Here is a 57297-nt window from a genome sequence, read left to right on the forward strand (position 1 = left end):
AGCGGCCCGCCGCGCTGCCGTCGGCGCGCCGAGCCTCGATCACGGACGTGGCGCGGCCGGAGACCTCGCCCTGGCCGGCACGTACGACCGCGTAGTTGCGCACCAGCAGGTCGAGCATCTTCGGCGTGTAGCCGGTGAGCCCGCCGGTGCGGTCGGAGTCGTCGGCCTCGAACATCTGGCCGCCCTGGTCGGCGGTGGTGCTCTGCACGCGCATGTGGGTGCCGTCGCCCGGGACGTGGACGACCTTGACCAGCGACGTGGTCGCCATCCCGCTGCGGCTCCACGCGGTGATGAACTGCGTGCCCTCGTACGGCGTCGTGCGCGCCGCGCCCTCGGCGCCGCGCAGCAGCCGCAACGCCTCGGGGTCGGACTGGAGCCGGGCTCCGCTCGCCGTGTCACCGGTCGTCACGAACCAGAGCATGAGAAGCGCGGCGGCGATGCCTCCCGCCATCCACGAGTTGCGCGAGATCCGATGAGTCACGGGCTATCGCTGGCCGTCTCTGCCGGCTTGGGGTCGGTCAGGGGAACGTCGCCCGACGTCAGAGCGTGTTCGACCGCGAACTGCTCGACCGAGGGAGCCACGCGCGGCAGCGAGCGTGGGTCCGAGCCCGCGGCGAACGCCGCGGAGCCGATGCCGAGCACGGCCAGGGTCGCGGCGCCGGCGAGGAGGTAACGGCCGCGCGGCAGACGGCGGCGCGCGGCGGCGCGGCGCGCACGGCCGGCGGGGCGGGTGTCGCGAGGACGGGTGGCGGGACGGCCGGCGGACGGGCCGCGGCTCTCCCCGGGGAGGCGGCGGACCGGCGGCGGAAGCGGGTCGCCGGGCTCACCCATGGCCTGGAGCCGGGCGAGCAGACGCTCGCCCGGGACCGCGTCGCCCATCGCGCGGAGCCGGCGCTTGAGGGCGCGCAGCGCGTCGGCCTCGGCACGGCACAGGTCGCACGCCGCGAGGTGTGCCAGTGCGCGGTCGCGTTCGTCGTGCCCGAGCTCGCCGTCGACCAGAGCCGTGAGGCGTTCCCCGAGGTGGCTCATGGAGCCTCCTTCGCCGGAGGAGCGGCCGGAGACGGTGTGTCGTCGGGACGGCGGCGCCGGGGACCGCGGTGTTCGAGAGCGGCGCGCAGCTGCGCGCGCCCGCGGTGGATCCGGCTGCGCACGGTGCCGAGCTTCACGCCCACGGTCGCGGCGATCTCCTCGTACGACAGGCCCTCGATGTCGCAGAGGACCACGACCGCGCGGTAGTCGGGGGCCAGGCCGTCGAGCGCGGCCTGGACGTCGGCGTCGAGCTTCTTGTCGTCGTAGGCCTGGGCGGGAGTGGGTTCGTGGCCGTGCAGGCGCTCGGCCGCGTCGTCGGCGAGCCCTTCGAACCGGATGCGCTGCCGCCGCCGCGCCTGGTCGAGGAACAGGTTGGTGGTGATGCGGTGCAGCCATCCCTCGAAGGTGCCGGGCTGGTAGTTGGCCAGCGACCGGAACACGCGGACGAAGACCTCCTGCGTGAGGTCCTCGGCGTCGTGCGGGTTGCCGGTGAGCCGGAAGGCGAGGCGGTAGACGCGGCCGGAGTGCTCGCGCACGATGTCGTCCCACGAAGGGGGTGTCCAGGCGATGCCGGCGTCGCGCACCGTCGCTCCCCTCTCACGCAGAAGTTCTGCCACCGCCATACTGCCCCGTTTCTTCCTTTCCGCCTACCCGGCTGCCGTGGCCCTCCTGAAGAACGTGACGGTAGGCGGCGGAGTTCCCCACCCGCAGTAGTCTTTGACCTCGCAGACTAAGGCTCCCTGAGGAGGAAGTCATCGACGCGGTGAAGGCCACACTGGCCTACGTGGAGCAATACCTCCCCGAGGACGAGCCGCTGCGCAACGCGCGCCGGCGCGGCGAGGACGTCGGCGCGACGCCCATCGGCCCGGCCGGCGGCGCCGCCCTCAGGTTCCTCGCGACGGCCATCAGCGCGCGCACGGTGGTCGAGATCGGCTCGGGCTGCGGTGTGTCCGGCATCTGGCTGCTGCGCGGCATGCGGTCGAACGGCGTGCTGACGAGCGTCGACGTCGAGCCGGAGAACCAGCGGCTGGCCCGCGAGGCGTACGCCGAGGCCGGCTTCCCGACCTCGCGCGCCCGCCTCATCACCGGCCGCGCGCTGGACGTGCTGCCCCGTCTCACCGACGGAGCGTACGACCTGGTCTTCTGCGACGCGCTCAAGCAGGAGTACCCCGACTACCTGCCGGAGGCGCTGCGGCTGCTGCGGCCGGGCGGCGTCGTGGCCTTCGACAACGCCCTGTGGGGCGACCGGGTGGCCGACCCCACCGACCGCTCGCCGGACACCGTGGCGATCCGCGAGCTCGGCCGGCTCGTCCGCGAGGACGACCGGCTGACGCCGATGCTGCTGCCGGTCGGGGACGGGCTCCTCGCCGCGGTGAAGGGTGAATGAGAGTACTCCGGCGACCTGTCCCGGGTGACGTGCGGCCGGTGGGATGCGCCGTCGTCCTGCTGGTGTTCTCGGCCGTCTTCGCGGTGGCCGCCGTGCCGTCCCTGCCGCGCGCCGGCGCCGTGCTCTACCTGCTGGTCGGCGTGGCCGGCGTCCTGCTGTGCGGAGTCGGCCTGGCGACGGCCGCGGGCCGGCTCCTGGCCCGGCGCCCGGTCCTGGAGCTGGACGAGGACGGCGTACGCCTGCCGGCGCCCTGGCCGTGGCCGCGCACCCGCGACCGCGTCCTCGACTGGACCGATCTGGCCTCGGCGGTCGTGTGGCACACCCCGTCACCGCGGGGACGCGCGGTGACCGGCCTCGCGTTCCTGCCGACGACGGCCGCCGCCGAGCGCATCGGGCCGCCCCCGAGCGCCGAGATCCTGGCGCTGGGCCTGGACGACGTGCCCGGCGTGGCGTCCGCGCGCTGGGCGACCCGGATCCAGCCCGGCTGGGACACCGACGCCGAGCGGATCCTGGCCGAGGTCCGCCGCCACGGCCTCCCGGCCGTCGACGCCCGCACGCGCTGAGCGCCGGGCCCCGTCAGAGCCCGCGCGGGCTCTTAGTTCGCCGAGGTCAGCCAGCGCAGCAGCAGGCGGACGCCGTAGCCGGTGGCGCCCTTGGTGATCTCGGCGTCGTCGGTGGTGGCGCGGGCGGGGCCGGCCACGTCCAGGTGGGCCCACGGGCGGTCGCCGGCGAACTCCCGCAGGAACAGGCCGGCGACGATGGAGCCGGCGCTGAAGCCGCCGCGGCCGATGTTCGCCACGTCGGCGACGTGGGAGTCGATCGCCTGGCGGTACTCATCGATCAGCGGCATCCGCCACAGGGACTCCCCGCTGCCCTCGCTCGCGCCCAGCAGGTCGCCGGCCAGCGTCTCGTCGGTGGAGTACAGCGCGGCGTACCGCAGGCCGAGCGCGACCTTGGCGGCGCCGGTCAGCGTGGCGATGTCGACGACGGCCGTGGGGTCGAGCTCCGCGTCGGCGTACGCCAGCGCGTCGGCCAGCACCAGGCGGCCCTCGGCGTCGGTGTTGAGGACCTCGGAGGTGGTGCCGCCGTAGTGGCGGATGACGTCGCCGGGACGCATCGCCGAGCCGGACGGCATGTTCTCGGCCGCCGCGACCAGCCCGGTCACCTTGGCCGGAACGCCGAGCTCACGCAGCGCGCTCATCACGGCGATCACGACGGCGCCGCCCGCCATGTCGGTCTTCATGGTCTTCATGCCGGCGTTCGGCTTGAGGGAGAGACCACCGGAGTCGAAGGTGATGCCCTTGCCGACGAGCACGATGTGCCGCCCGTCGCCGGCGCCCTCCGGCTCGTAGGCCAGCTCGATCAGGCGCGGCGGGCGGGCCGAGCCCGCGCCGACCGCGATGAGCCCACCGAAGCCCTGGGCGGCGAGCGCCGCCTCGTCGCGTACGCGGACCGTCAGCGCGGCGTCCGCGGCGAGCTCCTCCGCGCGCTCGGCGAGCCACTGCGGGCACTTGTCGCGCGAGGTGGTGTTGGTGAGGTCGCGGGCGAGCGCCACCGCCCGCGCGATCGACGCGCCGCGCTCCAGCGCGTCCGGTGCGGGGGCGACCACGCTGATCGACTCGGCACCGGGCCGCCTGGCGGTGCCGCCGACGCGGAAGTCGTACGAGGCCAGCAGCAGCCCCTCCGCGAAGGCCGCGAGGGCGTCGTCCTCCGCCTCCGACGGGCCGCCGACGATCACCTTGCCGCGGCCCCTGACCTGCCGGGCGACCGTGGCGCCCGCGCGGCGCAGCGCGGAGACCGACCCGTCGCCGACACCGAAGAGGAGCAGCTCGGTGATGCCGTCGCCCATCCGGAACGGGGCCCTGACGATCTCTCCCGGCTCGCCCTTGGCGTCCTCGTGGGCGAGCAGGTCGGCCGCGCCCAGCGCGAAGATGCCCGCCAGCCCGTCGGCGTACGCGGGGTCGATCTCCGGCCCGGAGCGTACGGGGACGGCGACCGCCTCGGCCGTGGTCGCGGCGTCGCGGATCGTCCCGTCGAGCGCGCGGAGCTGCGTCTGTAGTGGCACGTACCCTCTCCTGATGAGCAGTGAGGCCCCGGCTTCAGCCGGGGCCTCACTCGATGATTCAACTCGGCCGGAACGATCCGCCCGATCCGGGCGAGGCTTCCTAGCCGACAACACCCTTCAAAGCGTCCCCGAGCTCGCCTGCCTCATCTGCCGACAGTTCGACAACGAGCCGCCCGCCACCTTCGAGCGGGACACGCATGACGATTCCGCGCCCCTCCTTGGTAACTTCGAGCGGACCATCGCCTGTCCGCGGCTTCATCGCCGCCATGCGTGCATCCCCTTCCTGCCTAGGGCCGCGTGGGGCCGCCGGGCTTCCTTGGCCGCTGACCCGCCTGCCGCATCAACGTCAACTGTGGTGGACCATTATCCCGTTTTCGGGACGCTAAGTGGTAACGATCAGCTCGGAGATCGTCAGACTGGAGTTCTATGAATGCCCGTTCTGCCCTCTTCGACCTCTACGGTGACCACCTTCGGACCCGAGGTAGAAGCGCGCCGATCGCCTCGCTCGTACGGCTCCTGGCGGCCCTGGACATCGCCGCCCCGGCCGCCCGCACCGCGGTGTCGCGCATGGTCCGGCAAGGGTGGCTGTCACCGGTACGGCTGCCTCAGGGCCGCGGGTACGCGCTGACGACCAAGGCCGTCCGGCGCCTCGACGAGGCGGGACGGCGCATCTACCGTCACGCGCCCGACACATGGGACGGGCGCTGGCATCTGCTTGTTATCCAGCATATTCCCGACCGGGCGCGTCGCGACCGGCTGCGGGCCGGGCTGGGCTACCTCGGCTACGCCGCGCTCGACGACACGACGTGGATCAGCCCTCGCGCCTCGGCCGAGCTGGACGCCCTGTTCGCGGCCGAGGGCGTGCGCGCGGAGCGGTTCGCCGCCGGCTACGACGGCGACGCCCGCGGGCTCGTGGCCCGCGCTTGGGACCTCGACGGGCTCGCCCGAGCGTACGAGCGCTGGATCGGCGAGGCCGAAGAGCTCCTGGCGGCGTGTCCGGGGGACGGTGACGAGGAGGCGTTCGCCGTGCGCAGCCGCCTGGTGCACGAGTGGCGTAAGTTCCTGTTCAGTGACCCGGGGCTGCCGGCGACGCTGCTGCCCGGCGACTGGCCCGGGATCAGGGCCGCGCGGTTCTTCGACGAGGAGGCGGCGCGGCTCTTGCCCGCGGCCTCACGGTTCGTCGATCGTTGCCTCGATGGCCGGTAGAGGTCTGGAGAAGGTCCGTAGTCGGTCGAAGGAGCCCGAACGTGCCGGAGAGCGTGCAGTACGACCTGGCGGAAGGCGTGGCGACGATCACACTCGCCCGCCCGGACGCGATGAACTCACTGACGGCGGCGGCCAAGACGGAGCTGCGGGACGCGGTCGAGCGGGCGCGGGACGACTCCGCCGCACGCGCGGTGCTGCTGACCGGCTCCGGCCGCGCGTTCTGCGTGGGCCAGGATCTGCGCGAACACGCGGACAACCTGGAGGCGGGCCGCGGCCTCGCCGGCACGCTCGAGGACCACTACGAACCGATCATCCTGGCGCTCAGCGGCATGCCCAAACCGGTCGTCGCCGCCGTGAACGGCGCCGCCGCGGGCGCCGGGCTGTCCTTCGCGCTCGCCTGCGACATGCGGATCGCGTCGGAGAAGGCGTCGTTCGCCACCGCGTTCACCCGCATCGGGCTGGCGCCGGACAGTGGCCTGTCCTGGACACTGCCGCGCGTGGTCGGCCGCGCCAAGGCGCTCGAACTGCTGCTGCTCGCCGAGCCGGTACGCGCGGCCGAGGCGCTGGAGCTCGGCCTGGTGAACGCCGTCGTGCCGCCCGAGTCGCTGGCGACCGCAGCGCGCGACCTGGCCGTTCGGCTCGCCGCGGGCCCCACGCTGGCGTACGCCGCGGTCAAGGCGGCGCTGGACCACGCGGCAACGTCCGACCTGGCCGGCGCGCTGGCCAAGGAGGCCCAGCTGCAGAAGGCGTGCGCCGAGACCGCCGACCACGCCGCCGCCACCGAGGCGTTCCTGCGCAAGGAACAGCCCGTCTTCGAAGGCCGCTGACGGGCCCTTCGCGCTCCGGGACGCCGACGCGGGCACGGCGGATGCGTGAGACGGCGAGAGGTTGTCACGGCGTCCTCAACCGGACATAACAGGTTGTGCGAGTGAGCCGGACGGTTACTCTCCGACCCATGGCCACGCGAACCGCGCTCACGGGTGCCGGGGCGATCGGAGCCGTCATCGCCGTCTTGCCGGTGATCTCGGCGTTTCCCAGTCCCGTGAGCTGGATCGCGGCCGCAGTCGTGACGGCATCCGCCGTGCCCGCCGCGGTCACTTTCACCCGCCGGCCGGCGGCGGACACCGTCAGGCGAAAGCGCACGCCCGCTGAGGGCATCGTCGACTGCGCCGGACAGAGCCTCGGCATCGGTGACGCCGTACGGGCCGGAGACGGCTTCGACGGTCCGATGGAGCTGGGCTTCGGCCGGGGGGTGGTGGTGAAGGTCGGCCATGGGAAGGCACATGTCCGCTTCAACGACATACCCGGGCAGGTTCACGCGGTCACGCCCGGCACCCTGCGCCGGCTCGACGCGCGCTAGCGGCTCGTCGCGACCGCTTGCGGCCACCGCGCCGACGGCGACCGTTATTCAGGGCCACCGGCCGGCCGGCCCGGCCACGGAGAGCGCACCGCGGGCGACGCGCGCCCGGGCCGGATCCGCGCCATGACGCGGCCGGCGCCGAAACAGCACCGCGCGGAACGGTATTCCGCGTCCACTCACAAACGAGGCGGTGATCGATAAGGCGAACCGTTGGTCGATTAATGCGGACGGTTCGCACGCCTTTTCGGTGCGACGCAAATTCGACGAGTCGCGGATCGACTCGTCTTGCCTTCGAATTGTGCGTACTCTGCATAGAGGGGGATTCTCCGTCCAGCGCCTCGCCGAGGTAAGACATGGCCCCGGCGAATGCGCGGGCGGTGAACACGTTGACCGGGCAGCGAGGGTGGACCGCTCCCACCGTCTCGCGTTTTTGGGCTGCCTACAAACCATGTCACCAGGTCGGCGAAACCCGTCCGGCCGCATAGGGAGAGGAAACGTGAGCACGACCGAATCCGCCCACTGTTGGCGTCGAGAAGCATTCGGCGGCCGTTCCACTACCGTGAAAGAGGGGGCGAAATGACCACCCGCTGGCGCCGAAGCAGCCGCAGTGGTCACGCCGGCGACAACTGCGTAGAAATCGCAATGAGCACTCACCTAAATGCCGGATCCATCATGGCGAGCCCACCACAGAATAGAAAAGGGCCGCGGAAAGACGACCTCGCCCGTATCCAAAGGGCCCGCCCCTGGGGACCGGCGGTGAATGGTCAGCCCGTGGTGTAGGCGCCGCGCCGGTGACACTCCAGCAGGTGGTCATCGACCAGGCCGCACGCCTGCATCAGCGCGTAGACGGTCGTGGGGCCCACGTGCCGGAAGCCATGCCCCTTGAGCTCCTTGGCGAGCGCCTTGGAGCCAGGGGTCGTGGCCGGCACGTCCGCGACCGTCTGCGGGGCCGGCGCGCCGGGATCGGCGTACTTCCACACCAGAGCCGCCAGCCCGTCCGGCAGGTCGAGTGAGGCACGGGCGTTCGCGATCGCCGCCTCGATCTTGCGACGGTTGCGCACGATGGAGGCGTCGGCGAGCAACCGCTCGACGTCGGCCGGGCCGTACGCCGCGACCTTCTCCGGCACGAAGTCGTCGAAGGCGCGCCGGAAGCCCGGCCGCTTGCGCAGGATCGTCAGCCAGGACAGCCCGGACTGGAACGCCTCCAGGCAGAGGCGCTCGTACAGCCCGTGGTCGTCGCGGACCGGCCGGCCCCACTCCTCGTCGTGGTAGGCGATGTAGTCGGGCGCCGAAACGCCCCACGGGCAGCGCGCCAGCCCATCGGGGCCGATCATCGTCATTCGAACAGTTTAGCGAGGCGGCGGAGCGAGGTGTGAAGCATGAGACGGGCGAGCGGGCCGACGGCGATCCAGCCCACGCGGCCGGCCGGGCCCAGCGGCAGGTCGATCAGCTCGGCCCAGGTCACCCGGCACCGTCCTCCGGGCAGGTCGAGCAGGTCGAAGCGGCCCTCGCCGCGCACCAGACGCCCCGTGTGACGCACCGCGACACGCGTCGGCGGCCGCCACTCGGAGATCACCATGGTGTCAAGGAAGCCCACCGGCCCGACGCCGGTCCAGGCTCCCACGCCCTCGCCCTCGGCCGCGCCGCCCTCCGCACGCGTGAAGGGCACCCACTCGCCGTGCCGCGGCCAGTCGACGAGCAGCTCCCACACGCGTTCGGCGGGCGCCGGTACGTCGGCCGAGGCGTGCACGGCGACGCGGCTCACTCGCCGTCGTCCTTCCGCTCCGAGGGCGGCTCGGCGGGCTCGGCGCGCTCGGACGACGGGGCGGCGTCGGCGGACACGGCCGACTCGGCGGGCCGCTCCCGCGACACCTCCACCGGCCGCTCCTCCGGCCCTTCCGCCGGGGGCTCCTCGACCGCGTCGGTCTCCTCCTCGGCGTCCTCGGGGCGGTCGACGATCGTCTTCCACGGGTCGCCGATCCGCGTGGACCCCTCGGAGGGGACGTCGAAGCGGGCGGCGAGGGGCTCCTGACGCGCGGCGGACAGGCCGGGCCGGATGTCGGTCCGGGTGACCAGCGGGTCCGGCGCGTCGTCCCGCGCCGGAGGCAGGGCCGCCGGACGGCGATCGCCGCGCCTTTCCGGGCGGAGGTCGGGCCGCGTGTCGCCGTCGCGGCCCTGGCGTGCCTCGGCGAGTTCCTGCTCGAGCACGGCGATGCGCGTGTCGCGCTCGGTCAGCTCGTCCGCGAAGCGCTGCAGCGCCTCGTCGGTGATCTGCTTGTGGTAGCCCCAGAGCCCGAGCGGCAGGCGAAGGAGCGCCGCGTCGGTGCCACCGACGGAACGGCGTCCGGGCAGGGCCAGCGGCGGATGGTCCGGGTGCTCCGTGGAGAGCTGCCCGCCGCCGCCCACGGCCACGACGACGATCGCGCCCAGCACGGCCACGGCGGCCAGCGCCACGGTGATGGTCATGACGAGCAAGCTCGGGCTCCCCTCTGTGCCTCGATCATCCGATCGTGCCACACCCGGCGCCGGGACCGCTCACGGCTCCGATTCGATGTAGTCCTCGGCGGTCGCCTCCAGGCGTACCGGAGTGCGTTCGAGGTGGTCGAAGGCCTCCGCCACCGTGCTGGTCCAGCCGATCGCGTCGAAGATGCGCGGCCGGGCGAAGCCCTCCTCCAGCAGGTGCTTCATCAGGTCGCGCAGCGGTTCGTACAGGTTGTACGGGTCGAGGATGGCGATCGGCTTGTCGTGCATGCCGAGCACGCGCGAGGTCCAGATCTCGAACAGCTCCTCCAGCGTGCCCAGCCCGCCCGGCAGGACCAGGAACGCGTCCGAGCGGCGGTCCATCTCGCCTTTGCGCGACCGCATGTCCTCGGTCACGACCAGCTCGCTGTCCTCGTCGGCGACCTCGACGTCGACGAGCGCCTGGGGGATGACGCCGACGGTGTGGGCGCCGCCGTCCCGCGCGGCGCGGGCGACGGCGCCCATGCACGAGACGGTCGCACCGCCGCTGACGAGTGTGTGGCCCCGGCGAGCCAGCTCCTTGCCGGCCTCCTCGGCGAGTTCGAGGTAACGGCGGTCGATCCGGCCGCTGGAGGAGCAGAAGACACAGATCCGCATCAGGAACCGTTCCCTCCCCCGGCCGCGAGTTCCTCCTGCGCGGCGCGCTCTTCCAGCAGACGCTCCTGCGTCTCGTGCGCGCGCTTGACGATGTCCACGACCTCGGCCGGGTCGTCGGTGAGGTGGATCAGGTCCAGGTCCTCGACCGCGACCTTGCCGCCCGGCAGCATCTGGTTCTTGATCCAGTCGAGCAGGCCGCCCCAGAAGGCGGTGCCGACCAGCACGATCGGGAACCGGGTGATCTTCTTGGTCTGGACGAGGGTGATCGCCTCGAACAGCTCGTCGAGGGTGCCGAAGCCGCCCGGCAGCACGATGAAGGCCTGGGAGTACTTCACGAACATCGTCTTGCGGACGAAGAAGTAACGGAACTCGATGCCGATGTCGACGTGGTCGTTCAGGCTCTGCTCGAAGGGCAGCTCGATGCCGAGCCCGACCGAGATGCCACCCGCCGAGACGGCGCCGGCGTTGGCGGCCTCCATGATGCCCGGCCCGCCGCCCGTGATGACCGCGTACCCGGCCCCGGCCAGCGCCGCGCCGATCCGCTGCGCGAGTTCGTACTCCTCGCTGTCCGGCTTGGTGCGCGCGGAACCGAAGATGCTCACGGCGTGCGGCAGGTCGGCCAGCAGCCCGAAACCCTCGACGAACTCCGCCTGGATGCGCAGCACTCGCCAGGGGTCGGTGTGCACCCAGTCCGAGGGGCCACGGGCGTCGAGGAGTCGCTGGTCGGTGGTCGTGGCTGGGATGGCCTTGCCGCGGAGCGTGACAGGGCCCTGCCGCCTCCTGCGCGGCACCTGGTCAGATCGCATGTCCATAACCGTAGCCAGCCGGGCAACCCGTTTAACTCGGCCGGCGGACGCGTCACGAGAACGCAACCCGCCGTACGCCCGCCCGTCTCCGTACGCCCGTCGTCGCCCGCCGGGAGGTGGGCGCCGCGGTCACCACCTGCGCGGATCGCCTCACGCCGTGAGCCAGGCCCGCATGCTCTCCTCCCCCGCGAAGATGCGCGGGATCTCGACGTACTCGTCCTTCGTGTGCGACAGGCTCGGCTCTCCGGGCCCGAAGTTGACCGCCGGGATGCCGAGCGCGGAGAACCGCGCGACGTCCGTCCACCCCAGCTTGGCCCGCGCCATCGACGCGCCGCCGATCGCCTCGACGAACGCCGCGGCGGCCGGATGCGTGAGGCCGGGCCGGGCGCCCGCGGCACCGTCGACCACGGTCACGTCGTACCCGGTGAAGACCTCACGCAGATGCTTTTCGGCGTCTTCGAGCGACTTGTCGGGAGCGAAGCGGTAGTTGACGGTCACCACGCACTCGTCGGGGATGACGTTTCCGGCCACGCCGCCGCTGATGAACACCGCGTTGAGCCCCTCGTGGAACTCCAGGCCGTCGACGACCGGGCGCCGCGGCTCGTACGCGCGCAGGACGTCCAGCACCGCGCCGGCGTTGTGGATGGCGTTCGAGCCCATCCAGGAGCGGGCGCTGTGCGCGCGCTCGCCGGGCACCCGCACCTCGACGCGGATCGTGCCCTGGCAGCCGCCCTCGATGATGCCGCCGGAGGGCTCCATGAGCACGGCGAAGTCGGCCTGGAGCAGCTCGGGGCGGGTGTCGCCGATGCGCTTGAGCCCGTTGCGCGTCTCCTCGATCTCCTCGCACTCGTAGAAGAAGTACGTCACGTCGCGGTTGGTCTCGGCCAGGGTGGCGAGCTTGAGCTGGACGGCGACGCCGGCCTTCATGTCGCCGGTGCCGCAGCCGTAGAGCCGCTCGCCCTCGACCCGGGAGGGCAGGTTGCGGTTGACCGGAACGGTGTCGATGTGGCCGGCGATGACGACGCGCTCGCTCCGCCCCTGGGACGTACGCGCGATCACCGTGTCGCCGTCGCGCTCGACGGTGAGGTGAGGCAGGGCCCGCAGCGCCTCCTCGATGGCGTCGGCGAGGGCCTTCTCGTCGCCGCTGACGGATTCGATGTCGACGATCGCCGCGGTCAGGGCCGCCACGTCCTGGTTCAGATCGAGCCGCATGAGCCCTCAGCCTACTTGGGACGTGCCCGGATCCGGCCAACCCCCGCGCGGCGCAGCGTTCTTGACGACACTTCTGACCAGTACTGACTTACCGACCTGCCAACGGAAAGGGACTCTGTTGGGGGAATTTTCCACCTTCCACGAGGTTACTGGGTAGGATATTTACCTATGGCGGGAGCGGAATCAGCTTCGACCGCAGGGAGTCCCCCGCCATGTCCCACACATCGTCCTTCGGCCGTCGCGGCTTCATCGCGCGTGCGGCCGCCGTCGCGGGCGGCGCCGCGCTGATCGGGGCGGCCGACCTCACCCGATCGGCCCCGGCCGGCGCCTACACCAAGCCGCGTGTCTACACCCGGGCGGAGTGGGGCGCACGGCCCCCGACGTCACCGGCGCAGATCATCGCCGCGCCCGACCACCTCGTCGTCCACCACATGGCCTTTCCCAACTCCACCGACTACTCGCTCTCGCACGCGTTCCAGCTGTCCCGTGACTGCCAGGACCTGCACATGGACACCAACGGCTGGGCCGACACGGGACAGCAGCTGACCATCAGCCGCGGCGGCTACGTGATGGAGGGGCGCAACCGCTCGCTGGAGGCCATCGGCAAGGGCGCCAACGTGATGGGCGCCCAGACCGCCAACGAGAACGGGCACACCCTCGGCATCGAGAACGAGGGCACCTACACCAGCGTGCTGCCCCCGGCCGCGCTCTGGAACGCCCTCGTCCAGACGCTCGCCTGGCTCTGCGACGACTACGGCCTCGACCCGCACACCGCGATCGTCGGCCACCGCGACTACAACAGCACCGAGTGCCCCGGCGACGCGCTGTACGCCAAGCTGCCCCAGCTGCGCAACGACGTCGCCACCGCCCTCGGTACCTCTCCCCTCCGCGCCGAGCGCGCGACCCCGTACGTCCGGTCGAACCTGCCCGGACCCCGCCATCGCGGCGACCACGGCCCCGCCGTCGGCGCCCGCGAAGGCTCCTGAGGCGACACCGCCTCACTCACCCCCCGCCCCTCGAATCCCCCCAAGGAGGATCCGTGGCCCGCCGCATGATCCGCCGGATGAGCACTGCCGCCGCGGCGCTCGCCCTCGCCGGCACCACCCTCGCCCTCGCCCCCGCCGCCGGCGCGTCTTCCAACCCGATCACCCACCCCGACCAGGACCACATGGGCTGGAGCCTGGCCGCTCGCTCGGGCTCGACCGCCCCGGGAACCGTCACCCCCGCCGTCTCCGGGCTGCCCGGCCTGGACGTCTCCAGCTACCAGGGCAACGTCAACTGGACCACGGTCAAGAACAACGGCGCGAAGTTCGCCTACATCAAGGCGACCGAGAGCACGTCGTACACGAACCCCTACTTCAGCCAGCAGTACGTCGGGTCCTACAACGTCGGCCTCATCCGCGGGGCGTACCACTTCGCGACGCCGAACACCTCCAGCGGCGCCGCGCAGGCCGACTACTTCGCCAGCCACGGCGGAGCCTGGTCGGCCGACCACCACACGCTCCCGGGCGCGCTCGACATCGAGTACAACCCCTACGGCTCGACCTGCTACGGGCTCAGCCAGGCGTCGATGCGCAGCTGGATCCACGCGTTCGTCAACGAGTACCACTCCAGGACCGGCCGCTGGGCGGTCATCTACTCCACGCTCGACTGGTGGAAGACCTGCACCGGTAACTCCGACTCGACCTTCGCCAACAACGACCCGCTCTGGATCGCGCGCTACTCCAGCTCGGCGGGCACGCTGCCGGCGGGCTGGGGCTTCTACACGTTCTGGCAGTACGCCGACAGCGGGACGTTCCCCGGCGACCAGGACGTCTTCAACGGCACGGCCGCCCGGCTGCTCGCCCTGGCCGACAACACCGCCTGAGCCCCGCCACGCGTGAAGGGTCCCCGGCGTCCGCCCCGCTGTCGCCGGGGACCCCTCACCTCCCCCGTATCCGCCCGGCGTAAGGAACGACGATGTCCGCCCGCAGCCTCGTGACGGCGCTCGCGGCGGCGGTACTGGCCGCCGGCTCCACCTGCGCGGCCGCCACTCCGGCGGCCTCGGCCCGTACGGCTCCCGCCGCCCGCACGGCACTCGCGGCCTCGGTACCCGGCTTCGACATCTCCGGCGCGACCACCGGCGTCGACTGGACGGGCGTCGTGGCGGCCGGAGCGAAGTTCGTCTTCATCACGGCCACCGAGGGCACCACGTACCAGTACCCGAACTTCCCCCGCCTGTCGGCCGGCGCGTACGCCGCCGGTCTCATCCGCGGCGCGGCCCACGTCGCCGTCCCGAGCGCATCGGGCGGCGCCGCGCAGGCCGACTTCTTCGCCGCGCACGGCGGCGCCTGGTCGGCCGACCACCAGACGCTGCCCGGCACCCTCGACCTGGAGTACAACCCGTACGGCGCGATCTGTTACGGCCTCAGCCAGAGCGCCATGACCGGCTGGATCACCGAGTTCGTGAACGAGTACCACGCCAGGACCGGCCGCTGGGCGATCATCTACACGTCGCCGAACTGGTGGAAGCAGTGCACCGGCGGGAGCGCGGACTTCGGCTCGCGGGACCCGCTGTGGGTCGCCGCGTACGCCACCACGCCACCGCTCCCGGCCGGCTGGACCGCCTACACGTTCTGGCAGTACGCCGACGCCGGCGCGTTCCCCGGCGGCCAGGACGTCTTCAACGGCACGGCCGACCGCCTGCTCGCCCTCGCCGACGGCACACCCTGACCCCGCCAGGCGCCGGGGCCCGTCCGCGGGCCCCGGCGCATTCCACTGAGCGCCTAGGCGCTGAGGCCGTGGTCGCGCAGAATGTCGTTGAGCTGGGACTTGTCGTGACGCATGCCGGGCTCCAGGCGCCGGATGACCAGCACCGCGGGCATGCCGAACGTCCCGCCGGGAAACTCCTTGAGCCGCGTGCCGCCGACCGCGACGCACCAGTCGGGGATCCGGCCGCGGCCGAGTTCCTCACCCGTCTGCACGTCGATGACCGGCATGGACGCCGACAGGTTCGTACCTGACCCGACGACCGCGCCCTTGCCGACGCGCGCGCCCTCCACGATCATCGAGCGGCTGCCGATCATGGCCTCGTCCTCGATGACGACGGGGCGGGCGTTCGGCGGCTCCAGCACTCCGCCGATGCCGACGCCGCCGGACAGGTGGACGTTCTTGCCGATCTGCGCGCACGAGCCGACGGTCGCCCACGTGTCGACCATCGTGCCGGAGTCGACGTACGCGCCGACGTTGGTGAACGACGGCATCAGCACGACGCCGGGCGCGAGGTAGGAGCCCCAGCGCGCGATCGCACCGGGGACGACCCGCACGCCGTCGAACCGGGTCTTCAGCGGGATCCGGTCGTGATATTGGAAGTCGCCGGCCTGCGAGGTCGTCATCTCGAGAACCTTGAAGCCCAGCAGGATCGCCCGCTTGGCACGCTCGTCGACCACGACCTCGTCGGTGGTCTCGTCGACCCGGGCGACGCGCGCGGTGCCCGCGTCGATCTGGTCGATGGCGGCCAGGATGGCCGAGCGCGCGTCCGTGTCCTCGGGGCTGAGTTCCGCCCGGCGTTCCCACAGCTCGTCGATGGCGCTGGAGATCGGGCTGGTGAACGTGTCGGTCATGGCGGCGAGGATAGCGGCGCGGCGGTCGACCGACACGCATCAGGGTCGCCGAGCCGGTACGGTCTTCGCGTGGGGAGTGCGGACAGGAGACGGCTACGCCTCGGCGCGGTCGCGTTGGCCACGGCGCTGGTCATCGCGGGCGGCGGAGTGGTGCTCTACCTGCATTTCCGCCCCTACCTCCACGGCACGAGCTGCGAGGCGCGCGCCGACGCCGCAGTGATGCCTCTCGACCTGGAGCAGGCCGCCAACGCCTCCACCATCGCCGCGGTCGCGCTGCGCCGGAAGCTGCCCGAGCGCGCCGCCGTCATCGCGTACGCGACCGCGCTGCAGGAGTCGCACCTGCGCAACCTGGAGAGCGGCGACCGCGACTCCGTCGGCCTCTTCCAGCAGCGCCCGTCGCAGGGCTGGGGATCGGCCAAGAAGCTGAAGGACCCGGTGTACGCCGCCGGCCGCTTCTTCGGCGCGCTGGTCAAGGTCAAGGACTACACCGGCCTTCCGGTGCACGAGGCCGCGCAGAAGGTCCAGCGCAGCGCCGACGGCAGCGCCTACGCCCAGCACGAGGAGGACGCCAAGACGCTCGCGACGGCCTTCACGGGCCACGTCCCGGCGTCCGTGCGCTGCTGGTACCCGCCGAACAAGCGCAAGAAGAACTCCGACACGCGAGCGGCGCTGGCCGAGCTCCGCGCGACGCTCAAGCTCAGCGACGACGGCGACGAGCTGCCCGCGCCCACCAGCCGGTCCGGCTGGACGATGGCGAGCTGGCTGGTCACGCACGCCCAGACGTACGGCCTGCGCGAGGTCCGCTACTCCGGCCGCCACTGGCGCGCCAGCGACGGCCACAGCGGCTGGACCACGGACAAGAAGGCGTCCGAGAAGCTCATCACGGTCCGCTGACGCGAGGCCGCCGGCGCGGGCTCTCGCCGTCGCCGGGCTCTTCTCCGGAGGACGCCGGCGCCGCGGACCGCTCTCGGCGGACGCCGGCATCGCCCGTGCCCATGCTCACTTCCAGGACTTCGCGCGCGCCCTGGCCTTGCGCGCCTTCGCCCGGGCCGAGGCGACCTGGGCCGCGGCCTCCGAGCGTGAGCGTTTGCGCGCGGCCTTCAGGCCGGACTTCGCCTCGCGCCGCACCGTCTTGATCTGGGACCTGGCGGTCTCGGCGGCCCGGTGCCAGGGGTTGGCGTTGCGCCGCGCCCGGCGGCGCAGCAGCCACACGACCACCGCGGTGGCCACCCCGATGGTCGCGGCCCCGACGCCCGCGCCGCGGACCGCCGACGGGCCGCTGATCGCCGGAGGCGTCGCGTTCTCGCGGGCCTTGGCGGCCAGCCCGGTGACCGCCTCCTTGACCTGCCCGGCCTTCTCCTGTGTGGTCCGCACGGCGTCGCCGGCCTGACCGGTGACGGTGTCCTCGGCCTGCGCGGCCTTCCCCTGAGCCCGTCCCTCGAGGCCGTCGGCTCCGGCCGCCGCCTCCGTCATCTCCTGGCGCGCCGGCTCGTCGCTGTTCGCGGTCATCCCCTGCTCCTCGTCCGACAAGTTCACGACATGGCCCGCGGGCGGCGTCTCCTCCCGGCCGCGCGCGGCGTCCGCAGGACGCCCCGCCCTCGGTCATGTCGGCTCCGTCTTTTCGCGTTGGACCCCCGATACCCTGCGCACCGCGCCTAAACGCGCGGGGCCCGCGGGCGGGCGGACGAGACGGTGCTCACCTGGGCGGGAGCGGTGTCCGGAGCCGGTCGGTCTCGATCATGGGGGCGGGCCGGTGGTAGAAATTCTCGATCTTGTAGTACGGCCCGTGCCCGGAGAACGCGAGAGCATAGACATAGGCGCGATCGCCATCGTGGAACCGCGCGCCCCGCACGAACCGCCCGATCAACGGATCGAGATGGGCCGGCACGAGATCGGGTGCCGGAGTCCGGACCGGAAAGCAGATCCGCTCGATATTCGGAGAGTTCCAGGTGAAGGTGAAATACACCGAGAACGCCCGGCAGCACAGGTCGAGCTCGTCATTGCCGGGAACGCGGAAACCGAGGTCCTCGATCATCGTCGATATCTTCTGGGCGTCGCGCGCGCCGGTGAACGGAAAATAGACGTTGACCGAATGGCTGCGGTAGTCGACGGCGATTCCGTTGATCCCGGTCAGGCCGTGCCGGGCGAAATAGTCCAGGTTGCCGCCGACACTCGGCGGCATGCCGGGGGTGCGGCTCATCGCCTCGACGGTCTTGCCGCCGTCGTCCGCGTAGATGGACCAGATCTTCTCAAAGCCCGACGCCACCCCGACGTCCACGCCGCGGAAGCCGACGCCCCCGCGATCCTGGATCTCCCGGTAGAGCCGACCGGCCGGGCGGTCCGCCTCGACCGTGAACCCCTGGTCGAGGGCTACTCGGTAGGGGTCCGGATCACCGGCGGGCCCGATGTAGCGCACGCTCAGCTCCCCGCTGCGGCGGGCACGCGTCGTCGTCCGCAGGGCCACGGCGCCGCCGGTGAAACCGGCTTCGTACGCGCGGAGGATCGGCCACAGTGCGTCACGGTCGCAGGGCGCTCCGAGGAGGCGCGCGGTGTCGGCGGTCGCCGAATAGACGCTTTCCAGATCAGGCATCGCCGTTCTCCTCACGGGGAAACACAGCCCGACTCACTCGATGATCGCACGGTGATCGCACCAGCAGAATACGAGCGCGACACGAAAGAGAATCATCGGCGCGGCGAAGGAACACCCGGACAACGGTTCACCCGAGTGCGGCGACCTCGGCGTCGGTGAGGCGAATATCCAAGGCGTGAACGCAGGACCGCAGCGTGCTACTCCGGCTCGTGCCCACCACGGGCACGACCACCGGACCGGCCGCCAGGACCCAGGCCAGCGCCGCCTCCTCGGGCGTGCACCCGTGCGCGCGCGCCACGGCCGCGAGGGGTGCGGAGCGGGCGAGCCCGGCGACGCCGCGAGCGCCGCCGAGGGGAGCCCAGGCGAAGTACGTCAGGCCGAGGCGCTCGCAGAGGCGGATCTCGCGCCGGCCGTCCGGGCGCGGCAAGGAGAACTCGTTCTGGACCCCGGCCAGGGAGGGGCCCAGGACGTCATGGGCGAGCGCGATCCGCTCGGCGTCGACGTTCGACAGCACCACTCCGCGGGTCAGCCCCTCTTCCACACACTGGAGCAGGCCGCGTACGGACTCGCGAAACGGTGCGGCGGGATCCGGCCGGTGCAGCGCGTACAGGTCCAGCGGCCGCCGGCGGAGCCGCTCCGCGGACCGCCGGCAGGCCCGGCGGAGGTACTCGGCCGACCCGTCGAAGCCCCACTCCGTGCCGTTGAGACGCGTATGGCCGCCTTTGGTCATGACGGCCGGCCTGAGGGGAGGCGGAAGCGACGCGACGGCGCGCTCGACGACCGTCTCGCCGAGTCCGAAGCTCTCTTCGTCCGGGCAGTACGCGTCGGCCGTGTCGATGAGGGTGACCCCCGCCTCCGCCGCCTGCCGGACGAGCCGGGTCACCCGCTCCTCCAGGTCCGGAGGCGGCCACATGCACAGATCCGCCGTCCCCAGCACGAGACGTCTGACGGGTGTCCAGGGCGCGTTAACGATGACCGCTCCCGCAGGACACGACCTCGCGGCAGCTCTCCAGCTGAGAGGCGAGCCAGGCCTCGGGGTGACATCGGTCGAGCGCCTCGCGAGCGGCCGCCAGCCGGGACTCCGGCGCGTCCCGTCCGTCCGGACCGGCGGCCGCGTCCAGGGCGGCCTCGAGGGCGGACCGCGTCTCCTCGACGCTGCACGGATCCGCGATGACGTGCGCGCCGTCCCGCAGCAGCTCCGCCACGCCGAGCCCGGAGCTGATCACCAGCCGGCAGCCGCGCTCGTTGAGCCCCACCGCCTCCTGGACGGCGAGGTTGCCGCCGTCGCGTACGGAGTTGGCGACCACGACGTCCGCGTGCGTCATCGCCCACAGCGCCCGCCCCTGGTCGTCCCCTGACACGACGTGGAGGCTGCCGGGGAAGCGATGTCGTACGCGGTCGCAGTGGCCGGTCACGCGCCCGGCGTACTCGGCGTACTCGGGCAGGGACTCCCTGCTCGGCACGAGAAGCAGGGTGAGCCGTACCGTGCCGGCCAGATCCGGCCGCCCGCGCAGCAGGTCCTCGAACGCCATGACGCAGCGCTCGACGTTCTTCGCCGGGTCCAGCCGGCCGACGAACAGCGCGTTGACCCGGCGAGCGTCCCAGGCCAGCTCCGGCGGTTCGCCGGCGGGTCTCGACGCGCGCAGCGCGGCGACGTCGGCGCGGCCGAGCGTCACCGGGCGGACCCTGAGCCGGAGAAGCGGCGGCGGCCCGGCCCGGCCCTCACCGAGCCGATGCCGTACGGCCTCCTGGAACCCGTCACGCCATCGGCGGTCCTGGAACCAGAGCACGTCGGCCGTGCACAGCGAGCCCAGCCAGTCGTCGGCCAGACCGCTCCCGAGACGCGCGAAGGAACCCGCGTCGAAGGCCGTGTGCAGGAAGAAGGAGATCGGCCCCGTGAAGCCCCGCTCGCGCAGCATTCCGGGGACCAGCGCCAGCTGGTAGTCCTGGACGAGCACCGGCTCGTCCGGTCTCGCGCTCGCGGTCACCGCGTCGGCGACGGCCGCGTTGACCCCGGCGTAGTCGGCGACGGCCCGCTCCGTGGCGGGCCCGCCGGCGGCGCGCGTCTCCAGCGCGTGGAGCGCCATCCAGAGCATGCGCGCGCCGGCCATCAGGTAGTAACCGTGATACGCCTCGGGCGAGACCTGGACCGGGACGTGGCGGGCGGACGGCGCTCCGGGGCATCGGGAGAGCTCGTCGAGCCGATCGGGCCAGCGGTGGAGTTCGCCCGTCGTGGGCGCCATCCAGGTCGCCGGCTCGCCGACGCGCGCCAGCTGCCTCGCCAGCAGCTTGGTCACCGAGCCGTTGCGCTCGACGACACGGCCGTCCGCGGTGAGCGCCCGGGGCCCTCGGTCGGAAACGACGATCATCTCGGTCCTCACCTGTCGGGATCGGGCGGTGGCGCCTGACCGGTCACCGGTCGTGCGGGCTCGCGTTCGCGAGGATCACGGCGACGACCAGCGATGCCGCGGCTCCCACCCGAGCAGATCCCGCGCCTGGTCGCCGCGGAACAGCGCCGTCCGATCCTCCGGTGGCTCGGCCGGCGGCTCCAGCTCCGGCAGATACTTCTCCAGCAGCACCCTCGTCTTCTCGGTCGAGAGGGTGTCCTCGGCCGCGATGTTGCAGACCGCCGATCCCCGGCCGGTCTCCGCCTCGAGCGCGAGAAGACAGGCCCGTACCGTGTCGCGGATGTCGACGTAGCTCCAGAGATTCCACAGGCCGGACCGGGGATCGTCGGCGATCTGGGGCAGCAGCCTCCGGTAGTCGGCCGGGCCCAGGACGATGGAGAAGCGAAGCCCTACGAATTCGGTCCGCGAGGAACCGCCGAACTGCTGGGCCAACGATTCCAGTGTCGCCTTGGACATCGCGTAGGGCGTGTGCGCCCGGATCGGAGCGCGTTCCGTCAAAGGCAGGACGACCGGCGGGCGCTCGCTCGTGAACGGCGCCCCGAGAACCGTTTCGCTCGACGCCCACACCACGCGCCTTATGCCGAGCTCGCAGGCGGCCGCGAAAACGTTCGCACCCGATGTGATATTGGCGTTCATGGCGTGCCGGGCGGCCAGGAATTGGTCCTTCCAGGCCCGGTCGGGGGTACCCAATCCGCTCAGGTGAACCACGGCATCGCAATTTTGCAGGCATTCGCGGACCGCCCAGGCCTCGGTCATATCGGCGCGCTTGACGTCCGGCTGGTGAGGCGTGGTGTCGATGAGCACCGTCTCCATGTTCAGGCCGTGCAGCTCTTGTGCCACCGCCCGGCCGATGGTGCCGGCCGCCCCCGTCACCGCCACGCGCATATCACGCCTCCACATCTCCGTCAAGGAAGCTGTATTCGAGTGCCATGACTCTGGCATGATTACAACACCGCATGCGAGTTCCATACAAGATGGCGTGCAAGCCGGGAGGATCCAATCGATGCTTGTTGGCACTGAACCGCCCGGGCCGGACCTCCCGCACGTGATGCGGGTAACTTCGCGACGGCGTTCTGAGTTTGTCGGGCTGATTCAGGAGGTCAATCTTGAAGCGCTAGGCTCCATTGTGTCAGAATTGTGGGTCGCGCTACACGAGGGGCGCAATATCTTCACCGTCGGGAACGGCGGCAGCGCGGCCACCGCGTCCCATCTCGCGACAGATATCCGGTCCGCCGTATCGACCGACTGCACCTTCGCCGACCAGGCGAGGGTCTGGCCGCTCGCCGACCTCGTGTCGCTGACGACGGCCACCAGCAACGACTACTCCTATGAGGACTCATTCGCCGTTCCCCTGCGGCAGAGCCTGTCCCGCGGCGACCTGCTCATCGCGATCAGCGTCAGCGGGGAGTCGCCCAACATACTCCGGGCCGTGAGAGAGACCCGGACGCGCGGCGGGAGGGTCGTCGCGCTGACCGGCAGGCCCACCGCCCGGCTGGCCGCGGACGCGGACGTGGTCGTCGCCGTCGACCACGACGACTACGGGCACGTGGAGGACGTGCACCAGTGGGTCTGCCATGCCATCGCCGCCAATCTACGTTCCGTCGGCCATCTCGCCCTGAACGGCGGCGCGCGGTGAATCCCCCGTCTCTGATTCCGGCGCCCCGCCTCCGATGACGAACGACACGGCGCGGCACAGCCGTTCGCCGAAGTCCGGCGGATATCCGTGGCCCATGCCGGACATGACGTCGAGCACGACCGGGATCCGGTTCGCCGTGAGCTCCGCGGCGAACCGTTCGGCGCCGGGCCGGTCGTCGTCGTGCTCACCGGTGAGGATGTACCCGCGGATCCGGGGAGCGGCCGCCGCGCGGTTCCGGCCGGCGACGGCAGGCATGCGGTCGTCGGGCGGGCAGAGCGTCACGAAGCCGGCGACCTCCGGCAGGATGCCGGTCAGGCTCCAGTCGGCCGCGATCCGCGCGCCCTGCGAGTACCCGGCCAGAACGACGGGCAGTCGCCGCTCCCCGTCCGCCAACCGCGAGTGGATCGTGACGATCTGCCGCCGTGCCATGGCCTCGTCGATCCAGCCGATGTCGCCGTCGGACGTGGTGACCTCCTGGCTGTGGGGCACGACGACGAGGAATCCGGCCTTACGCGCGGGCTCCCACCGCCTCGCGAAGCTCAGGTGGTGGTCCGACCGGCCGTGCAGCGGGATGAGCACACCGGCCGGTGCGGAGTCCGGCCGGTAGATGATGGGCGCGACGTCGGACCTGTCGTGCTCGCGGAGCGCCTCCGCGCGAACGACGATCTCCTCGAACTCCGGCCGCCCGTGAATCGGTGTCAGCGGCGGGTTGACCCGGAGGATCTGCTCCCACCACCAGACCCCCGCGTCGACCGCCTCGCGCAGCACCGCGAGCGCGGTCTCGGGCTCGTCGAGCCGGCACAGGGTCTCGGCCGCCCACGCGGCGGCCAGCGCACGCCGGCGCGGATACTCGTCCTTGGCACGCCAAGCCAGGTCACGCGCCGCCCGCAGACGGCCGTCCGCCAGGAGCTCGACCACCCGGTGCTTGCGTTCTTCGAGATGCATGTCACTCCCCTGGAGTCATCGCCGCCGGACCTCCGACGTCCGCACGCCCGGCGGTGAAGCCGGCGCCGGGGGCCGCAGCGACCGGGTTCCGCGTCGCCGCCTCCCGATGGGCGTCGCGCAGCAGTTGCCTGCGCAGCTTCCCGTCCGCGCCGCGCGGGAGCCGATCGACGAACTCCAGGTCGCGGGGGCACTTGAACCCGGCGATCCGCGTGCGGCAGAAGGCGAGCAGGTCGGCGGCGAGCCGCGGCCCCGCCAGAGCCGGGTCGACCGGCTCGACGACCGCGCGCACCCGCTCGCCCATGAGCGGATCCGGTGCGCCGATGACCGCCGCGTCCGCCACGGCGGGATGTGAGAGGAGCGCGTCCTCGGTCTCGCGCGGATAGATGTTCACGCCGCCCGCGACGATGACGTCCGCGCCGCGGTCGGTGAGATGGACGTAGCCGTGCTCGTCGACGTGGCCGATGTCCCCGACCGTGGCCCAGCCACGGTCGTCGTACAGAGCCGCGGTCTTCTCCGGAGCGTCGTGGTAGCGGATGGGCCGGGCAACGGGCGCGCCGCGCTCGCCCGAGTACCACAGCACGCCTCCCTTCCCCGGTGGCAGGACGTTCCCGTCGGCGTCACAGGCGTGGATCTCGCAGTCGACCGGCCGTCCCACGGAACCGGGCCGCTCGCGCCACTCCGCGGCGCTGATCAGCACGTGGCCGAACCCCTCCGAGCAGGTGTAGACGTCCCACACCAGCTCGCCCAGCCAGTCGATCCACGCGGCCTTCACCTCGCGTGGGCAGGGCGCCGCCGTGTGCATCACCGCCACCAGGGTGGACAGGTCGTACCCGGCCCGTACCTCGGGCGGCAGCTTGAGCACCCGCAGCATCATGGCGGGCACGAGCTGCACCTGCGTGACGCCGTGGCGTTCGATCGTCTCCAGGAGGGCGCGCCGTTCGAATCGCGGCAGCAGGACGAGCGTCGCCCCCAGCCCCAGCGTGGCCAGTGACCACCGCAGCGGTGCGCCGTGGTACAGCGGGCCGGGAGTGAGGGTGACGCTGTCCGGCGTGACACCCAGGTGGCCGGACAGGAGCGACTCGAACCAGTCGCGCGCGTCCGCCGCGGGCGGCCGGGCGGGCAGTATGCCCTTGGGCCGCCCGGTCGTCCCCGACGAGTAGACGACCGCCCGGCCCGGCGTCGCCGTGACGAACGGATCCGCCGGGCGCCCGTCGAGGGCGCGCTCGAAGGGCAGGTGGCCGTCGAGCGGGCCACCGACCACCAGCCGCTCGCGAACCCGCGGAGTCAGCTCGACGACCGCGGAGGCCAGGGACGCGACCCCCGCGGAGGCGACGACCACGCGTGCGCCGCTGTCGTTGATGATGTACGCCGCCTCGGCCGGGGTCAGCTGCACGTTCACCGGCGTGTAGTCGATGCCGGCGCGTGCGGCCGCGAGGCAGGTGATGAGGTATTCGGGGCAGGTCTCGAGGAGCAGGCAGAGGCGCTCACCGGGACGCATCCAGGACCGCAACGCGTGCGCCAGCCGCGTCACCTGGCCGTCCAGCTCGCCGTAGGAGAGACACCGGTCGCCCATGATGATCGCGGGCCGGCCGGCCTCCGTTACGTCCGGGCCGGCGCTCACGCGAGTTCGCTCGTCGCCGGGGCCTGCCGTGCGTCGCCGGGCCGTCCCGCGGAGCGCGCGGCGACGAACGGCGAGCCCATGGCCGTGAGGCCGGCGCGGGACAGCGTCTCGGCCGCGTGCGCGCTCCGGACCACGAACCGGTCCTTGCCGTAGATCAGGTATCTGTCCGTGTGCTCCGCGTCGGAGAAGTTGATCGTCATGACGTTGGCCCCGGCCTGGAAGCCCTGGACCTGGCCGCCCGGCCGCGTCTTCTCCAGGGCGCTCACGGACGGGATCAGCCAGTCCGGCCGCACCAGCCGCATCGCCGCGATCATGTTGAGCGCCACGTCGACGTCGCCGTGCGGGTGGTTCTCCAGAGGCGTCCGCGGCGCGGGCACGAACGGCGCCACGCTCGCCATGTGCACGCCGAGGCGCTGGGCGAGCAGGATGTCCTCGGCGAGATCGTCAAGCCTCTGGCCGGGAAGGCCGACGATGGCACCGGTGCCGACCTTGTACCCGAGGTCGAGCAGGTCCTCCAGGTACCTCAGCCGATCCGCGAGGGACTCGTAGCGGAGTTCGGCGTGCAACTCGGGATTCGCGGTCTCGTGCTTGAGAATGTAGCTGGTCGCTCCCTGGCCCTTGAGATAGGCGTACTCCGACCGCTTCTTGCCACCGAGATTGAGCAGTATCTCCACCCGGTCGTCGAACAGCTCACGGATCCGTGGGATGACCCTTCCCACGATGCCCGTGGTCTTGGGTATCTCTCCCGCCTGGAGGAAGACGACGTCGATTCCGGCCGCGTGGACGGCCCGCGCCCGGGCCATGATCTGGTCCTCGTCGAGGACGAAAATCGAGTTCGCGGGTGTGTTGTCCTTCCTCATCGGACAGTAGTCGCAGTTCACCCGGCACAGGTTGGTGACTTCGACGACGCCGCGCAGCAGCGCGCCGTCGCCATGGGCCGCCGCCCGCTTCCGGCGCGCCTCGTGGAACAGCTGCTCCTGTGCATCCCCTCTCGCGCGCAGCATCTCGACGATCTCTGACTTGGATACGGACATGAAGGAACCCCTTATAAATCCGATGTCAAGATTTCCGGACTAAACACTTGGGTCCAATTCCGGCCACTCGCGCGGTTATCACAACGCGGCGACGAGCTCATCAGGGATGAATCCGCACATGTGTTATACATAACAGATAAAGCCATGAATAAAAACACCCTCGGCGCACATAACGGCCCGCAAGCGAGGAGATGAAATATGGCGAACGCCCATGAGCCGATCGCGGTCATCGGGATGGCGTGCCGGTTCCCCGGCGGAGCCGACACGCCCGAGGCGTTCTGGCACGTCCTGCGGAAGGCCGAACCGGTGCCGCTCATGGCGATCGCCGACCGCGAAGCCGGCCGTACGCCGCCCTCCGACCCGGACTCCCGCGCCACCGAACGCCGGGAGGACCCGCGAGCCGCGCTGCTGGAGGGCATCGACGCGTTCGACGCCCCCTTCTTCGGCCTCACCCCGACCGAGGCCGCGGCGATGGACCCCCAGCACCGCCTGCTGCTCGAGGTCTCCTGGGAGGCGCTGGAACGCGCCGGCCAGTCTCCCGACCGGCTCGCCGGGACGAACACCGCCGTGTTCACCGGGATCATCAGCCCCGACTATCTGCACCGCCAGTTCCAGGCGGATCCCGCCCGGCTGAGCCCCTACGCGTTCACCGGCGGCATGCTCAGCATGGCCGCCGGACGACTGTCGTACCTGCTCGACCTGCGCGGCCCGGCGCTGGCGGTGGAGTCGGCCTGCTCCTCGTCCCTCCTCGCCGTCCATCACGCCGTACGGCAACTGCGCGGCGGCGACTCCGACCTCGCCCTGGCGGGTGGCGTGAACCTCGTCCTCCTCCCCGAACTCTCGACCGTGCTCGCGCGCATGCACGCGCTCTCCGCCGACGGACGCAGCCGGACCTTCGACGCCGGCGCGGAGGGCTACGGCCGGGCCGAGGGGTGCGGAATGGTCGTGCTCAAGCGGTTGTCCGACGCGCGGTCCGACGGCGACGAGGTGCTCGCCGTCATCCGCGGCAGCGCCGTCAACCAGGACGGACGGTCGAGCGGCATCACGGTGCCGAGCCAGCGAGCACAGGCCGAGGTGATCCGGGCCGCCCTGTCCGACGCCGGTCTGGACCCGCTCGACGTGGGCTACGTCGAATGCCACGGCACGGGGACCGCGGTCGGCGATCCGATCGAGGTCGCGGCGGTCGGATCCGTGGTCGGACGATCGCGCCCCGCCGACCGGCCGCTCCTGCTCGGCTCCGCCAAGGCGGTGATGGGCCACGCCGAGGCCGCGGCCGGCATCGCCGGGTTCATCAAGGCCGTGCTGTGCGTACGGCACGGGGAGGTGCCGGGCCAGCCGGTCGGCGAGCTCAACCCGGCGCTCGGGCTGGACGCCTTCCCGGCGCGCATTCCCTCCACGGCGATCGGATGGGCCCCGCCGGACCGCACCCGGGTGGCCGGGGTGAGCGCGTTCGGCTTCAGCGGTACGAACGTCCACGTGCTCGTGGAGCAGGCACCACGCGGCCGGATCCGGCCGGTGGAGGTGCCCGACCGGCCCGCGCACCTGCTCGCCCTCTCGGCGAACGGCGCGGACGCGCTGCGCACGCTCGCCGGACGCTACGCCGGCCACCTGCGGGAGGACGCCACCGCGACGCCGGCGGACGTTTGCCACACCGCGAACACCGGACGCTCTCACCGGCTCTGGCGCACGGCCCTGGTGGCGAAGACCACCGCCGAGTTGGCGGACGGCCTGGCGAATGTGGCCGCCACCGGCGCGGGCATCCACCGTGCCGCCGCGCCGCGACCGCCACGGGTCGCGTTCCTGTACTCCGGTCAGGGGGCCGCGCGCGTCGGCATGGGCCGTGCCCTGTTCGACCACGAACCCGTGTACCGCGCGGCGATCGAGGAGAGCGACGCCGCCGCGGGCCCGCTGACCGGCCGCTCCCTCATCGACCTCCTCTACCCGCGAGACACCGGCGGCGACGGCCGGCCCCTCATGGACGCCGCGGTGGCGCAACCGGCGCTGTTCGCCGTCCAGGACGCGCTCACCCGGCTGTGGGCCTCGGCCGGCGTCACCCCCGAGGCGGTCGCCGGCCACAGCCTGGGCGAGTACGCCGCGGCGTGCGCCGCGGGCGCACTGGGCCGCGAGGACGGGCTTCGCCTGTGCGTCGAACGCGGGCGCCTGGTGGGCACCCTGCCGGAGGGCGAGGGGGCGATGCTCGCGGTGTTCGCACCGCCGGGCGAGGTCGAGCAGGTCGTGACCGCGCACGGCGGACGAGTCGAGATCGCCGCGTACAACGGGCCCGAGGAGACGGTGCTGTCCGGCGCCGCGGAGGCGGTCGAGGAGATGGCGGAGGTGTTCGCCGGCCGCCAGGTCACGACGCGGCGGCTCCCGATCGCGCACGCGTTCCACTCACGCCTCGTCGATCCCGTGCTCGACCGGTTCGAGAAGCTGGTCGAGCAGGTCCCGATCGGCGATCCGTCCCTGCCGTTCGCCGACAACCTCACCGGGGCGCTCGCCGGTGACCACGATCTGCGAGACGCTCACCGCTGGCGCCGGCACATGCGCGAGCCCGTACGGTACTGGGACGGCGTGCGGACGTTGCTCGCCGACGGGATCACCTGCTTCGTCGAGATCGGCCCGGACCGTACCCTCACCGGTGCGGGGTTGCGCGGGGCGCCCGAGGACGCCTCGTGGATCTCATCCCTGAGGCGCGACCGAGACGACGTACGGCACTGGCTGACGGGCCTCGGGACGCTCTACACCCTCGGCGTGCCGGTCGACCTGGCGGCACTCGACCACGGCCGGACACGACGCCGCCGCGTGCTGCCGACCTACCCCTTCGAGCGCCGCAGGCTGTGGCTGGACGGGCTGGAGCGGGTCGCGCGGCCGGGCGGCGGGCAGGACGGCACGCTGCCGGGCCGGCGGCTGCTCTCCCCGGCCTCCGACGCACAGTTCGAGACCGTTTTCGGCCACGACCGGCAGCCCTTCCTGACCGACACCGCCGGGCTCGTGCACGTCGGCGTCTACGCCGAGATCGTCGCGGCGTGCGCGCGCCGGCTGGACGTCCGCGGACCGCTGGAGCTGGCGAACCTCACGATCACCGAGGCACTCGTGGTGCCCGAGGACACCGAGCGGACGCTGCACACCGTCGCCCGCACCGAGGCGTCCGGCGACCTCGAGGTACGAATCTCCGCGCTGGAACGCGAGACCGGCAGCGGGGGGCGCTGGTGCGAGCACGCGAACGCCGTCGTACGCGGGCGGCCGCGATCGGCCACCGAACGCCACGACCTGACGCGGCTCGCCGAGACGGCGGTCGACCAGCGTGCCGGCGAACACCTCTACCGGGAACTGCGCTCCGAACGCGGCCTCGACCTGGGCCCGCGGGTGGCGCTCGTCGACCACCTGTGGCGCGTCGACGACGACACGATGCTCGCCCGCCTGCGGGCGCGACCGGACACCGCCTTCGCCACCGGCTTCGACCCCGGCGTGCTCGATGCCTGCATGCAGTTGTTCAACGCGCTCACCCCGGCGTCGGCGGGCCTCCTGCTGTTCATGCGCCTGGCCCGGCTCGACCTGGCCGGGCTCGACGCGGCCGCACAGTCCCGGCCGCTGTGGGCGCGCGCCGGCATCGAGCACCGGGGCGAGCGGGAGGTGCGCGGACGCGTTCAGGTGCTCGACGCCGACGGCACCGTCGTCGCGTCCGCGCACGGCGTCGTCCTGCGGCGCACCTCGGCCGAGGTGCTCGCCCGGCTCGGATCGGCCCGGCGGGCCACGCCCTCGGCCGCGACACCGCGCACCACGGTGCTGGAGACGCTGCGGGAGATGGCCCCCGACGACGCGCGCCGACGGCTGGCGGCCGAGATACGCGGGATGCTCCTGCCCATCGTCGGCGGGACGGAGGCGGACCTGGACGACGACGCGCCGCTTCCCGCGATGGGCGTCGACTCGATCATGGCGACGCAGTTGCGCAACGCCCTCGCCGGCGGGTTCGGCGTCACGATCCCGCTGCATCGCGTGCTCGACGGCGCCAGCGTGACGATGCTGGCCGCCGACCTCGCCGAGGCCCTGACGTCCGGCGGGTCCCCGGAGGACGACACCGCCTGGCAGGCCGGTCGTGTCTGAGCTCCCGCCGGCGGTGGCCGAGCGCGTCCGCGAACTCGTGGACCGCGGTGTCGAGGTGTGGGCCGACGGCGACGGCCTGTGCTTCCTCGCCCCTCCGGACGTGCCCGCCGCCGACGTACGCTCCGTGCTCCGGACCGCGCGGGAGGGCCTGATGTCCCTCCTCGCCGGCGGCAAACGGCTCGCGCCGGCGTTGCTGATCGAGCGCGGCCGGGTCGAGTACGCCGGGGAACCGAGCGCCACCCGCACGCTGATATTCGAGATCACCGGACCGCTCGACCTCGCCGCGCTCCAGGCGGCGTTGACCGCGCTCGTCGCGCGGCACGACGCACTCCGCGTCGCCTATCCGCGCGTCGGCGGGGGACGCGTCCGGCTGGTGCACCCGCCCATGCCGGTCCCGGTCCCGTGTTTCGACGGCGATGAGCCGCGGCACCCACCGCGACCGGACCCCGGCCGGCCGCCGCTGCTCACCGCCGCACTCGTGCGCCGCGGACCGGCGGCGCATCTCCTGGCGCTCACCGTGCACACGCTCGCCGTGGACGGCATGTCGCTGGCGCTCCTGCTCGAAGAACTGGGCACGCTGTACGACGCCGCCGAGGCGGGCCGGCCTCCCGCGTTGCCGGAGGCACCCTCGTCGGGGCGGCAGGTCCGACGGGAACGCGCCTACCTCGCGGGTCCGGAGGCGGCCGCCGCGCGGGAGTACTGGGCCGTCCGGCTCGCCTCCGCCGCGGCCCTGCGCGGACGGCCCGGCGCCCCGCAGGACGCACCGGGCCGGGCGGGGAGCGTCCCGGGAAAGGCCGGGCACGTCCCGATCGCGGTAGCGGAACGGCTCATGGACGCGGTGCGCGCACGGGCCGCCGCGGAAGGGACGACCTCCTTCGCCGTGCTCCTCGCCGCCTACGGGTCGCTGCTGGCGGAGGTCACGGGCTGTGAGGACGTGACGGTCGCGGTGCCGATCGGGAACCGCTGGCATCCGGAGGACGAGCACACCGTGAGCGGCGCGCGCGACCTGCTTCTGCTGCGGCTCGCCCTGGACGGGTCTCTCCCGGACGCGATCGCCGTGACACACCGCGAACGCCGCGAGGCCATGGCCCACGGCCGCCTCCCCTTCGAGGCGCTGCCGCCCGGCGTGGCCCCGCCACGGCGCCCCGGGCGCAACCCCGTCTTCGGGGCGGTGTTCGCACTGCAGACGTTCGACAAACCCCTCGCCCTGCGGCCTCGGCGGCCGTCCGTGACCCTGCGGCACCTGACCGAACCGCCGCCCGACGCCGGCATCGACTTCAAGCTCATCCTGTGGCCCCAGGACGGCGGGCTGCGCGGGGAACTCGCGTGCGACGGCGCCGCGGCGGACGCCGGGGACCTCCCCGGCCTCGGACGGCGCTATCTCGCGATTCTGGGCGAGCTCGCGGAACGGCGGCCCGGGCGGATCCGGCCCGAGGACGTCCGCGGCGTGCTCCAGGCGGACCCGGCCGTGGCGGAGGCCGTGCTCGACGAGCGCGAGGGGCGCGTCGTCGTGTACGTCAGGCTCCACGGCGGCGCGCGCCCGGCCGTGATCGACCGTCTTCGCCGCGGCCTGTCCGCGTACCACCCGGCGCCGCTCCTCGTCCCGGTGAGGCGCGTACCGCGGCACGCCGGCGGCGGCGCCGACATCGCGGCGCTGCGGCGTGTCCCGGTCACCGATCCGGCGACTCTGGCCCGTTGGGAGGCCGAACTCGCAGCCCGGGCGCGGACCGCCGTCGAGGTCGAGGTCGTTCCGCACCCGATCGGCGACGACGTCTCTCCGCCCGGGCCGGATCGCCGGGAGCCGGTCGCCGCGCAGCAGGTCACCGTGACGATGCCGGCCTGCGTGCCGGAGGACATCGTGCTGCTGGACCGGTTCGGGACCGAGGTCGTGCCGCGGACGGTCACCGAGGAGGACCGGGCCGGGACGGGACGGTGATGGCGGTCGCGACCAGCCCGCGGCTCACGATCCAGCGGCCGGTGAAGCCGGTCAGCGCACGGCCGTCGACGACCGGCCCGGGAACGAGCAGGCGCGAGGAGAAGGTGCCCGCCTCGGGGTCGGGCGTGACGACCGCCTCCTCGAAGTTCAGCCAGCGGCGCGTCAGCGGGAACCACGCCTTGTAGATCGACTCCTTGGCGCTGAACAGCAGCCGGTCCCAGCAGACTCCCGAGCGGTCCCCGTCGCGCCGCTGGAGCCAGGCGCGCTCGGGAGGGGTGGCGATGGCCTCCAGCACGCCGTCCGGCAGCGGCTCGTTGGGCTCGGCGTCCAGCCCGACCGTACGGACCCGCTCCTCCCGCGCGACCGCCGACGCCCGGTAGCCGTCGCAGTGGGTCATGCTGCCGACGACGCCGGCGGGCCAGGCGGGGGCGCCGCGCTCACCGGGCACGATCGGCACGGGCGGCAGGCCGAGAACGGCCAAGGCCCGGCGGGCGCACCCGCGGGCCGTGGCGAACTCCCGGCGGCGCTTGTCCACCGCGCGCGCCACGACGGCCTCCTCCTCGGGGAAGAGGGCGACGGCCTCCCGGTCGTCGAACGCCTCCGCCGACGCCACCTCCGGCGGCAGTATCCGCTCGATCACGGCGTCGTTCCGGCGGGCAGGATGCGGCGGAACCGCCCGGCGAGCCCGTGCCGGCGCTTCCACTCGCGCGGGTAGCCGAGCGAGACCTCCTCGAAGCGGACCCCGTCGTACCAGGTGGTCCGCGGAATGTGCAGGTGCCCGTAGACGGCCGCGACGGCGTTGTAACGCCGGTGCCAGTCGGCGGTGCGCTCCGTGCCGCACCACAGCGCGAACTCCGGATGGCGCAGCACCAGCGTGGGGTCGCGGACCAGCGGGAAGTGGCTCACCAGGACGGTGGGCAGCGACGTGTCCCGCGCGGCGAGAAGGGCCTCGGTCTCGGCGATCCGCACCTGACACCACGCCTCACGGCTCGGGTGCGGATCCGGATGCAGGAGGAACTCGTCGGTGCACACCACGCCGGCCTCGTACGCCTGCTCGAGCGCCTCCTTCTTGGAGGTCACGCCCGGAACCCGGAAACTGTAGTCGTACAGCACGAACAGCGGCGCGACCGTGACCGGCCCGCCCTCGCCGCGCCAGACCGGGTACGGATCCTCGGGCGTGACGACGCCCATGCCGCGGCAGACCTCCACCAGGCGCCGGTAGCGGTGCTCGCCCCGCAGCCGCACCGGATCCGACTGCGGCGTCCACAGCTCGTGGTTGCCCGGCGTCCAGATCACCTTGGCGAACCGCTCGCTCAGCAGCCCCAGCACCCACTCGATGTCGGCGAACGTCTCCCCCACGTCACCGGCGACGATCAGCCAGTCCTCATCGGACCCGGGCCGCAGGCCAGAGATGATCTTGCGGTTCTCCTCGTACGCGGTGTGCAGGTCGCTGATGGCCAGCAGGCTCCCACCCGCGCTCACCGGGCGTACCTGCCGGGCCCCTGCTCAACCGATGACGTCACTGTGCTTCCTTTCACCGTCCGAACCGAATATAAGAAAAGTCCCGGCGACTTGGAAACCCCGGTCTCTCGCCCGAACCCGCATCGTTCGCGGCGACCGCCGGCCGCCGAAGAAACGACGCGTGGCGGCGAATGTCATAGAGATGACATGCGCCCGATGGCAGGACGGCAGGTAGCGCAATTCAGGAGGTGCCGCACCTGACGCTCCCGTGCCACGATGCGCGAGGAACAGGTGTCGAATCAGCGTAGGACCGCGTATTGGCGGCGCAATTGTCGGTCACCGGCGGCGGTCCGGGGGTCACCACCGACGGGAAGAATACGGAGCACGCCATGTCCATACGGACGGCACGCCAGGACGCGACAGTCGGACTCCAGGGGCCGGTCACTCCCGCGGGCCGCGCGCTACTCGACCGGCTCGGTGGGCACCTGCCGCGGATACGCTCCACCGCCGCGAAGAACGATCGCGACGGCGTGTTCCCCGTCGAGACGTTCGACGCGCTCCGGACGGACGGGCTGATGGGCGCGACGGTCCCGGCCGAACTGGGCGGTCTGGGCGTCGACCGGCTGTACGACGTGGCGACCGCGCTCCTGGCCGTCGCCCATGCCGACGCCTCGACGGCACTCGCGCTGCACATGCAGTTCAGCCGGGGCATCACCCTCTCCTACGAGTGGCGGCACGGCGGCCCGCAGGCCCGGGCCCTGGCCGAGCGGCTGCTGCGGCAGATGGCCGCCGGCGAGGCGGCGGTGTGCTCCGGGATCAAGGACCACCACACGGCCGTGACGACACTGTCGTCCGACGGGACGGGCGGATGGCTGCTGTCCGGCCGCAAGACGCTGGTGAGCATGGGGCCGATCGCCACGCACTTCGTGATCAACGCGCAGACCGACGTGGCGGGCGAGCCGCCGAGACTGGTCTCCCCCGTCGTCTCTCGCGACAATCCGGGCCTCACCGTGCTGGATAACTGGGACGGTCTCGGCATGCGCGCCTCCGGCACGGTGGACATCGTCTTCGACCGATGCCGGATCCCGGCCGAGGACGTCCTGATCCGTGACCTGGTGGGGGCGCGGAACGACGCGGTTCTCGCCGGGCAGACGGTCAGCTCGGTCGCGATGCTGGGAATCTACGTCGGCGTCGCCCAAGCCGCCCGCGACACGACGATCGCCGCCCTGACGCGCCGTGGCGCGGCGCCGCCGGCCGCGAGCCGGACCCTCGTCGCGGAGATCGACTCCCGGCTGTACGGGCTGCGCGCCGCGGTGGGCGCCGCGCTGACCACGGCCGATGTCGTCGGGGCCGATCTCCGCGGGGATCCCGACGAGCGCGGCCGTCGGATGATGCGGGCCTTCCAGTGCGCCAAGCTGGCGGTCAACCAGACGGCGCCGGCGATCGTCAACGACTGCCTCACCCTCGTCGGCGGCGCGTCGTACACGGCGGCCCACCCGCTGGCCCGCCTCTACCGCGACGTCCGCGCCGGCGGGTTCATGCAGCCGTACACCTACGTCGACGGCGTGGACTTCCTGAGCGCACAGGCACTCGATATCGAGCGGGACAACAACTACATGAGCACGTGGGCGGCCCGCTCCCGAAAAACCGACAACGCAAAAGGTGTACCGCAATCCACAGAGATGTCACGGTGAGGCGCATGACGACTCGTGTGTGGGATTATCTTCCGGAGTACGAGCAGGAAAAGGCGGATCTTCTCGACGCCGTCACAACGGTCTTCGAGTCCGGTCAGCTGATTCTCGGAAAGAGCGTACAAGGCTTCGAAGCGGAATTCGCCGCCTACCACGGGATCGCGCACTGCGCCGGGGTCGACAACGGCACCAACGCGGTCAAGCTCGGGCTCGAGGCGCTCGGCGTGGGCCCCGGAGACGAAGTGATCACCGTTTCCAACACCGCCGCCCCCACCGTGGTCGCCATCGACGGCGCCGGCGCCACCCCGGTCTTCGTCGACATCCGCGAGGACGACTACCTGATGGACACGGACCAGGTGGCGGCCGCGATCACTCCACGCACCAAGGCCCTGCTCCCGGTGCACCTGTACGGGCAGTGCGTCGACCTGGCCCCGCTCGAACGGCTCGCCGCCGAGCACGGTCTGGCCATCCTCGAAGACTGCGCGCAGGCGCACGGCGCCCGCAGGAACGGCCGGATGGCCGGCACTGTGGGCGACGCGGCCGCGTTCTCCTTCTACCCGACGAAGGTGCTGGGAGCGTACGGCGACGGGGGCGCGATCGTCACCGACGATGAGAGCGTCGACCGGAACGTCCGGCGGCTGCGGTACTACGGGATGGGCAAGAGGTACTACGTCGTCAGGACGCCGGGCCACAACAGCCGTCTCGACGAGGTGCAGGCGGAGATCCTCCGCCGCAAGCTGCGCCGCCTCGACGCCTACATCGCGGGCCGCCGGGCCGTGGCACGCCGGTACGCGGAGGGCCTCGGCGACCTCACCGCCCCCGGCGGCCTGACGCTGCCGGTCGTGGCGGAGGGGAACGAGCACGTCTACTACCTGTACGTCGTGCGGCACCCACGCCGCGACGAGATCATCGAGCGGCTCAAGCGCTACGACATCTCACTGAACATCAGCTATCCGTGGCCGGTGCACACCATGACCGGATTCGCCGAGCTCGGGTACGCGAAGGGCTCGCTGCCGGTCACCGAGCGTCTGGCCGACGAGATCTTCTCGCTGCCCATGTACCCGTCGCTGCCACTCGACCGCCAGGACAAGGTGATCAGCGCGCTGCGCGAGGTGATCACGGATCTCTGATCGCCGCGCCGCCCTCGAGGACCGGAGCGCGGACGAGGCCGCGTACTCATCGTGAAGGAGCCCACCATGACCGATCTGGCCGGCGAGACGGCATCAGCCTGCCGGGTATGCGGCGGCGAGGTCGCCGAGTTCCTCGACCTGGGCCGCCAGCCGCTGTCCGACCGATTCGTCGAGCCCGGCGAACTCGCCGATGAGTTCTCCTACCGTCTCGCCGTCGGGCAGTGCGCGTCGTGCACCATGGTCCAGCTGGTCGAGGAGGTGCCCCGGCAGCTGATGTTCCACGAGGACTACCCGTACCACTCCTCGGGCTCATCCGTCATGCGGGAGCACTTCACCGAGATCGCCCGCGACTTCCTCCGTACGGAGGCGGCCGATCCGTTCATCGTGGAGATCGGCTGCAACGACGGGATCATGCTGAAGACCGTCAAGGACGCCGGGGTCCGGCATCTGGGCTTCGAGCCCTCGGCGGGCGTGGCGGAGGTGGCCCGCGCGGAGGGCGTGAACGTCCGCACCGACTTCTTCGAGGAGGCCACCGCCGCGGCCGTGCGCGCCGCGGAGGGACCCGCCGACGTGATCTACGCGGCGAACACCCTGTGCCATATCCCCTACCTGGACTCGATCTTCCGGGGCGTCGACGCGCTGCTCGCGCCGCACGGCGTGTTCGTGTTCGAGGATCCCTATCTCGGCGATGTCGTGACCAAGACGGCGTTCGACCAGATCTACGACGAGCACTTCTTCCTGTTCTCGGTCGGCTCCGTGCAGGCGATGGCCCTGCGGTTCGGGTTCGAGCTGGTGGACGTGCGGCGACTGCCCGTACACGGAGGCGAGGTGCGGTACACCCTCGCGCGGGCCGGTGCGCGCGAGCCGTCGGCGGCCGTCGCCCGGCTGCTGGCCGACGAACGCGAGCAGAGGCTGACCGACCGCGCGACCCTCCGAGCGTTCGCCTCGAACGTCACCACCATCAAGGACGAGCTGGTGACGCTGCTGAGCGGCCTGCGCGCGGAAGGACGCCGCGTCGTCGGGTACGGCGCGACCGCCAAGAGCGCGACGGTGACCAACTTCTGCGGGATCGGCCCGGCCCTGGTGCCGTTCATGTGCGACACGACGCCGGCCAAGCAGAACCGGCTGACGCCCGGACGGCACATCCCGGTACGGCCGCCGGCGGCCTTCGCCGACCCGTACCCGGACTACGCTCTGCTGTTCGCCTGGAACCACGCCGAAGAGATCATGGCGAAGGAGCAGGCGTTCCGGCAGGCGGGTGGCCGCTGGATCCTCTACGTGCCCGACGTGCACGTGGTCTGACGATCCGGCGGCCGAGCTCCGGCGGCCGGGACGGCGAGAAGGCCGGGGCACCACCTCTCCGAGATGGCCGCCCCGGCCTCGCCATCGGCTCGCCTTCCGGCGAACGGTCAGGTGCGGCGGCGGTAGGCCATCACCGCGAGCGGGGCGAAGACGACGATCAGGCCCACCGACCACAGCAACGACTTGATGAGCGGAGTGGCGATCTCCCCGCCGATCAGCAGGCCGCGGCACGCCGCCATCGTGTGGCCGACCGGATTGATCTTCGCCCATGCCTGGAGCCAGCCCGGCAGCGTCTTCGTCGGCGCCACCATGTCGGTCCCGAAGGCCAGGGGGAAGATGCTCAGCGCGATGATGGTCTGCACCGAGGCCGTCTCCTTGATGACCATCCCCAGCAACACCCAGACCCAGCTCAGACTCATGCCGAACAGGATGGTCAGCGCGGCGGCGGCCAGCGTGTACCACGGGTTGGTCTGGATCCGAAAGCCGATCACATACCCGAAGACCAGCAGGGTGATCATGGCGACGAGGTAACGGACCACATCGGCCAGGACCGAACCGATCAGCGGAGCCGAACGGCTGATCGGCATGCTGCGGAACCGGTCGAAGATCCCCTTCTTGATGTCGATGGACAGGTTCACCCCGGTGGCGATCATTCCCGCCGTGATCGCCGACAGGACGAGGATCGCCGGGGTCGTGAACTGCAGATACGCGTGGGTCGAGCCGGAGACGGCGCCGCCGAACATGTACACGAAGATGATGAGGAAGGTGACGGGTGCGATCACCGCGTCGCTGATGCTGATCGGATTCCGTTTGATCTTGATCAGGTTGCGCTTGGCGAGCGCGAGGCTGTGCCAGAGAACGGCGTTCCGCCGGTGCGGCAGCACGTCGCTCCGCTCCCAGGAGCCCTCGTCGGACGCCGTGGCCGGCATCGTGGTGTCACTCACGCCGCGTTCTCCTCTTCTTCTTCCTGTGCCTTGTCGTGCTCATCGGTGTGGCGGCCGGTGAGCGCGAAGAACACCTCGTCGAGGCTGGGCAGGCGCAGCGAGAGCTCGGTGACGCCGATCTCCGCCGCCTCCAGCCTGCGGACCGTCTCGTTGAGCGCGGCGTCGCCGTCCACCTGCACGGTCACGAGGTCCCGGCCACGCGTCTCGGCCGGACGCCCGGCCACCGCGCCGATGATTTCCGACACCTCCCGCAGCCGGTCCTGGTCCTTGGGACGCACGGAGATGGTCTGGCCGCCCACGCGCGCCTTGAGCTCGGCGGCCGTACCTCGCGCGATGACCTTCCCGTGGTCGATGACGACGATGTCGTCGGCAAGCGCGTCGGCCTCTTCCAGGTACTGGGTCGTGAGCAGCACGGCGCCGCCCCCGTCGGTCATCGAACGGATCATGCGCCAGACCTCACCGCGCTTGCCCGGGTCGAGGCCGGTGGTCGGCTCGTCGAGATAGATGACGGAAGGCCGGCCCATGAGACTCGCGGCCAGGTCGAGGCGGCGCCGCATTCCTCCGGAGTAGCCGGTGACCTTCTGGTCGGCCGCGTCGGTCAGCTCGAATCGCCGCAGCATCTCGGCCGCGCGCTCCTGCGCCTGCTTCTTACGGAAATTGAGCAGTTGCCCGATGAGAACGAGGTTTTCTTTTCCGGTGAGGTCCTCGTCGACCGACGCGTACTGACCGGTGAGACCGATCAGTTCGCGCACCCGCGGTGCGTCCCGTACGACGTCGTATCCGCGCACCGTCGCACGACCACTGTCGGGCTGCAGCAGTGTGGCCAATATTCGGACGGCCGTCGTCTTGCCCGCGCCATTCGGTCCGAGCACCCCGAGCACCGTGCCCGGCCGCGCGGCGAGGTCGACGCCCGCCAGCGCGGTCGTCTCACCGAATGTCTTGACCAGGCCCTCCGCCTGGAACGCATAGTCCATGGCGCCGATGCTGCCATCCGTTACTGGCAGATGACGTACAACTCACTTGCAGGAACAACGCCGTCGCGTTCGGCTTGGTGAAATCGGCGGTGTCCACCCTATGCCGGACCGATCCCGGCTCGATGGATCCTCAATTCACACTCCACCGGGCCCTCAGCACCGCCTTCTAGACTCCCGGGACACACCCTCGTCGGCACAAGGAGTGCGGATGCGAGTCTTGTTCGTGACATTCGCCGCGGCGAGTCATTTGCAGAATATGGTCACAATGGCGTGGGCGTTGCACACCGCGGGTCACGATGTGAGAGTCGCAAGCCAGCCGGATCTCACGGACACGATCACCGGGACCGGCCTCACGGCGGTGCCGGTGGGCGAGACCCACGACCTCGCCCAACAGGTCCAGGAGATCAACGAGAACCTCGACCAAGAACAGGTCATGGATGCCGAGAAGGCCGGTGAGGCCGGGCTGGACATGAACGAGCTGCGTCCGGAGAAACTGACCTGGGAATACGTGTCGAAGGTCTTCGGCACCATGACTCCCTTCGTCTTCCAGAACTGCTCTCCGGACTCCATGATCGACGACCTGGTCGGCTTTTCCCGCTTCTGGGAACCGGACCTGGTGATCTGGGACACGTTCACCTTCGGCGGGGCGGTTGCGGCACGCGCCTGCGGAGCGGCCCATGCCAGGTTGATCACCGGCCTCGACCTGATGGCGAACATGCGCGCCCGATTCGTCGAAATGCTCGGCCGGCGCCCCGCCGCGGAGCGGCACGACCCGCTCCGGGAATGGCTTACGCGTTGTCTGGAACGGCATGGCGCGACCTTCGACGAGGAGGTGGTCACCGGTCAGTGGACGATCGACTCCACACCGCCGTCGATGCGCCTGCCGGTCGACCTCCACTACGTGCCGGTACGCTTCGTGCCCTACAACGGCCGGTCCGTCGTGCCGGAATGGCTGCGGGAGCGGCCGAGCCGCAAGCGTGTCTGCTTCACCCTCGGGCTGTCCTACCGGGACATGTGGGGCGGCGGCGCGCGGCTCGGCGACATCCTCTCGGCCGTCGCCGCACTCGACGTCGAGGTGGTCGCCGCGCTCAGCGAGGAGCAGCGGAAGACCATGGGCGACCTCCCGGACAACGTCAGGGTGGTCGACTTCGTCCCGCTGAACGCCGTGCTTCCCACCTGCTCGGCGATCATCCACCACGGCGGCGTGAAGACCTTCGGCACGGCCGTCAGCCACGCGGTCCCGCAGGTCATCGTCCCCGAGGGACAGTGGGACACCGCGCACCTCGCGCAGCGCGTCCAGGACAGCGGCGCCGGGCTGCGCGTCGGCGACGCGCGGGACATCGACCCGAAGGAGTTCGGCCGCCGTGTCGCCCGGCTGCTGGACGAACCGTCCTTCGCGCAGGCCGCACGGCACCTGCGCCGGGAGACGCTCGGCCTCCCCGCGCCCAACGACATCGTTCCCCTGCTCGAGGAGCTCACCGCCGAGCACCGCGCCGGAAGCCGCTGAGCATCGCCGAATGTCGCCGGCCGGCCCCGCAGGGGCCCGGCCGGCGACATCGCTGTGCCGGAACGTCAGTGCCCTTCCCGAAGCCCCGCCCCACGGCGCGGCGCCCAGACGGCACCGGCTGCGGACGGGAACTTCGAGACAGGTACCGGCTAGGTGTACTCGGCCGTCAGTTTGGTGACACTCGGCTGATGGGTGGCTGTCCGCCGAGGGCGGTGTGGGGGCGGTGGGTGTTGTAGTACTCCAGCCAGGGTGCCAGGGCGTTGGCGCGGTCGGTGTTGGTGGTGAAGACCTGCCGGTAGGCCATTCGGTGGTCAGGGTGCGGTTGAACCGTTCGACCTTGCCGTTTTGCCAGGGGCAGTGCGGGCGGATGAGTTTGTGGCGGGCACCGAGTGCGTTCACTGCGGCGGCGAAGTCGGTGCTGTTTCGGTAGGCGAAGGCGTTGTCGGTGATCACTCGTTCGATCCCGGGTATGCCGTGGGAGCGGAAGAAGCCGGCCGCGCGCTGCGGGAAACCGGCGCGGGTGGTCCCTTTTTCGTCGGGGAGGGTCTCGGCGTAGGCGAGCCGAGAGTGGTCATCGACGGCGGCGTGGACGTAGTCATAGCCCAGGGGTGTCTTCTTGTGCCGCTGGCCGGCGGTGGCGGCCCGGCCGTGCGCACGCCAGCCGCCGCCGTCAGGGATACGGCCGATCTTTTTGACGTCCAGGTGCACCAGCGCGCCGGGGCGGTCGTGTTCATAGCGAGTGGTGGTGTGCCGGCTCGCCCGGATCTGCTGGCCGGTCAGCGGGTCGCATTCGGACAGGCGCGGCTGGTGGCGGCGGCGCAGGATGCGCGTCACGGTCCGCTCGGGCACCCCGGTGGCCGCGGCGATGTGGGCCGGTCCGCGTCGCAGCTCAGCACGGCATGCCACCACCTGGTCCTCCAGACGGGCAGGGGTGCGGTTGGCGACCTGGTGCGGGCGGCAGGACCGGTCAGCCAGCCCGGCCCAGCCCTCAGCGTCGAACCGTGCCACCCACCGGTGCGCGCACTGCCGTGAGACGCCGAGTTCACGCGCCACATGCGCCACCGGGCGGCTATCGAAGCGGACCCGCTCGACCAGCAGCCTGCGGCCATGGAACGTCAACCGTGCATTAGCGTGGGCCATGAAGACCTCCGTGATGGGTGAAGACGGCTATCTCCACCGCACTCGGAGGTCTTCTTCTTGATCAACCACCAGCCCCGGCGTGTCACCAATCCCCCGGCCAAGTACAGCTAGGAGGCCGGAGGGATGTTGTGGTTGCCGCTGAAGACGTTGTCCGGGTCGTACGTCCGCTTCACGGCGGCCAGGCGGCGGTACTCCTCGGCGCTGTACGCCGTGGCCGTCTTGTCCGGATCCTCGAGGAAGTTCAGGAAGGCGCCGCCCGTGACGTGCGGCCGGATGGCGGCGGAGAAGGCATCGACGGCGGCCTTGGCTTCCGCGCCCTGGTCGCGGTCGACGGCGGGAGCGCTGCCCCCGAGCACGGAGAACGGCACGTCGCGGTGGCCCACCGGCCCGGCGCCGGCCGGCGGCCGGGCCATCGCACCGCCCCAGTACCGCAGTTCGACGGCGGACACCTCCCCGTCCGCCACGACCGCGGCGACCGAGGCGTCGATCAGCTCGTCGGACAGCTCATAAGCCAGATCGACGCTGCTCTCCACGACCATCGGTGGCGGCGGCGGACCGAAGATCTCCGTGGTCATGTCCGCGCAGGGCATCGTCCGGAACGGATACGCGATCGGCTGCCCGGCGGCCTCGCGCAACGGTGCGAGCAGGCGCTCGGCCTCGTCGGCCTCCCCCGTGTGGACGGCCCGGAGGCCGAGTGCTCTCATGCCGCGCATCGGTTCCGGAAGCTGTGGTGAGTCCGGCATCTGCAGCAAGACGATGGCCGTGCTCAGCTCATCCGGTTGCTCGGGCGCCCACTCCCGGTAGCAGGCGATCGTCTGCTCGGCACGGCCGATGTCGAACATCGCCATGCCTCCATAGACCTCGGCGACCGGGTGGAGCCGGAACTCCAGGGACGTGACCACGCCGAAGTTGCCGCCGCCGCCCCGCAGCGCCCAGAACAGATCGGGGTTCTCCTCGGCGTCGGCGACCAGCGTCTTGCCTTCCGCGGTCACCACCTCGGCGCGTACGACGCTGTCGGCGGCGAAGCCGTACGCCCGCGACAGCATTCCCGCGCCGCCGCCCAGGGTGTATCCGACGACTCCGACCGACAGCGCGGTACCCGACAGCGGCATCAACCCGTACGGCGAGCAGGCGGCCAGCACGTCGCCCCACACGGCCCCGGCCCCGGCCCGCGCGATCCGCCGCTCCGGGTCCACCTCGACGCCCTTCATCAGCGAGGTCCTGAGCATGACGCCGCCCTCGTAGGACCGTATGGTGCCGTGCCCGGTCGACTGGACGACCAGGGGCAGGTCGTGCTCGCGCGCGGTCAGCAGAACGGTTCGCACGTCGTCCGGACCGGTCGCATCGGCCACCAGCGCGGGGCGGGGATCGGTCAGGCGTCGCCACGGAAGACGCGCCTCGTCGTAGGTGTCATCGCCGATGAGGTGGACCGGACCGCCGATCGCGTCGCGAAGGGCGGCGGCCGCGGACGTCGAGGCGGGGATCTTCGGGATTTCGTTCACGATGCGTTGTCCCAGTCTGTCGCTGCGGTCGGACGCACGAGCGTGACGCGCCCACCGAGGCCGAACCCGCGATGGACCGGTCGCGCCCATCGCCGGCGCGAGGCCGTGCGACGCGCGTCGCGAGTGGGCCTTCGAGGCTCTGCCCAGGCGGTCGCCGTCAAACCGGAATGTACGAGTTCGCCCTCGTAGCGATATTGAGGCGGATTCGAGGCTCGGTCGAGGCGCCGGTCGTACTCGGCGTGACCGCCGGGACGAGGCGGCCGCGCCTCACGACACACCGATGTCGCGCCGCCCGACCCGGTACAGGCCCACGGCTGCGAGCAGCACCGCCGAACCGAGGAACCACAGCAGCGGCGCCGCGTGCACGGACGCGGCCGGGGCCTTGGGCGCGTGCGTGAACGGTGAGATGTCGAGCACCGCCTGGTCGAAGCGGAGGCTCGCGCCGATCTGCGTCAGCAGCACGGCGCCCACCACCGCCACCCACGCCACCGCGGTGAACCGGGGCAGGAAGGCGTGAACGACGAAGGCCACCGCCGCCATCAGGAGCGCCGCGGGAACCTGGACCAGCGCACCCCCGAGTACGCGCGGCAGCTGCCCGCCGAGATCATCCGCACGCAGGCCGTGGACGAGCCCGGCGACCAGCCCGGACGCGACCATGATGACGGTCACCCCCACCGCCGCCGTGACCAGGTGGGCGGCGCACCACTTTCGCCGGCCGACCGCCGTGGCCAGCACCATCTCGGTGCGGAGGCCGTCTTCCTCCGCCCGCAGCCGGAGCACCGCGGACACGACGTAGATCGCCGACACCATGCCCGCGAGGCTCAGCGTCCATGCGATCCAGCTGTCGGAGGGCACACGCGATCCGCCGAGCCGCGCGAGCAGGTCCACCGAGCCACCGGACTTGGCCATGTCGTCCATCTCCACGGCGAAGGATCCGAAGACGCCGGCGAACAGCGCGATGCCCACGCCCCACCCGGCGATTCCGCCACGCTGCAGGCGCCACGCCAGCCCCCAGGCACTGCCGAAGCGCGGAGTGGCGCGAGCCCGGCCCAGGCGCGCCGGGATCAGCCCCGCGTCAATGTCGCGGCGCACCACCAGCGCCGCGGCCGCACCCACCAGGACGACCGCCAGGGCGAACATCAGGGCCGCCACCCACCAGCGTTCCCCGGCGTACGGGCGGACCTCGAACGCCCAGCCGAGCGGCGACGCCCACGACAGGTGCCGCAGCGGGCTCCGCCCGTCGGCGATCAGGCCGGCGTCGCCGATGGCCCGGAGCACGAGCGCGGCGCCGAACACCGCGACGGAAGTGCCCATCGCCGTACGCGAGTGCTGGAAGACCTGGGCGAACAGCGCGCCGACGCCCGCGAACGTCCAGCCGACGAGGGTCAGGACCAGCCCGAAGGCGACGCAGCCGGGCGCCGGCAGGCCGAAGGCGAGCATGATCAGCGTGGAGACGGCGCCGAGGACGAGATCGGCTCCGCCCACCACGACCACGGCCGCCGCCAGCCGCCCGTACCGGCTCACCCCGGTCGAGGCGATGAGCTCGGCGCGTCCGGTCTCCTCGTCGGTGCGCGTGTAACGGACGATCAGCAGCAGGCTGCCGAGCGCCATGCCGAACATGATGATGGTGAGCGCCTCGGCGACGGCGATGCCGCCTTTGGTGGTCAATCCGTAGAGCGGTCCGCTGAAGGCCGCCGCGGCGGCGCTGTCGCCGATGTGGGCGGCGTACTCCTGTCGCTGAGCCAGGGTCTGCTGGTTGCGGACGACACTGGACACCAGGGAGACCAGGATGCCGAGCGTCAGCAGCGCCCAGACGATGAGCCGGACGCGGTCCCGGCGCAACGCCATGCGCGCGAGCGAGCCGCAGCCGGCGAGCCTCGGGGCGCCGCGGACGGACGCCGTGCCGGTGGGCGGTGACGGGGTACGGACCGGCGCGCTCACAGCGCGGGCTCCTTGTCCGCCGCCGTCGCCTGATCCCGGTAGTGCCGCAGGAACGTCTCCTCCAGCGACGGCGGCCGGCTGATCAGCTCCCGGATGTCGTACTCGGCCAGCCGGCTCATCAGCGCGCCGATTCGTCCGGTCTCGACCTGGCAGCTCAACCGCAGGCCCTCGATGTGCAGCTCGTGAACGCCGGGCAGCTGCTCCAGGCCCTCCGGCCGGCGCGCGAGCTCGGCCCGGATCGAGGCGCGGGTCAGGTGACGGAGATCGGCCATCGTGCCCGTCTCCACGATCTTGCCGGCGCGGATGATGGTGATCCGGTCGCAGAGCTGTTCCACCTCGGCGAGGATGTGGCTGGCCAGGAAGACCGTACGACCCGCCTTGCGCTCCTCGGCGATGCAGTCCTTGAAGACCTCGGCCATCAGCGGGTCCAGCCCGGATGTGGGCTCGTCCAGGATGAGCAGCTCCACCCCGGACGCCAGCGCGGCGACCAGCGCCACCTTCTGGCGGTTGCCCTTGGAGTAGGCCCGGGCCTTCTTGCGGGGATCGAGCTCGAAGCGGTCCAGGAGCTCATCGCGGCGGCGTCGGTCGAGACCACCGCGCAACCGGCCGAGCAGATCGATGATCTCCCCTCCGGAGACGGTGGGCCAGAGGCTGACGTCTCCGGGCACGTACGCGAGACGCCGGTGCAGTTCGGTCGCGTCACGCCAGGGATCGCCGTCCAGCAGCCTGACGGTGCCGGCGTCCGCACGCAGCAGGCCCAGCAGAATCCGGATCGTCGTGCTCTTCCCCGCACCGTTGGGGCCGAGGAACCCGTGTACCTCACCGGCGCGTACGGCCAGATCGATGCCCGCGAGCGCGGTGGTGGCGCCGAAACGCTTGACCAGGCCCTCGGTTTCAAACGCGTAGCTCATGAGTCGGAGACTGCCAGCCGCCGCTGGTAGAGCGCCTACAGAAGGCTGGCAGCCCGCGCAGGCGAGCGCTTTGTCCCGTCCGGTACGGCCTGCTGCCGTGGATAACGGCGGCCGGTACCGGTCATCGCGGCCGGACGGTTCCCATACGACGACCTTTCGAACCTGGCACGCCGGCTCAGCCGAGTGACGCGAAGAACTCCAGCATCGCCGCGTTCACCTCGTCGGGTCGCTCCTGCTGCGTCCAGTGCCCGCAGCCGGGCAACCGCACGGTGCCGCGCAGGTTCGGCACCACTTCGGGCGAGACGGGCTCCTCCGGCAACATCCGAAGGCTCATATCGCGGTCGCCGACGATGTACAGAGCCGGGGGAAGTATGGGAACGCCGTGCCATGGGGCGGTGAGCGCCCAGTTGCGGTCCATGTTGCGGTACCAGTTGAGCCCGCCGGTGAATCCCGCCTCCGCGAACTCCGCCACGTAGGCGTCGATGTCCTCCTCGGTCAGCCAGCCGGGCAACTTCTCCGGGTCGGGACACAGGTCCAGGAATCCGCCACCGTCCGGCACGACCATGGCGCCGCCCTGAGGGCCGTCGCCCGACGGCGCGTACAGCACCCGGCGAAACGTGTCGTACGGGTCTCGGGAGAGCTCCGCGTCCGCGACCCCCGGCTTCTGGAAGTAGAGCATGTAGTAGCCCTTGCCCATGCCGACGCGCATGAGCAGGGTCGCCGGTGCCGGGGTCCGCGGGACGTAGGGCATGCTGAGCCCGATGACGCCGCGGACCCGGTCGGGACGCAGCAGCGCCGTGTGCCAGGCGACTCCGGCGCCCCAGTCATGGCCGGCGACCACCGCGTTCTCCTCGCCGAGTGCGTCCATGAGCCCGATCACGTCGCCGACCAGGTGCATGATCGTGTAGTCCTCGACCCTTCCCGGCCGATCGCTGCGCGCGTACCCGCGCTGGTCCGGCGCGACGACGTGGTATCCCTCGCGGGCCAGGGCGGTCAGCTGATGCCGCCACGAGTACCAGCACTCGGGGAAGCCGTGGATCAGCAGCACCAACGGACCGGAGCCGGCCTCGGCGATGTGCAGCCGCATGCGGTTCACTCTGACGAACCGGTGGGCGATCTCCACCTCGACACCTCCTGTGTCCCCGCCGGCGCCCAGAAACCCTCGCACCGGCTGATCCATACGAGTGGCGACAATGTCATCCCGTCGGCCGGCGGCCGTCCAGGATCGCTCAATTCTTGGTGGAATATCGCTGGAGCCGGACGATGAATTCCAAAGGCGACCGGAGGCCGGTGACGGCGGAAATCGATTTCTCGCGAGAATGGCGCGCAGAAGAGCAATCTGGAAACTTCCCCGGCGCGATCGCCTCGCCTCACACTCACGAGAAGACCGGCGATACTCGAGAGGTGCCGCGACATGACGCAGCAGGATGAAGGAGTCTTTTCGGCACGGCCCGACGGGTCGCCGCCACCGGAGTTCGCCAGACGCCGGGCCGACGCACCGCTCGCTCCGGTCACGCTGCCCAGCGGCGACGAGGTGACCATGGCCGTCCGGTACGCCGACGTGCACGAGGTTCTGACCAATCCCGCCTTCAGCCGCGAGGCGACACTCGCACCGGACGCGCCGCGGATCCTGCCGGGTGAGGAGTTCGGCGAGGATCCCAACGCTCTGACCAACATGGACCCGCCACGGCACACACGGGTGCGCCGCATCGTGACCGGCATCTTCAGCCCGCGGAACGTGAAGGCGTGGCATCCGAAGATCCTCGCCATCACCGAGCACCTCACGGACGGCCTGGTCGCCCAGGGGACTCCCGCGGATCTCATCTCGGCGTTCACCGTTCCGCTGCCGATCCAGATCATGTGCGAGCTCCTCGGGGTGCCTCCGGCGGACCGCGAGAAGTTCCAGACGTGGACGGACATGATCATCTCCAGTACCGCGTTCACGGTGGAAGAGCGCATCGCGGCCGCTGGGGAGTTCTCCGGATACGTTCGTGAGCTGATCGCCGCACGTCGCGGCAGCGAGGACGACGCACTGATCGACGCGCTGATCAGCGCGCACGACGAGGGCGAACGCCTCAGCGAGGCCGAGCTGGTCCACCTGACCGTCATGCTGATCATGGCCGGGTACGAGACGACGGCCACGGTGCTCGCCCGGGGCGTCCTCAGCCTGCTGACGACCGACCAGTACCGGGTGCTGTGCGCCGAGCCTGAGATCATCCCCGGTGCGGTGGAGGAACTGCTGCGCTACGGCATGCCCAGCGACGGCGGCCTCCTGCGGATGGCGACCAGCGACGTGCGGTTGCCCTCCGGGGTGGTCCGCGCCGGTCAGACCGTGATGCCGTCGATGGCCTCGGCCAACCGCGACCCGGAGGTATTCCCCGACCCGGAGCGGTTCGACGTGCGCCGCGCCGAATGCCCTCACCTGACGTTCGGGCAGGGTCCGCACTACTGCGCGGGCGCCAACCTCGCCCGGCACGAGCTCCGCCTGGCGCTGGAGACGCTGACACGACGGTTGCCCGGCCTGCGCCTGGCCGTCGCCGCGGACGAGGTGGAATGGAGGAGCGGCCTGCTCCTCCGCGCCCCGCTGCGCCTGCCCGTGACCTGGTGACCGGGCTCGGGCCGAGCTCGTCAGAGCGCCCCGCCCGCATCGGTGGCCGGGCGGGGCGGAGTGTCCCGGCGGGGCGAGCCGGTGGCGCTTCGGGGCCGTACGCGCGGCGCCCGCCCGAGAGACGGGCGGAACGCGCGGTGCCGGCACGGCGGGAGCGCGATGCGTCTCACGACTCCGCCGAGGCCGGGCAGGAAGACGCGAGCAGCGCGAGCGCGTCGTCGCGGTCCAGGGCCACCCCACGGTCGTAGGCCGTGTCGAAGGCGCCTTCTCCCAGATCGCCGCGCAGCTCGTCGGCGAGTCTCGCGTCGTCTCGGCCGAACGTGCCCGTCGTGCCGTGCAGGACGTGGGACGCGCCGAGGATCTCGGCGGCCCGCCCGGCCGCTCCCCGCCGTCGCTGAAGGCGGGCGATGCCGATACCGACGGCGGCCACCAGCGGGAGGTCGGCGACCTCCCGCGCCAGCCGCAGAGCCTCGGCGAGTTGCCGCTGCGCCGTCGGCAGGTCACCCACGGCCGCCGTCAGCCGCCCTCGAACCGTCTCCAGCATGGCGATCATCAGCGCGTCCCGTGTGTGCGCATGTTCGACGCTGCGCGCCGCCGCGGCGAGATGCCGCTCGGCCTCCGCGAGGTCGCCGGTGTCCAGCGCCAGGTTGCACAGTGAGATCCGGGTCAGAGCCGCGGCGCGCGCCGGCGTCCGAGAATGGTGACCGTCCACGGTCTCGAGGAGCTCCGCCCGCGCACGTTCGACGTCTCCGACCTGGATACGTGCCTCGGCGAGCCAGATCCGCTGCTGGAACGCCTCACCGGCGGTGCCGAGCTCGCGCATCAGCCGGATCGACTCCTCCAGGGCGGCCACGGCCGCGCGGCCGGTACCCAGCGCCATCTGGGAGCCGCCGAGGAACGTCAGCGCCATGGCCAGCCCCCAGCGCTCGCCGAGCCGGCGGAACTCCTTCGCGGCGATCTCCAGCTCCTGGCGCATCGCGTCCATGTCGCCGCTGTTGGCCAGCATGAACGAGCGTACGAGCCGCAGCATGGCATCCGTCCAGCAGTCGCCGGGCAGCACCGGATCGCCGACGGCCACGAGCCCGGCGGCCGGATCGTCGTCCATCAGGGCCAGCAGCATCCCGGCGAGAGTCACCATCGGGTCGGCGCCCTGCCGCCCGGCCTCCCGGATACGGCGGCGCATCGCCTCGGTGACCAGCCGAGGGTGGCGGGGTCCTTCCGACAGGACCAGGTTGAACAGGTGGAAGGCCGTCGCCCTCGCCCAGGCGGCGTCCGGCACCGGACCGGGAACGTCGAGGGCCCTGCGCAACCGCCGTGCCGCCTCGGCGTGGTCACCCTGTGCGGTCCAGAAGAAGCCGAGTGCCGCCGCGAGGCGTACGGCCGTCTCGGCGTCGCCGGTCTCGCAGGCGTAGTGAAGAGCCGCCATCAGGTTGTCGTGCTCGGCCCTCAGCGACGACAGCCAGCGCACCTGGTCCGGTCCGTGCAGGTGGGGTACGGCGCGTTCGGCCAGCCGCAGGAAGAACGCGGTGTGTGCGGCCCTGACCTCGGCGAACTCCCCCGCTGCGGCCAGCCGCTCAAGACCGTACTCCCGCACGGTCTCGAGCATCCGGTAGCGCGCCTCCGGCCCGTCGAGCATACGGAGGAGCGACTTGTCCACCAGCGCGTGCAGCGCGTCCAGCACGTGCCCGGACGGGGCCGCGACCCAGTCCGCGCCGGCGGGTGTGATCACGGCCGGGAACACCGCCAGCCGCGTCAGGAACCGACGTTCCTCGTCGGCCAGGAGTTCCCAGCTCCAGTCGACGACGGCACGCAATGTCTGATGGCGTGGCAGCACCGTACGGCTGCCGCCGGTGAGCAGGAGGAAGCGCTGGTCCAGCCGGGCGGCCAGCTCTTCCAGCGGCAGCGCCCGAAGCCGGGCCGCGGCCAGCTCGATGGCCAGCGGAAGCCCGTCCAGCCGGCGGCAGATCTCCGCGACGACCGGCATGGCGTCGGCGCCGAGCTTCAGGTCGGGCCGCACCGAGGCGGTCCGGTCGAGGAAGAGACGGATCGAGGGGCTCTCCAGCACCTCCGTCGCGGGGGCGCCCGGCTCGGGCGTGGCCAGCGGGTCCACCGCGCACAGCGTCTCACCGGCGATCGCCAGCGGCTCACGGCTCGTCGCCAGGACCTTGAGGCCCGGGCAGCGGGCGAGCAGTTCCTCGGCCAGCCGGGCGACCGCGTCGATCAGATGCTCGCAGTTGTCCAGGACGAGGAGCGTCTCAGTGCCGGAGAGCACGTCGATCAGCCGGGTCACCGTGTCACGTGGCCCATCTCCTCCCTCCAAAAGCCCCTCGCGCAGGCCGAGAACACCGACCACGGCGCTGGGCACGTCGGCGGGATCGTTCAGGCGAGCGAGCTCGACGAGCCACGCGCCACCGGAGAAGGAGTCCTCCACCTGGCCCGCGTACGTGGTCGCCAACCGCGTCTTGCCCGCCCCTCCATGGCCGACAAGCGTCACCAGGCGGCCGCGCCGGAGATCGGCCTCGATCTGGGACAGCTCGTTCTCGCGGCCGACGAAACTCGTCAGCGACGTCCAGTGGCCGGTCCGGGGACCGGTGTGGGGGTGGGTTCGGGGGCCGGCGTGAGGCTCGGTGTGGAGGCGGGCGGTGCGGGGACCGGTCCGGGAGACGGCCTCGCGAGCGGGCCGTTCGTTCTCGACGAGAGAGCCGCGCAGCGCGGACAGGTGAAGGTCCTGCAGGCCCGGACCTGGGTCGGCGCCCAGTTCGTCGGCGAGGAAGTTGCGAAAGTCCTCATAGGCCGCCAGCGCCTCGGCGCGCCGGCCTGAAGCGTGCAGCGCCTTGATGTGCAGACCACGCAGGCGCTCCCGCAGCGGGTGCGCGGCGATCAGCTCGCCCAGCTCGGCCACGGTGTCGGATTCGCCGGTGCCGCCCAGCAACTCGGCCTCGACCCGGTCCTCGATCGCCGCGAGTCTCAGCTCCCGTAGCCGGCCGACGGTGGCTTCGACATAGGGGGTCTGCGCCACGCCCGCGAGCGGGTCGCCCCGCCAGAGTTCGAGCGCCTCCCTTAACCGTGAAACGGCGAGCCGCGGATCTCCTTCGGAAAGCGCCCGCCGCCCTTCGAGGGCGAGCCGTTCGAAATGCAGGGCGTCGACGGCGTCCGGATCGATGTCCAGACAATAACCTCCATGAGCCCAACGCAGCTCCGAGGCGTCGGCGAGCACCCTGCGTAGCCGCGATACGAGGGTATGCAACGCATTCACACGATCGGCGGGCTGCTCGCTCCACCAGATCGCCTCGGCCAGCGCCTCGACCGTGACCGCCCGGCCCGCGTCGAGCGCGAGCCTGGCCAGGAATGTGCGCAGACGGGCCCCTCCGACCTGCACCTGTGTGTCCTCGATCAGCACCTCGAGCGGCCCCAGGATACCCACGCGCATGGGGACCAGTCTGCCATCGGGATCCCTGACTGCCCAGCTTTACCGCTCATTACCCGATCCCGCCCGCTTCGCGCCGAGCGACCGGAGCAATCTGGGCGAAGACAAGCCGGGGAAATGCATCACATTCTCTACTTATCGAGAGAGTTCCGCATCGGTGGTCAGGAACTGTGAAGCCCTGAGAGCCGGTGGCACTCCCTCGTATCCCGTGCGGATTGTCGCGTCGGCGGCGCGAACCGCCGGCGCCCGTACGCGACCGCCAGCCGCATGGAAGGATCTCCGATGGCCCAGGCTCCCTCCGACATCACGACCGCGGCGGCCCGCGTCGACCCTGACGCCGAACAGCTGTTCCAGCGGATCATGATGGATCCGACCAACGAGAATCCGTACGCCGGATACCACGAACTGCGCCGCCGGGCTCCCGCCCTCCTCACCGCGGACGGCACTCTGGTGCTGACGCGCCACGCCGACTGCGACGCGGCGCTGCGGCACCGTTCGCTCGGCAAGGGCAACGAGATCCAGGGCTTCCGCCTGAGGCCGATCCCGGAGGACCGGCTGCGCGAGCTGATGACACGGCTGGAGCGCAGCATGTCGTTCGCCAACCCGCCGGATCACAGCCGGCTGCGGCGCGTGGTGAGCTCCGCCTTCACCCACCGCCACATCGAGAGCCTGCGGCCGGCGATCACGGCCCGGGTGGATGATCTGCTCGATGGTCTCGCCGAGCGGCCCGGCGCCGACTTCATGACCGGCTTCGCGCAGCGCCTTCCCGTGGGCGTCGTCGGTGACCTGCTCGGCGTTCCGGAGGAAGATCGCGCGGGCTTCGGGTCCAAGGTCGCCGACCAGGCGGCCATGGTGGAGCCCACCGCCGACGCCGACACGCTCAGCCGGGCCATCACCGCCGAGGCCGAGCTCGCCGCGTACTTCAGTGAACTGCTCGCCCACAAGCGCGAACACCCCGCCGACGACCTGCTGAGCCGGCTCGTCGGCCCGGAGGCCCAGGGGCGCCTGGAAGAGGTCGAGATGGTCTCCACCGCGCTCCTGCTCCTGGGCGCGGGCATCGAGACGACGGGTCACCTGCTCGGCAACACGCTGCACACGCTGCTGAACCACCCCGCCGCGCTGGACGCGCTCCGCGACGACCCCGGCGCGATCCCGGGTGCGGTGGAAGAGGTGCTGCGCTTTGACTCGCCGGTGCAGTTCGACGCCCGTACGGTCCTGGAGCCGGTCACCTTCGCCGGCGCCGAGCTCGAGCCCGGCCAGACAGTGACGATCATGTTGGCGGCCGGCAACTACGACCCCGCGCGCTTCGACGACCCCGACACCTTCGACATCGGCCGCACCGACAACGCTCACCTCTCATTCGCCTCGGGTATCCACTTCTGCCTCGGCGCCGGGCTCGCGAGGCTGGAGGTGCAGATCTTCCTCGAGCGGCTCCTGTCCCGCAGCACCTCCGTCGCGCTCGCCGGCGCAGTGCAGCGCCGGCCCGGTCTCGGCCTGCGCGGTTTCGCGCAGATGCCCCTGACACTCCGATTCTGACCACCGGTAGTCGCCGCCCGGCGACGCCGGCCGGTGTTCGTCCGAACGACATCCACGTCCAAGCGACATCCATCGAAGGAGCCTTCAATGGGCACGAAAGTCAACGCTGCTCAGGCCGACCACTGGAACGGTGACGAGGGTGTGTTCTGGGCCGAAGAGCACGAGCGTTGGGACCACCTCAACAGCGCCTTCAACGATCACATGTTCGCCAAGGCGGCCATCGGCCCGGAGAACCGCGTCCTCGACATCGGTTGCGGAAACGGCCAGACGACACGGCTGGCCGCCCTCCGGGCCCCTCGCGGTAGCGCTGTCGGGTTCGACATCTCCGCTCCCATGCTGGAGCGGGCCCGCGCCCTCACCGCCGCCGAGGGGGTGACCAATGTGGAGTTCGTCGAGGGCGACGCGCAGATCTACGCGTTTCCCGAGAACAGCTTCGACGCGGTCATCAGCCGGTTCGGCCTGACGTTCTTCGAAGACCCGTACGCCGCGATGGTCAACATCGCGCGGGGACTTCGTTCAGGAGGCCGGCTCTCGGCCATCGTCCACGGCGACGTGACGCGGACGGACTGGCCGCTCATCTTCGGGGCCGTCCAGGAGCAGCTCGCCCTGCCGTGGGTCAAGGAGCCCAAGGAGAACCCCATGGCCGACCCCGACCACATCGCCGAGGTGCTCGAGGGCGCCGGCTTCACCGACGTGGCGTTCCCCCACGTCATGGAGTCGCGGTCCTGGGGGAAGGACGCCGAGGACGTGGCCGGCTTCCTGTTGAGCTGGACGCCGATGCGGGTCAGCCTCTCCCAGGTGGACGAGGAGACCGCCGGCCGCGCTCGCCGGGCATGCGTCGAGGCCCTGCGTCCCTTCGAGACGTCCGCCGGGGTGGTCATGCGTACCCCTGCCTGGGTCGTCAGCGGCACCCTTTCCTAGCGCTTCGGGCGCAGGGCTCTCCTGTCTTCGCGGCGGCTTCCACCGCAGGTGTCCTTTCCGGCGGCGCCGCCGTAGGACCCGGCCGGGCCGTCGCGGGGCATCGTCCTTCCGGCGGCTCGGCCGCAGAGGCCCGCCTTCCGGCGACGCCGCGGCCGAGCCTCCCCGCCCGACGCCTCGCTCCGACGGACCGGACCACCGGCGGCGTCAGGCGGGGCGGATCCGGCTCAAAGTTCAGAGCGTTCACCGCACAGCCTCCCTGGGGATCCACGGCCAGGGAGGCATCTCGCCGTGCCCTCGGACGTCCATTTCCGGACCTCGCCGTGACGGCGCGACGCATAGGAGGGGCTCCGAACACGGCAATCTGGGCGAAGACAATCCGACCGGTCTCGCCGCACCCTCAACACAGTCGGCACGATTGGCGAGAACGCCGGCCTTTGCCGCCAATCGCAGTCCTGCTGCGTGACCGTATGCACAGGTCGGCGACTACGGGGGGACTGGGCCAGCGGCGGTGGCGAGGCCCGGCGAGCGAGGGGCGGAGATCGATGAATTTGCCGTGAGAAACCCAACACCGTTCGATTTTCCGCCGACATTCCAATCCGCACTTCGGAAATAGCCGTTTGGGGTTCGTCGTCAATGGAATCGACCTCTGCCACACACAATGGAATCGCCATTATCGGTCTGGCCTGCCGCTTTCCTCGTTCCGCCGACGCGAGCGCCTTCTGGCGATTGCTCCGCGATGGCGTGAACGCGGTCGGCGGGACACCGGCGGATCGATGGGGTGCGGCACCCGCGCCCGGCGGCCCGGGTACGGCAGGGGCCCTTCCCGGTGTGGAGCACGGGGCGTTCCTGGACCACATCGACCGGTTCGACGCCGAGTTCTTCGACATCTCACCGCGTGAGGCCGCGGCGATGGACCCGCAGCAGCGGCTCATGCTCGAGCTTTCCTGGGAGGCTCTGGAGAACGCCGGAGTCGTCCCGGCGTCACTCGCCGACACCCGGGTCGGCGTCTTCGCGGGTGCCATCTGGGACGACTACGCGACACTCGCCCGTCGGCGCGGCGCCGACGCGGTCACCCGGCACAGCATGACGGGCCTGCACCGGAGCATGATCGCCAACCGTGTGTCCTACACGCTCGGCTTCACCGGCCCCAGCCTCACGGTCGACACCGGCCAGTCGTCGTCCCTGACGGCGGTACACCTGGCCTGCGAGAGTCTTGCCCGCGGCGAGTCCACGATGGCCCTGGCGGGCGGAGTGAACCTCATCGCCGATCCGGCCGGCACCGTCGCCGCGTCCCGTTTCGGAGGGCTGTCGCCGGACGGCCGTTGCTTCGTCCTCGACGCCCGCGCCAACGGTTTCGTACGCGGTGAGGGCGGCGGGCTGGTGCTGCTCAAGCCGCTGGATCGAGCGATCGCCGACGGTGACCACGTCCATGGGGTCATCCGCGGCACAGCGATCAACAACGACGGTGCCACCGACGGGCTCACCGTCCCGAGCGCCGAGGCGCAGACGAAGGTCATCGAGCGGGCGTGGCGGCAAGCGGGGATCGGCCCGGCGGACGTTCAGTACGTCGAGCTGCACGGCACCGGCACCAGGATCGGTGACCCCATCGAGGCCGCCGCACTCGGTGCGGCGCTGCGGCGGGACGACGGGGCGGCCGGCCCGCTACGCGTGGGATCGGTCAAGACCAACATCGGGCACCTCGAGGCGGCGGCCGGCATCGCCGGCCTGCTCAAGGTGATACTGGCGCTGAGGCACCGTGCCCTGCCGGCCAGTCTCAACTTCGAGACACCGCACCCCGACATCCCGCTGGATCGTCTCGGGCTGCGCGTGCAGACCGCCCTCACTCCCTGGCCCGACCCCGACCGCCCCCTGGTCGCGGGGGTCAGCTCCTTCGGCATGGGCGGAGCGAACTGTCATGTCGTCGTAACGGAAGCCCTCGCCGCTCTCGCGGAGGCGTCCGACACCCGCGCGGAACCGCCCGCCGTCCCCACAGAGGCGTCCGACACCCCCGCGGAACCGCCCGCCGTCCCCACAGAGGCGTCCGACACCCCCGCGGAACCGCCCGCCGTTCCCACCTCCGGCATGGTGGCGGCCTCTCATCGCGGCGTCTCAGCCGAACCGGCAGACGGGACTCCGGCCGCGCCGCGGTCACCCGTACCGCCACCGCTCGTGCTGCCCCTGTCGGCGCGCAGCCGGTCCGCTCTTCGCGCCCAGGCCCAGCGGCTGATGGAACACCTGCGGTCC

The 57297-nt window shown here is 71.5% G+C and carries 50 protein-coding genes and 1 pseudogene (2 of these 51 cut by a window edge); 21 read left to right on the forward strand and 30 right to left on the reverse strand.

The window, feature by feature from the left end; all coding sequences use genetic code 11:
• The 3 genes in view from OG417_RS42540 to sigE are tightly spaced (each overlapping or abutting the next) and all read right to left on the reverse strand, a layout consistent with a single transcriptional unit that may run on beyond the window.
• Positions 1 to 481: the 5' end (the start) of a sigma-E factor regulatory protein RseB domain-containing protein gene (locus tag OG417_RS42540; RefSeq protein ID WP_329241598.1), read on the reverse strand. The gene continues 590 nt to the left of window position 1, outside the view; only the first 481 of its 1071 coding nucleotides appear in the window; it begins with the start codon at positions 479 to 481; its stop codon lies off the left edge, out of view.
• A complete protein-coding gene (locus tag OG417_RS42545) occupies positions 478 to 1029 on the reverse strand; it encodes an anti-sigma factor family protein (protein WP_329241601.1) in 552 nt (183 codons plus the stop codon). Before OG417_RS42545 ends, OG417_RS42540 begins: the two co-directional genes overlap by 4 nt.
• Positions 1026 to 1652 carry an RNA polymerase sigma factor SigE gene (sigE, locus tag OG417_RS42550; protein WP_329241603.1) on the reverse strand — a complete coding sequence of 209 codons (627 nt, stop codon included), beginning with the start codon at positions 1650 to 1652 and terminating at the stop codon, positions 1026 to 1028. The genes OG417_RS42545 and sigE overlap by 4 nt, the downstream gene beginning before the upstream one ends.
• Positions 1653 to 1792: 140 nt before the next feature.
• On the opposite strand from sigE, the gene OG417_RS42555 reads away from it, so the two are divergent.
• Together OG417_RS42555 and OG417_RS42560 are read left to right on the forward strand one after the other, a co-directional pair.
• Entirely contained in the window at positions 1793 to 2416 is a 624-nt protein-coding gene (locus OG417_RS42555; RefSeq protein ID WP_329241607.1) for an O-methyltransferase, read from the forward strand.
• A gap of 38 nt (positions 2417 to 2454) precedes the next feature.
• Positions 2455 to 2979 carry a hypothetical protein gene (locus OG417_RS42560; RefSeq protein WP_329241609.1) on the forward strand — a complete coding sequence of 175 codons (525 nt, stop codon included), beginning with the start codon at positions 2455 to 2457 and terminating at the stop codon, positions 2977 to 2979.
• A 32-nt stretch (positions 2980 to 3011) separates the two neighbouring features.
• On the opposite strand, the gene OG417_RS42565 is transcribed toward OG417_RS42560, so the two are convergent.
• Both OG417_RS42565 and OG417_RS42570 read right to left on the reverse strand, forming a co-directional pair.
• The gene (locus tag OG417_RS42565; protein WP_329241612.1) at positions 3012 to 4481 is read right to left on the reverse strand and encodes a leucyl aminopeptidase; all 1470 of its coding nucleotides are present in this window, start codon (positions 4479 to 4481) and stop codon (positions 3012 to 3014) included.
• A 100-nt stretch (positions 4482 to 4581) separates the two neighbouring features.
• A complete protein-coding gene (locus tag OG417_RS42570; RefSeq protein WP_141954058.1) occupies positions 4582 to 4749 on the reverse strand; it encodes a DUF3117 domain-containing protein in 168 nt (55 codons plus the stop codon).
• 158 nt (positions 4750 to 4907) lie between these two features.
• On the opposite strand from OG417_RS42570, the gene OG417_RS42575 reads away from it, so the two are divergent.
• The 4 genes from OG417_RS42575 to OG417_RS54640 all read left to right on the forward strand — a co-directional run bounded on the left by OG417_RS42575 (position 4908) and on the right by OG417_RS54640 (position 7827).
• Positions 4908 to 5687, forward strand: coding sequence for a PaaX family transcriptional regulator (locus tag OG417_RS42575; RefSeq protein WP_329241616.1), 780 nt, complete (start codon positions 4908 to 4910; stop codon positions 5685 to 5687).
• A gap of 41 nt (positions 5688 to 5728) precedes the next feature.
• The gene (locus tag OG417_RS42580; protein ID WP_329241619.1) at positions 5729 to 6514 is read left to right on the forward strand and encodes an enoyl-CoA hydratase-related protein; all 786 of its coding nucleotides are present in this window, start codon (positions 5729 to 5731) and stop codon (positions 6512 to 6514) included.
• Positions 6515 to 6642: 128 nt separating this feature from the next.
• The gene (locus tag OG417_RS42585; protein WP_329241621.1) at positions 6643 to 7047 is read left to right on the forward strand and encodes a hypothetical protein; all 405 of its coding nucleotides are present in this window, start codon (positions 6643 to 6645) and stop codon (positions 7045 to 7047) included.
• 576 nt (positions 7048 to 7623) lie between these two features.
• On the forward strand, positions 7624 to 7827 hold the full coding sequence (locus tag OG417_RS54640; RefSeq protein ID WP_425550849.1) for a DUF397 domain-containing protein: 204 nt from the start codon (positions 7624 to 7626) through the stop codon (positions 7825 to 7827).
• On the opposite strand, the gene OG417_RS42590 is transcribed toward OG417_RS54640, so the two are convergent.
• The 6 genes from OG417_RS42590 to dapE all read right to left on the reverse strand — a co-directional run bounded on the left by OG417_RS42590 (position 7812) and on the right by dapE (position 12182).
• Positions 7812 to 8387 (reverse strand): DNA-3-methyladenine glycosylase I, encoded by a 576-nt coding sequence (locus OG417_RS42590; RefSeq protein WP_329241624.1) that lies wholly within the window; start codon positions 8385 to 8387, stop codon positions 7812 to 7814. The genes OG417_RS54640 and OG417_RS42590 overlap by 16 nt on opposite strands.
• A complete protein-coding gene (locus OG417_RS42595; RefSeq protein WP_329241627.1) occupies positions 8384 to 8812 on the reverse strand; it encodes an SRPBCC family protein in 429 nt (142 codons plus the stop codon). Before OG417_RS42595 ends, OG417_RS42590 begins: the two co-directional genes overlap by 4 nt.
• A complete protein-coding gene (locus OG417_RS42600) occupies positions 8809 to 9513 on the reverse strand; it encodes a hypothetical protein (RefSeq protein WP_329241629.1) in 705 nt (234 codons plus the stop codon). Before OG417_RS42600 ends, OG417_RS42595 begins: the two co-directional genes overlap by 4 nt.
• Positions 9514 to 9582: 69 nt before the next feature.
• Positions 9583 to 10164: a TIGR00730 family Rossman fold protein gene (locus OG417_RS42605; RefSeq protein ID WP_329241632.1), complete on the reverse strand. Its 582-nt coding sequence runs from the start codon at positions 10162 to 10164 to the stop codon at positions 9583 to 9585.
• Positions 10164 to 10970 carry a TIGR00730 family Rossman fold protein gene (locus OG417_RS42610; RefSeq protein WP_329241635.1) on the reverse strand — a complete coding sequence of 269 codons (807 nt, stop codon included), beginning with the start codon at positions 10968 to 10970 and terminating at the stop codon, positions 10164 to 10166. Before OG417_RS42610 ends, OG417_RS42605 begins: the two co-directional genes overlap by 1 nt.
• Positions 10971 to 11120: 150 nt before the next feature.
• Positions 11121 to 12182 carry a succinyl-diaminopimelate desuccinylase gene (dapE, locus tag OG417_RS42615; RefSeq protein ID WP_329241638.1) on the reverse strand — a complete coding sequence of 354 codons (1062 nt, stop codon included), beginning with the start codon at positions 12180 to 12182 and terminating at the stop codon, positions 11121 to 11123.
• 212 nt (positions 12183 to 12394) lie between these two features.
• Between dapE and OG417_RS42620 the strand changes: the two genes are divergently transcribed.
• From OG417_RS42620 to OG417_RS42630, 3 genes are all read left to right on the forward strand, one after another.
• On the forward strand, positions 12395 to 13168 hold the full coding sequence (locus tag OG417_RS42620) for a peptidoglycan recognition protein family protein (protein ID WP_329241640.1): 774 nt from the start codon (positions 12395 to 12397) through the stop codon (positions 13166 to 13168).
• A 77-nt stretch (positions 13169 to 13245) separates the two neighbouring features.
• Positions 13246 to 14049, forward strand: a complete 804-nt coding sequence (locus tag OG417_RS42625) for a lysozyme (protein WP_329241642.1) — start codon at positions 13246 to 13248, stop codon at positions 14047 to 14049.
• A gap of 92 nt (positions 14050 to 14141) precedes the next feature.
• Complete coding sequence (locus OG417_RS42630; protein ID WP_329241645.1) at positions 14142 to 14894, forward strand: GH25 family lysozyme; 753 nt, start codon at positions 14142 to 14144, stop codon at positions 14892 to 14894.
• A gap of 53 nt (positions 14895 to 14947) precedes the next feature.
• On the opposite strand, the gene OG417_RS42635 is transcribed toward OG417_RS42630, so the two are convergent.
• Positions 14948 to 15784 (reverse strand): 2,3,4,5-tetrahydropyridine-2,6-dicarboxylate N-succinyltransferase, encoded by an 837-nt coding sequence (locus OG417_RS42635; RefSeq protein ID WP_329241647.1) that lies wholly within the window; start codon positions 15782 to 15784, stop codon positions 14948 to 14950.
• A gap of 69 nt (positions 15785 to 15853) precedes the next feature.
• Between OG417_RS42635 and OG417_RS42640 the strand changes: the two genes are divergently transcribed.
• Positions 15854 to 16678 carry a hypothetical protein gene (locus tag OG417_RS42640; RefSeq protein ID WP_329241650.1) on the forward strand — a complete coding sequence of 275 codons (825 nt, stop codon included), beginning with the start codon at positions 15854 to 15856 and terminating at the stop codon, positions 16676 to 16678.
• A gap of 105 nt (positions 16679 to 16783) precedes the next feature.
• Here OG417_RS42640 and OG417_RS42645 read toward each other — a convergent pair whose 3' ends face one another.
• From OG417_RS42645 to OG417_RS42665, 5 genes are all read right to left on the reverse strand, one after another.
• Positions 16784 to 17293 (reverse strand): hypothetical protein, encoded by a 510-nt coding sequence (locus OG417_RS42645; RefSeq protein ID WP_329241653.1) that lies wholly within the window; start codon positions 17291 to 17293, stop codon positions 16784 to 16786.
• Between the two features lie 187 nt (positions 17294 to 17480).
• A complete protein-coding gene (locus tag OG417_RS42650) occupies positions 17481 to 18374 on the reverse strand; it encodes an aromatic prenyltransferase (protein WP_329241656.1) in 894 nt (297 codons plus the stop codon).
• 127 nt (positions 18375 to 18501) lie between these two features.
• Positions 18502 to 19311: an aldo/keto reductase gene (locus OG417_RS42655; protein WP_329241659.1), complete on the reverse strand. Its 810-nt coding sequence runs from the start codon at positions 19309 to 19311 to the stop codon at positions 18502 to 18504.
• Between the two features lie 28 nt (positions 19312 to 19339).
• On the reverse strand, positions 19340 to 20743 hold the full coding sequence (locus tag OG417_RS42660; protein ID WP_329241663.1) for a trehalose-6-phosphate synthase: 1404 nt from the start codon (positions 20741 to 20743) through the stop codon (positions 19340 to 19342).
• A gap of 75 nt (positions 20744 to 20818) precedes the next feature.
• Positions 20819 to 21751, reverse strand: a complete 933-nt coding sequence (locus OG417_RS42665; protein ID WP_329241666.1) for an NAD-dependent epimerase/dehydratase family protein — start codon at positions 21749 to 21751, stop codon at positions 20819 to 20821.
• A gap of 79 nt (positions 21752 to 21830) precedes the next feature.
• On the opposite strand from OG417_RS42665, the gene OG417_RS42670 reads away from it, so the two are divergent.
• On the forward strand, positions 21831 to 22418 hold the full coding sequence (locus OG417_RS42670; protein WP_329262992.1) for an SIS domain-containing protein: 588 nt from the start codon (positions 21831 to 21833) through the stop codon (positions 22416 to 22418).
• Here the strand turns inward: OG417_RS42670 and OG417_RS42675 are convergent.
• Genes OG417_RS42675 through OG417_RS42685 form a run of 3 tightly spaced genes read right to left on the reverse strand, consistent with a single transcriptional unit; the run spans position 22374 to position 26018 of the window.
• The gene (locus OG417_RS42675; protein ID WP_329241668.1) at positions 22374 to 23363 is read right to left on the reverse strand and encodes an alpha/beta hydrolase; all 990 of its coding nucleotides are present in this window, start codon (positions 23361 to 23363) and stop codon (positions 22374 to 22376) included. The genes OG417_RS42670 and OG417_RS42675 overlap by 45 nt on opposite strands.
• Before the next feature lies 1 nt (position 23364).
• Positions 23365 to 24984, reverse strand: coding sequence for an AMP-binding protein (locus OG417_RS42680; RefSeq protein WP_329241671.1), 1620 nt, complete (start codon positions 24982 to 24984; stop codon positions 23365 to 23367).
• A complete protein-coding gene (locus OG417_RS42685) occupies positions 24981 to 26018 on the reverse strand; it encodes a biotin synthase BioB (RefSeq protein ID WP_329241674.1) in 1038 nt (345 codons plus the stop codon). Before OG417_RS42685 ends, OG417_RS42680 begins: the two co-directional genes overlap by 4 nt.
• Positions 26019 to 26216: 198 nt before the next feature.
• Between OG417_RS42685 and OG417_RS42690 the strand changes: the two genes are divergently transcribed.
• The gene (locus OG417_RS42690) at positions 26217 to 30122 is read left to right on the forward strand and encodes a type I polyketide synthase (protein WP_329241677.1); all 3906 of its coding nucleotides are present in this window, start codon (positions 26217 to 26219) and stop codon (positions 30120 to 30122) included.
• Complete coding sequence (locus OG417_RS42695; RefSeq protein WP_329241680.1) at positions 30115 to 32058, forward strand: condensation domain-containing protein; 1944 nt, start codon at positions 30115 to 30117, stop codon at positions 32056 to 32058. The genes OG417_RS42690 and OG417_RS42695 overlap by 8 nt, the downstream gene beginning before the upstream one ends.
• Here the strand turns inward: OG417_RS42695 and OG417_RS42700 are convergent.
• Both OG417_RS42700 and OG417_RS42705 read right to left on the reverse strand, forming a co-directional pair.
• Positions 32024 to 32698 carry a 4'-phosphopantetheinyl transferase family protein gene (locus OG417_RS42700; protein WP_329241683.1) on the reverse strand — a complete coding sequence of 225 codons (675 nt, stop codon included), beginning with the start codon at positions 32696 to 32698 and terminating at the stop codon, positions 32024 to 32026. The genes OG417_RS42695 and OG417_RS42700 overlap by 35 nt on opposite strands.
• Positions 32695 to 33540 carry a metallophosphoesterase family protein gene (locus tag OG417_RS42705; protein WP_329241686.1) on the reverse strand — a complete coding sequence of 282 codons (846 nt, stop codon included), beginning with the start codon at positions 33538 to 33540 and terminating at the stop codon, positions 32695 to 32697. The genes OG417_RS42700 and OG417_RS42705 overlap by 4 nt, the downstream gene beginning before the upstream one ends.
• Before the next feature lie 368 nt (positions 33541 to 33908).
• Here OG417_RS42705 and OG417_RS42710 point away from each other — a divergent pair, with 368 nt between their 5' ends.
• The 3 genes from OG417_RS42710 to OG417_RS42720 all read left to right on the forward strand — a co-directional run bounded on the left by OG417_RS42710 (position 33909) and on the right by OG417_RS42720 (position 37642).
• Positions 33909 to 35213 carry an acyl-CoA dehydrogenase family protein gene (locus tag OG417_RS42710; protein ID WP_329241688.1) on the forward strand — a complete coding sequence of 435 codons (1305 nt, stop codon included), beginning with the start codon at positions 33909 to 33911 and terminating at the stop codon, positions 35211 to 35213.
• Between the two features lie 5 nt (positions 35214 to 35218).
• On the forward strand, positions 35219 to 36340 hold the full coding sequence (locus OG417_RS42715) for a DegT/DnrJ/EryC1/StrS family aminotransferase (RefSeq protein WP_329241691.1): 1122 nt from the start codon (positions 35219 to 35221) through the stop codon (positions 36338 to 36340).
• Positions 36341 to 36406: 66 nt separating this feature from the next.
• Complete coding sequence (locus OG417_RS42720) at positions 36407 to 37642, forward strand: class I SAM-dependent methyltransferase (RefSeq protein ID WP_329241693.1); 1236 nt, start codon at positions 36407 to 36409, stop codon at positions 37640 to 37642.
• A gap of 107 nt (positions 37643 to 37749) precedes the next feature.
• On the opposite strand, the gene OG417_RS42725 is transcribed toward OG417_RS42720, so the two are convergent.
• Together OG417_RS42725 and OG417_RS42730 are read right to left on the reverse strand one after the other, a co-directional pair.
• Positions 37750 to 38586 carry an ABC transporter permease gene (locus tag OG417_RS42725; RefSeq protein WP_329241696.1) on the reverse strand — a complete coding sequence of 279 codons (837 nt, stop codon included), beginning with the start codon at positions 38584 to 38586 and terminating at the stop codon, positions 37750 to 37752.
• Positions 38583 to 39560 (reverse strand): ATP-binding cassette domain-containing protein, encoded by a 978-nt coding sequence (locus OG417_RS42730; RefSeq protein ID WP_329241699.1) that lies wholly within the window; start codon positions 39558 to 39560, stop codon positions 38583 to 38585. Before OG417_RS42730 ends, OG417_RS42725 begins: the two co-directional genes overlap by 4 nt.
• A gap of 208 nt (positions 39561 to 39768) precedes the next feature.
• Here OG417_RS42730 and OG417_RS42735 point away from each other — a divergent pair, with 208 nt between their 5' ends.
• Complete coding sequence (locus OG417_RS42735; protein ID WP_329241702.1) at positions 39769 to 41067, forward strand: activator-dependent family glycosyltransferase; 1299 nt, start codon at positions 39769 to 39771, stop codon at positions 41065 to 41067.
• A 166-nt stretch (positions 41068 to 41233) separates the two neighbouring features.
• Here the strand turns inward: OG417_RS42735 and OG417_RS42740 are convergent.
• From OG417_RS42740 to OG417_RS42760, 5 genes and pseudogenes are all read right to left on the reverse strand, one after another.
• Positions 41234 to 42207 (reverse strand): annotated as a pseudogene (locus OG417_RS42740) (IS481 family transposase).
• A 107-nt stretch (positions 42208 to 42314) separates the two neighbouring features.
• The gene (locus OG417_RS42745; RefSeq protein WP_329241705.1) at positions 42315 to 43709 is read right to left on the reverse strand and encodes an FAD-binding oxidoreductase; all 1395 of its coding nucleotides are present in this window, start codon (positions 43707 to 43709) and stop codon (positions 42315 to 42317) included.
• Positions 43710 to 43976: 267 nt separating this feature from the next.
• On the reverse strand, positions 43977 to 45650 hold the full coding sequence (locus tag OG417_RS42750) for an ABC transporter permease (RefSeq protein WP_329241708.1): 1674 nt from the start codon (positions 45648 to 45650) through the stop codon (positions 43977 to 43979).
• Entirely contained in the window at positions 45647 to 46561 is a 915-nt protein-coding gene (locus tag OG417_RS42755; RefSeq protein WP_329241710.1) for an ABC transporter ATP-binding protein, read from the reverse strand. The genes OG417_RS42750 and OG417_RS42755 overlap by 4 nt, the downstream gene beginning before the upstream one ends.
• A gap of 175 nt (positions 46562 to 46736) precedes the next feature.
• On the reverse strand, positions 46737 to 47684 hold the full coding sequence (locus OG417_RS42760; protein ID WP_329241713.1) for an alpha/beta fold hydrolase: 948 nt from the start codon (positions 47682 to 47684) through the stop codon (positions 46737 to 46739).
• A 291-nt stretch (positions 47685 to 47975) separates the two neighbouring features.
• Between OG417_RS42760 and OG417_RS42765 the strand changes: the two genes are divergently transcribed.
• Positions 47976 to 49169: a cytochrome P450 gene (locus OG417_RS42765; protein WP_329241717.1), complete on the forward strand. Its 1194-nt coding sequence runs from the start codon at positions 47976 to 47978 to the stop codon at positions 49167 to 49169.
• A gap of 166 nt (positions 49170 to 49335) precedes the next feature.
• Here OG417_RS42765 and OG417_RS42770 read toward each other — a convergent pair whose 3' ends face one another.
• Positions 49336 to 52599 carry an AfsR/SARP family transcriptional regulator gene (locus OG417_RS42770; RefSeq protein WP_329241720.1) on the reverse strand — a complete coding sequence of 1088 codons (3264 nt, stop codon included), beginning with the start codon at positions 52597 to 52599 and terminating at the stop codon, positions 49336 to 49338.
• A 279-nt stretch (positions 52600 to 52878) separates the two neighbouring features.
• Here OG417_RS42770 and OG417_RS42775 point away from each other — a divergent pair, with 279 nt between their 5' ends.
• The 3 genes from OG417_RS42775 to OG417_RS42785 form a co-directional block, all read left to right on the forward strand.
• Positions 52879 to 54132, forward strand: coding sequence for a cytochrome P450 (locus tag OG417_RS42775; protein ID WP_329241723.1), 1254 nt, complete (start codon positions 52879 to 52881; stop codon positions 54130 to 54132).
• An 87-nt stretch (positions 54133 to 54219) separates the two neighbouring features.
• The gene (locus OG417_RS42780; protein ID WP_329241726.1) at positions 54220 to 55053 is read left to right on the forward strand and encodes a class I SAM-dependent methyltransferase; all 834 of its coding nucleotides are present in this window, start codon (positions 54220 to 54222) and stop codon (positions 55051 to 55053) included.
• Between the two features lie 633 nt (positions 55054 to 55686).
• Positions 55687 to 57297, forward strand: partial view of an SDR family NAD(P)-dependent oxidoreductase gene (locus OG417_RS42785; RefSeq protein ID WP_329241729.1) — the start only. 12402 nt of this gene lie beyond the right edge of the window; the window shows 1611 of its 14013 coding nt (coding positions 1–1611); it begins with the start codon at positions 55687 to 55689; its stop codon lies beyond the right edge, outside the window.

Origin of the sequence: Actinoallomurus sp. NBC_01490, from assembly GCF_036227085.1 — a bacterium.
GTDB classification, from domain to species: Bacteria; Actinomycetota; Actinomycetes; order Streptosporangiales; family Streptosporangiaceae; genus Actinoallomurus; species Actinoallomurus oryzae.

Bases quoted from the DNA above. Each gene is read 5' to 3' on its own strand.
- OG417_RS42545 (WP_329241601.1), bottom strand. From the start codon at position 1,029: ATGAGCCACCTCGGGGAACGCCTCACGGCTCTGGTCGACGGCGAGCTC.
- sigE (WP_329241603.1), bottom strand. From the start codon at position 1,652: ATGGCGGTGGCAGAACTTCTGCGTGAGAGGGGAGCGACGGTGCGCGAC.
- OG417_RS42570 (WP_141954058.1), bottom strand. From the start codon at position 4,749: ATGGCGGCGATGAAGCCGCGGACAGGCGATGGTCCGCTCGAAGTTACC.
- OG417_RS42575 (WP_329241616.1), top strand. From the start codon at position 4,908: ATGAATGCCCGTTCTGCCCTCTTCGACCTCTACGGTGACCACCTTCGG.
- OG417_RS42585 (WP_329241621.1), top strand. From the start codon at position 6,643: ATGGCCACGCGAACCGCGCTCACGGGTGCCGGGGCGATCGGAGCCGTC.
- OG417_RS54640 (WP_425550849.1), top strand. From the start codon at position 7,624: ATGACCACCCGCTGGCGCCGAAGCAGCCGCAGTGGTCACGCCGGCGAC.
- OG417_RS42590 (WP_329241624.1), bottom strand. From the start codon at position 8,387: ATGACGATGATCGGCCCCGATGGGCTGGCGCGCTGCCCGTGGGGCGTT.
- OG417_RS42600 (WP_329241629.1), bottom strand. From the start codon at position 9,513: ATGACCATCACCGTGGCGCTGGCCGCCGTGGCCGTGCTGGGCGCGATC.
- OG417_RS42605 (WP_329241632.1), bottom strand. From the start codon at position 10,164: ATGCGGATCTGTGTCTTCTGCTCCTCCAGCGGCCGGATCGACCGCCGT.
- OG417_RS42610 (WP_329241635.1), bottom strand. From the start codon at position 10,970: ATGCGATCTGACCAGGTGCCGCGCAGGAGGCGGCAGGGCCCTGTCACG.
- dapE (WP_329241638.1), bottom strand. From the start codon at position 12,182: ATGCGGCTCGATCTGAACCAGGACGTGGCGGCCCTGACCGCGGCGATC.
- OG417_RS42620 (WP_329241640.1), top strand. From the start codon at position 12,395: ATGTCCCACACATCGTCCTTCGGCCGTCGCGGCTTCATCGCGCGTGCG.
- OG417_RS42625 (WP_329241642.1), top strand. From the start codon at position 13,246: ATGAGCACTGCCGCCGCGGCGCTCGCCCTCGCCGGCACCACCCTCGCC.
- OG417_RS42630 (WP_329241645.1), top strand. From the start codon at position 14,142: ATGTCCGCCCGCAGCCTCGTGACGGCGCTCGCGGCGGCGGTACTGGCC.
- OG417_RS42635 (WP_329241647.1), bottom strand. From the start codon at position 15,784: ATGACCGACACGTTCACCAGCCCGATCTCCAGCGCCATCGACGAGCTG.
- OG417_RS42645 (WP_329241653.1), bottom strand. From the start codon at position 17,293: ATGACCGCGAACAGCGACGAGCCGGCGCGCCAGGAGATGACGGAGGCG.
- OG417_RS42650 (WP_329241656.1), bottom strand. From the start codon at position 18,374: ATGCCTGATCTGGAAAGCGTCTATTCGGCGACCGCCGACACCGCGCGC.
- OG417_RS42660 (WP_329241663.1), bottom strand. From the start codon at position 20,743: ATGATCGTCGTTTCCGACCGAGGGCCCCGGGCGCTCACCGCGGACGGC.
- OG417_RS42665 (WP_329241666.1), bottom strand. From the start codon at position 21,751: ATGGAACTCGCATGCGGTGTTGTAATCATGCCAGAGTCATGGCACTCG.
- OG417_RS42670 (WP_329262992.1), top strand. From the start codon at position 21,831: ATGCGGGTAACTTCGCGACGGCGTTCTGAGTTTGTCGGGCTGATTCAG.
- OG417_RS42675 (WP_329241668.1), bottom strand. From the start codon at position 23,363: ATGCATCTCGAAGAACGCAAGCACCGGGTGGTCGAGCTCCTGGCGGAC.
- OG417_RS42685 (WP_329241674.1), bottom strand. From the start codon at position 26,018: ATGTCCGTATCCAAGTCAGAGATCGTCGAGATGCTGCGCGCGAGAGGG.
- OG417_RS42690 (WP_329241677.1), top strand. From the start codon at position 26,217: ATGGCGAACGCCCATGAGCCGATCGCGGTCATCGGGATGGCGTGCCGG.
- OG417_RS42710 (WP_329241688.1), top strand. From the start codon at position 33,909: ATGTCCATACGGACGGCACGCCAGGACGCGACAGTCGGACTCCAGGGG.
- OG417_RS42715 (WP_329241691.1), top strand. From the start codon at position 35,219: ATGACGACTCGTGTGTGGGATTATCTTCCGGAGTACGAGCAGGAAAAG.
- OG417_RS42720 (WP_329241693.1), top strand. From the start codon at position 36,407: ATGACCGATCTGGCCGGCGAGACGGCATCAGCCTGCCGGGTATGCGGC.
- OG417_RS42730 (WP_329241699.1), bottom strand. From the start codon at position 39,560: ATGGACTATGCGTTCCAGGCGGAGGGCCTGGTCAAGACATTCGGTGAG.
- OG417_RS42735 (WP_329241702.1), top strand. From the start codon at position 39,769: ATGCGAGTCTTGTTCGTGACATTCGCCGCGGCGAGTCATTTGCAGAAT.
- OG417_RS42755 (WP_329241710.1), bottom strand. From the start codon at position 46,561: ATGAGCTACGCGTTTGAAACCGAGGGCCTGGTCAAGCGTTTCGGCGCC.
- OG417_RS42765 (WP_329241717.1), top strand. From the start codon at position 47,976: ATGACGCAGCAGGATGAAGGAGTCTTTTCGGCACGGCCCGACGGGTCG.
- OG417_RS42770 (WP_329241720.1), bottom strand. From the start codon at position 52,599: ATGCGCGTGGGTATCCTGGGGCCGCTCGAGGTGCTGATCGAGGACACA.
- OG417_RS42775 (WP_329241723.1), top strand. From the start codon at position 52,879: ATGGCCCAGGCTCCCTCCGACATCACGACCGCGGCGGCCCGCGTCGAC.
- OG417_RS42780 (WP_329241726.1), top strand. From the start codon at position 54,220: ATGGGCACGAAAGTCAACGCTGCTCAGGCCGACCACTGGAACGGTGAC.